This window comes from Lactococcus termiticola (genome assembly GCF_003116835.1).
Taxonomy (GTDB): Bacteria; Bacillota; Bacilli; order Lactobacillales; family Streptococcaceae; genus Lactococcus; species Lactococcus termiticola.
Genome location: NZ_BFFO01000010.1, coordinates 1 through 51893 on the forward strand (window position 1 = coordinate 1; position 51893 = coordinate 51893).

39 protein-coding genes, 1 other RNA gene and 2 pseudogenes are annotated in these 51893 nt (G+C 48.0%); 7 read left to right on the top strand and 35 right to left on the bottom strand.

The annotated features are described in order from the left end of the window. Window positions 1-113: 113 nt before the first annotated feature. The 8 genes and pseudogenes from NtB2_RS07185 to NtB2_RS07220 form a co-directional block, all read right to left on the bottom strand. Complete coding sequence (locus tag NtB2_RS07185) at window positions 114-377, bottom strand: Txe/YoeB family addiction module toxin (protein WP_109246276.1); 264 nt, start codon at window positions 375-377, stop codon at window positions 114-116. Next, window positions 370-627: a type II toxin-antitoxin system Phd/YefM family antitoxin gene (locus tag NtB2_RS07190; RefSeq protein ID WP_109246277.1), complete on the bottom strand. Its 258-nt coding sequence runs from the start codon at window positions 625-627 to the stop codon at window positions 370-372. The genes NtB2_RS07185 and NtB2_RS07190 overlap by 8 nt, the downstream gene beginning before the upstream one ends. Window positions 628-749: 122 nt before the next feature. After that, entirely contained in the window at window positions 750-2573 is a 1824-nt protein-coding gene (gene lepA, locus NtB2_RS07195; RefSeq protein WP_109246278.1) for a translation elongation factor 4, read from the bottom strand. A gap of 83 nt (window positions 2574-2656) precedes the next feature. Next, window positions 2657-3294, bottom strand: a pseudogene (locus tag NtB2_RS07200) (bifunctional 4-hydroxy-2-oxoglutarate aldolase/2-dehydro-3-deoxy-phosphogluconate aldolase). Beyond that, window positions 3273-3620, bottom strand: a pseudogene (locus tag NtB2_RS07205) (carbohydrate kinase family protein); the annotation flags it as partial. The pseudogenes NtB2_RS07200 and NtB2_RS07205, both read right to left, overlap by 22 nt. 201 nt (window positions 3621-3821) lie before the next feature. Beyond that, window positions 3822-5093, bottom strand: a complete 1272-nt coding sequence (locus tag NtB2_RS07210) for a dihydroorotase (RefSeq protein WP_109246280.1) — start codon at window positions 5091-5093, stop codon at window positions 3822-3824. A gap of 3 nt (window positions 5094-5096) precedes the next feature. Beyond that, on the bottom strand, window positions 5097-5726 hold the full coding sequence (gene pyrE, locus NtB2_RS07215; protein WP_109246281.1) for an orotate phosphoribosyltransferase: 630 nt from the start codon (window positions 5724-5726) through the stop codon (window positions 5097-5099). Window positions 5727-5906: 180 nt separating this feature from the next. Further along, entirely contained in the window at window positions 5907-7790 is a 1884-nt protein-coding gene (locus NtB2_RS07220) for an ABC-F family ATP-binding cassette domain-containing protein (protein WP_109246282.1), read from the bottom strand. Window positions 7791-8009: 219 nt separating this feature from the next. Here NtB2_RS07220 and NtB2_RS07225 point away from each other — a divergent pair, with 219 nt between their 5' ends. Continuing rightward, window positions 8010-8651, top strand: a complete 642-nt coding sequence (locus tag NtB2_RS07225; RefSeq protein ID WP_109246283.1) for a redox-sensing transcriptional repressor Rex — start codon at window positions 8010-8012, stop codon at window positions 8649-8651. On the opposite strand, the gene radC is transcribed toward NtB2_RS07225, so the two are convergent. From radC to NtB2_RS07290, 13 genes are all read right to left on the bottom strand, one after another. After that, window positions 8635-9324 (bottom strand): RadC family protein, encoded by a 690-nt coding sequence (gene radC, locus NtB2_RS07230; protein WP_109246284.1) that lies wholly within the window; start codon window positions 9322-9324, stop codon window positions 8635-8637. The genes NtB2_RS07225 and radC overlap by 17 nt on opposite strands. Before the next feature lie 196 nt (window positions 9325-9520). After that, complete coding sequence (gene glmS, locus NtB2_RS07235; protein ID WP_109246285.1) at window positions 9521-11338, bottom strand: glutamine--fructose-6-phosphate transaminase (isomerizing); 1818 nt, start codon at window positions 11336-11338, stop codon at window positions 9521-9523. Between the two features lie 156 nt (window positions 11339-11494). After that, window positions 11495-12643, bottom strand: coding sequence for a mannitol-1-phosphate 5-dehydrogenase (locus NtB2_RS07240; RefSeq protein ID WP_109246286.1), 1149 nt, complete (start codon window positions 12641-12643; stop codon window positions 11495-11497). A gap of 149 nt (window positions 12644-12792) precedes the next feature. Beyond that, window positions 12793-13230 (bottom strand): PTS mannitol transporter subunit IIA, encoded by a 438-nt coding sequence (locus NtB2_RS07245; RefSeq protein ID WP_109246287.1) that lies wholly within the window; start codon window positions 13228-13230, stop codon window positions 12793-12795. Window positions 13231-13242: 12 nt separating this feature from the next. Continuing rightward, a complete protein-coding gene (locus tag NtB2_RS07250) occupies window positions 13243-15174 on the bottom strand; it encodes a BglG family transcription antiterminator (protein WP_109246288.1) in 1932 nt (643 codons plus the stop codon). A 72-nt stretch (window positions 15175-15246) separates the two neighbouring features. Further along, window positions 15247-17076 (bottom strand): PTS mannitol transporter subunit IIBC, encoded by a 1830-nt coding sequence (locus NtB2_RS07255; RefSeq protein WP_109246289.1) that lies wholly within the window; start codon window positions 17074-17076, stop codon window positions 15247-15249. A gap of 109 nt (window positions 17077-17185) precedes the next feature. Then, window positions 17186-18094 (bottom strand): RluA family pseudouridine synthase, encoded by a 909-nt coding sequence (locus NtB2_RS07260; RefSeq protein ID WP_109246290.1) that lies wholly within the window; start codon window positions 18092-18094, stop codon window positions 17186-17188. Next, window positions 18087-18545 carry a signal peptidase II gene (gene lspA / locus NtB2_RS07265; RefSeq protein WP_109246291.1) on the bottom strand — a complete coding sequence of 153 codons (459 nt, stop codon included), beginning with the start codon at window positions 18543-18545 and terminating at the stop codon, window positions 18087-18089. Before lspA ends, NtB2_RS07260 begins: the two co-directional genes overlap by 8 nt. 54 nt (window positions 18546-18599) lie before the next feature. Further along, window positions 18600-19754, bottom strand: coding sequence for a hypothetical protein (locus NtB2_RS07270; protein ID WP_109246292.1), 1155 nt, complete (start codon window positions 19752-19754; stop codon window positions 18600-18602). A gap of 101 nt (window positions 19755-19855) precedes the next feature. Further along, the gene (locus tag NtB2_RS07275) at window positions 19856-20848 is read right to left on the bottom strand and encodes a M48 family metalloprotease (RefSeq protein WP_109246293.1); all 993 of its coding nucleotides are present in this window, start codon (window positions 20846-20848) and stop codon (window positions 19856-19858) included. Window positions 20849-20999: 151 nt separating this feature from the next. Further along, a complete protein-coding gene (locus NtB2_RS07280; protein WP_109246294.1) occupies window positions 21000-21566 on the bottom strand; it encodes a LemA family protein in 567 nt (188 codons plus the stop codon). A gap of 136 nt (window positions 21567-21702) precedes the next feature. Beyond that, the gene (locus tag NtB2_RS07285) at window positions 21703-22320 is read right to left on the bottom strand and encodes a DUF6287 domain-containing protein (RefSeq protein WP_109246295.1); all 618 of its coding nucleotides are present in this window, start codon (window positions 22318-22320) and stop codon (window positions 21703-21705) included. 239 nt (window positions 22321-22559) lie between these two features. Then, on the bottom strand, window positions 22560-23846 hold the full coding sequence (locus tag NtB2_RS07290; protein ID WP_109246296.1) for an MATE family efflux transporter: 1287 nt from the start codon (window positions 23844-23846) through the stop codon (window positions 22560-22562). A gap of 144 nt (window positions 23847-23990) precedes the next feature. Here NtB2_RS07290 and NtB2_RS07295 point away from each other — a divergent pair, with 144 nt between their 5' ends. The 3 genes from NtB2_RS07295 to NtB2_RS07305 are packed head-to-tail and all read left to right on the top strand — an operon-like array spanning window position 23991 to window position 27557. Beyond that, the gene (locus tag NtB2_RS07295; RefSeq protein WP_109246297.1) at window positions 23991-25514 is read left to right on the top strand and encodes an ABC transporter ATP-binding protein; all 1524 of its coding nucleotides are present in this window, start codon (window positions 23991-23993) and stop codon (window positions 25512-25514) included. Next, entirely contained in the window at window positions 25504-26604 is a 1101-nt protein-coding gene (locus NtB2_RS07300) for an ABC transporter permease (RefSeq protein ID WP_109246298.1), read from the top strand. Before NtB2_RS07295 ends, NtB2_RS07300 begins: the two co-directional genes overlap by 11 nt. Next, window positions 26604-27557 (top strand): ABC transporter permease, encoded by a 954-nt coding sequence (locus NtB2_RS07305; RefSeq protein WP_109246299.1) that lies wholly within the window; start codon window positions 26604-26606, stop codon window positions 27555-27557. Before NtB2_RS07300 ends, NtB2_RS07305 begins: the two co-directional genes overlap by 1 nt. A gap of 32 nt (window positions 27558-27589) precedes the next feature. Here NtB2_RS07305 and NtB2_RS07310 read toward each other — a convergent pair whose 3' ends face one another. The 8 genes from NtB2_RS07310 to NtB2_RS08655 form a co-directional block, all read right to left on the bottom strand. Then, window positions 27590-28387 carry an alpha/beta hydrolase gene (locus NtB2_RS07310; RefSeq protein WP_109246300.1) on the bottom strand — a complete coding sequence of 266 codons (798 nt, stop codon included), beginning with the start codon at window positions 28385-28387 and terminating at the stop codon, window positions 27590-27592. Between the two features lie 82 nt (window positions 28388-28469). Further along, window positions 28470-29453 (bottom strand): L-lactate dehydrogenase, encoded by a 984-nt coding sequence (locus tag NtB2_RS07315; RefSeq protein ID WP_109246301.1) that lies wholly within the window; start codon window positions 29451-29453, stop codon window positions 28470-28472. 308 nt (window positions 29454-29761) lie between these two features. Continuing rightward, window positions 29762-30187, bottom strand: coding sequence for a cupin domain-containing protein (locus NtB2_RS07325; RefSeq protein ID WP_109246303.1), 426 nt, complete (start codon window positions 30185-30187; stop codon window positions 29762-29764). A 119-nt stretch (window positions 30188-30306) separates the two neighbouring features. Continuing rightward, window positions 30307-31662 carry a 23S rRNA (uracil(1939)-C(5))-methyltransferase RlmD gene (rlmD, locus tag NtB2_RS07330; RefSeq protein ID WP_109246324.1) on the bottom strand — a complete coding sequence of 452 codons (1356 nt, stop codon included), beginning with the start codon at window positions 31660-31662 and terminating at the stop codon, window positions 30307-30309. A 55-nt stretch (window positions 31663-31717) separates the two neighbouring features. Then, a complete protein-coding gene (locus NtB2_RS07335) occupies window positions 31718-33007 on the bottom strand; it encodes a sensor histidine kinase (RefSeq protein WP_109246304.1) in 1290 nt (429 codons plus the stop codon). Further along, the gene (locus NtB2_RS07340; RefSeq protein ID WP_109246305.1) at window positions 32997-33668 is read right to left on the bottom strand and encodes a response regulator transcription factor; all 672 of its coding nucleotides are present in this window, start codon (window positions 33666-33668) and stop codon (window positions 32997-32999) included. Before NtB2_RS07340 ends, NtB2_RS07335 begins: the two co-directional genes overlap by 11 nt. A 109-nt stretch (window positions 33669-33777) precedes the next feature. After that, complete coding sequence (locus tag NtB2_RS07345; RefSeq protein WP_109246306.1) at window positions 33778-35244, bottom strand: nicotinate phosphoribosyltransferase; 1467 nt, start codon at window positions 35242-35244, stop codon at window positions 33778-33780. Between the two features lie 217 nt (window positions 35245-35461). After that, the gene (locus tag NtB2_RS08655) at window positions 35462-42256 is read right to left on the bottom strand and encodes a KxYKxGKxW signal peptide domain-containing protein (protein ID WP_165814980.1); all 6795 of its coding nucleotides are present in this window, start codon (window positions 42254-42256) and stop codon (window positions 35462-35464) included. A 533-nt stretch (window positions 42257-42789) separates the two neighbouring features. Between NtB2_RS08655 and NtB2_RS07405 the strand changes: the two genes are divergently transcribed. Beyond that, a complete protein-coding gene (locus NtB2_RS07405; RefSeq protein ID WP_109246317.1) occupies window positions 42790-43374 on the top strand; it encodes a nicotinate-nucleotide adenylyltransferase in 585 nt (194 codons plus the stop codon). A gap of 77 nt (window positions 43375-43451) precedes the next feature. Here NtB2_RS07405 and ssrA read toward each other — a convergent pair. The 3 genes from ssrA to NtB2_RS07420 form a co-directional block, all read right to left on the bottom strand. Continuing rightward, window positions 43452-43812: a transfer-messenger RNA gene (gene ssrA, locus NtB2_RS07410) on the bottom strand. Window positions 43813-43884: 72 nt separating this feature from the next. Further along, complete coding sequence (locus NtB2_RS07415) at window positions 43885-44220, bottom strand: putative DNA-binding protein (protein WP_109246318.1); 336 nt, start codon at window positions 44218-44220, stop codon at window positions 43885-43887. A gap of 8 nt (window positions 44221-44228) precedes the next feature. Then, a complete protein-coding gene (locus NtB2_RS07420) occupies window positions 44229-44786 on the bottom strand; it encodes an MgtC/SapB family protein (protein ID WP_263970118.1) in 558 nt (185 codons plus the stop codon). 317 nt (window positions 44787-45103) lie between these two features. Here NtB2_RS07420 and NtB2_RS07425 point away from each other — a divergent pair, with 317 nt between their 5' ends. Together NtB2_RS07425 and NtB2_RS07430 are read left to right on the top strand one after the other, a co-directional pair. After that, window positions 45104-45814, top strand: coding sequence for a response regulator transcription factor (locus NtB2_RS07425; protein WP_109246320.1), 711 nt, complete (start codon window positions 45104-45106; stop codon window positions 45812-45814). 18 nt (window positions 45815-45832) lie between these two features. Next, complete coding sequence (locus NtB2_RS07430) at window positions 45833-47386, top strand: sensor histidine kinase (RefSeq protein WP_109246325.1); 1554 nt, start codon at window positions 45833-45835, stop codon at window positions 47384-47386. Window positions 47387-47416: 30 nt separating this feature from the next. Here the strand turns inward: NtB2_RS07430 and NtB2_RS07435 are convergent, their stop codons facing one another. From NtB2_RS07435 to NtB2_RS07445, 3 genes are all read right to left on the bottom strand, one after another. Next, a complete protein-coding gene (locus NtB2_RS07435) occupies window positions 47417-48124 on the bottom strand; it encodes a GntR family transcriptional regulator (protein WP_109246321.1) in 708 nt (235 codons plus the stop codon). 281 nt (window positions 48125-48405) lie between these two features. Beyond that, complete coding sequence (locus tag NtB2_RS07440; RefSeq protein ID WP_109246322.1) at window positions 48406-50541, bottom strand: transglycosylase domain-containing protein; 2136 nt, start codon at window positions 50539-50541, stop codon at window positions 48406-48408. A gap of 31 nt (window positions 50542-50572) precedes the next feature. After that, on the bottom strand, window positions 50573-51700 hold the full coding sequence (locus NtB2_RS07445; RefSeq protein WP_109246323.1) for a hypothetical protein: 1128 nt from the start codon (window positions 51698-51700) through the stop codon (window positions 50573-50575). Window positions 51701-51893: the final 193 nt, after the last annotated feature.

The following is a 51893-nucleotide window of genomic DNA, read 5'->3' on the forward strand; positions in this document are numbered from 1 at the left end:
CGGAACACTTTGCCCTGAGTCATAAAGTTCTACTAGAGTTTCTTTGAAACCTTGTTCATATCGTTTAACCATAAATTGAGTGTACCAAATTACCTAAACGGCTGTCCATTTTTCTAGGATAACATCAAATGATCTTTGAAAGAGTAGAGATAAATGGTATCATCATCAATTTTGTAGATAAGCCGATCCTCTTTGTTAATCCTTCTTGACCATTTTCCACTTAAGTCAAATTGTAAGGGTTCAGGTTTCCCAATACCGCTGAAAGGCGTTCGATCAATATCTTTAATGAGTAAATTGATTCTTTTTAGAGTTTTTTTATCTTGAGTTTGCCAATAAAGGTAGTCTTTCCAAGCTTCGTCCGAGAAACTTTTAATCATCTATCAGCTCCCTTACTTTACCCTTTCCTTTTGCAAATTGTTCATCTCCTTTATTGATTTTAGCCATTAATTGCTTATTGCTCATGATACGAACGCTTTCCATGATACTATCGTAATCATCTTTTGCTAAAACTACCACATCATCTTCAGGGTTTTTGTTGGTAACAAACAAAGGAACGCGATCTTCGTTGACTTGTTTGAAGTATGTTTTCAGTTCTTTCCTAAAATTAGTATATGCTACTGCTTCCATATCTGCACCTTACCTTTCTATCTTTATTTTAGCACATGTACCAAAACCTGTCCAGCATTATAATTTAATTCTGTCATAGTATTATTTAGTGCAAGAAAAAAGCCAAAAATCTGGCTTTCATCTTATTCTTCATCCATACTAAGCACGGAAAGGAAGGCTTCCTGTGGCACTTCCACAGAACCAATCGCCTTCATTCGCTTCTTGCCGGCTTTTTGTTTCTCAAGCAACTTCCGTTTACGAGAAATGTCACCACCATAACACTTGGCAAGGACGTTTTTACGCAGAGCCTTGATGTCGCTACGAGCTACGACTTTCTGGCCGATGGTCGCCTGTATCGGTACTTCAAACTGCTGACGTGGAATCAGCTTCTTGAGCTTCTCAACGATGACCTTACCGCGCTCATAAGCAAACTCCTTATGAACGATAAAGCTGAGGGCGTCGACCTTGTCGCCATTGAGGAGGATGTCCATCTTCTGCAAGTTAGACACCCGGTAGTCAGAGATTTCGTAGTCAAAGCTGGCATAGCCCTTGGTTGAGCTCTTCAGCTTATCAAAGAAGTCAAAGACCACTTCGCTCAGAGGGATATGGTAAATGACGTTAACCCGGTTGGCATCGAGGTAGTCCATGGTCTCAAAGACACCCCGCTTACGCTGGGCCAGCTCCATGACCGCACCGACAAATTCATTGGGCACCATGATTTGAGCCTTAACAAATGGCTCTTCAATGTTTTCAATCTTGGTAGGCTCTGGGAACTCGCTAGGATTGGCTACTTCAAGGGTCTCGCCGTCGGTCGTGTTGATATGATAGACCACGGACGGAGCCGTCATGATTAGGTCTAGGTCAAATTCACGTTCCAGGCGTTCTTGGATGACATCCATATGGAGGAGGCCAAGGAAACCACAGCGGAAACCAAAGCCGAGGGCATTTGAGCTCTCAGGCTCAAACTGGAGGCTGGCATCGTTGAGCTGGAGGCGTTCGAGGGCTTCACGGAGGTCGTTAAATTTATTGGACTCGACAGGATAAATCCCGGCAAATACCATAGGGTTCATCTGCTTGTAGCCGTCGAGTGGGGCGTCCGCTGGATTGTCAGCAAGGGTCACCGTATCACCAACTCGGGTATCAGCCACAGTCTTGATGGCAGCGGCCACATATCCGACGTCGCCGGCCATCAAGAAATCACGTGAAACCGCCTTAGGTGTGAAAATCCCGACCTCAGTCACGTCAAATTCCTTGCCGTTACTCATCATCTTGATTTTATCGCCAACCTTGAGGACACCATCCATCAACCGAATCTGCAGGATAACACCTCGATAAGAATCATAGACCGAGTCAAAAATCAGGGCCTTGAGCGGTCCGTCAATGTCACCTGCTGGAGCAGGGACTCTCTCTACGACCTGCTCCAGGATGTCTTCAATCCCGATACCAGCCTTGGCTGAGGCAAGGACAGCTTCAGAGGCATCGAGTCCAATCACATCTTCAATCTCTGTCCGCACCCGTTCTGGGTCTGCAGCAGGAAGGTCAATTTTATTGATGACAGGCAGGATTTCCAGGTCGTTATCCAGGGCGAGATAAACATTCGCTAAAGTCTGAGCTTCAATCCCTTGGGCAGCGTCCACGACCAAAATCGCCCCCTCACAGGCCGCTAAGCTTCGTGATACTTCATAGGTAAAGTCGACGTGGCCGGGCGTGTCGATGAGGTGGAAGATATAGGTCTCGCCGTCTTTGGCATGATAATTCAGCTCGATGGCGTTGAGCTTGATGGTGATGCCCCGTTCCCGCTCCAGGTCCATCGAGTCCAGCATTTGAGCTTGAAGCTCGCGCTTAGAGACCGTCTCGGTCAATTCGAGAATCCGGTCGGCCAGTGTTGACTTCCCGTGGTCGATGTGGGCGATGATGGAAAAATTACGGATTTTTTCTTGTCTTGCTTGCATTTCTTGAGAGTTCATATAAGGATATTATAGCATATTTTAGGGCTTAAATTTGCATAAAAAAGCAGTCTCTAAAAGAAACTGCTTGGGATGAGCTGTTATCAAATGGAGCTTTTCGCCTTCTCAAAAGCCGACATAAATTGCCTGGCATTTTCAGTCACTCCATCATAATCTTCTTTTAAGGCCGGGGCCGTCATTCCTCCACCAGCACTGACTGCAACCGCACCGGCTTCAAACCAATCGGAGACGTTATCAGCAGTTACGCCACCTGAAGGGAGGATGTTAATATATGGAAAGGGTCCTTTATCATGGCGGGACCAGCAATGTCTCCAGGGAAGAGCTTGATGAGCTCTGAGCCGTATTCGAGAGCTGTTTGGGCCTCTTTGGCTGTTAAAACACCTGGGATATAAGGAACCTGGTAGAGATTACAAAGCTTGGCAACCTCCTTACTAAAGCTGGGACTCACGATGAATTTTGCCCCAGCAATAATGGCCAGGCGGGCTGAAGATGGATCCAGAACGGTCCCTGCTCCAATAATAATATCCCTGTCTTGATATTTTGCCAGCAAATCTGCAATGACCTCGTTAGCTCTTGGGACAGAATAGGTCAGCTCAATAGATTTTACTCCCCCAGCAATAACAGCTTCTACAATCTTTATGGCCTGATCCGCACTGTCTGCCCGAACCACCGAGACAAGGCCGGAATCAATGACTTGTTCTAATATTTTTGCTCTTTGCATTTTTTCTGCTCCTCATAAAATCTTTCTAAGCCTTCTCTATTTGGATAACCATCGCTATCTCCTGGACTCTGGACGGCAAGTGCCCCTACTGCACAGGCACGCTTTACAGCTGTTTCCAGGCCTAGCCCTTCAAGTAAAGCCGTCTCCAAGCCGACTGCAAAGCCATCTCCTGCACCAACCGTATCAACAGGTTTTTCAACCTTAAATCCTTCGACTGTAAAAGACTGCCCTGCCCTTGTCTTTACAAAAGCTCCTTTGGCTCCTAATTTAACAATCACGCTTTCTATCAGGCTGTCTTGAGTCAGATAAAAATCAGCGATTTCTTCCACTCCAATCACAGCAAAATCTTTCTAAATTTATAGGAAGATTTTCTTATAGCCGACTAAGTCAGAGTTTGTCTACACTCTGAAACAGCCCTTAGGCTGTTTTTTTACTCGTTCCTATTTTATTTTCTGGATAGGTTGAACTACTCGGCATTGAAATACCGAGTTTTTCGGCACTCACTCATAAAAAAAGCAGGATTCCTCCTACTTCTCATTTCGATAAACAATCTCACCATCAGCAATGGTCATCTTAACACTTCCCTTAAGAAGCTGGCCGACAAAGGGAGAATTGCTCGCCTTAGAATCAAAGTTTTCAGGCACAGCAGTCTCGGCCTCTGGATCAAAGAGAAGCATGTCTGCCGGCCCGCCTTCGGCTAAATAACCCGCATCAAAACCGTAGAGGCTAGCAGGATTGCTGGTCATTTTTTCAAGCAGGGACATCAGGCTGAGATGGCCTGGAGCCACCAGATGAGTCAGCCCAAGCTGGAGAGCCGTTTCCAGGCCAATCATACCAGATGGAGCCTGAGCCAGCTCTACCGCCTTCTCTTCGTGAGTATGGGGAGCATGGTCAGTCGCAATGACATCAAGCGTGCCGTCTTGAAGTCCTTTAATCAGGGCCTTAATGTCCTCATCCCGTCGCAAAGGAGGATTGAGTTTGGCATTTGTCCCGAGATCAAGCACAGCATTTTCAGTAATGGAAAAATGTTGAGGCGTGACCTCACCTGTGACCTTGGCCCCGAGTTGCTTGGCAAAGCGGAGGACTTCCACAGATGGAGCAGTCGAGATGTGCTGGGCATGAAGCCTAGCACCCGTCTCATAGGCAATCATGACGTCCCGGGCCAGCATGCTGTATTCAGAGACATCAGTCGCCCCGCCCAGACCGCACTTGTGGGCAACCTCGCCGGCATTCACGCCCAGACTCTCAATCAGATTCGGGTCTTCTTCATGGATAGAAACCAGGGCGTCAAGCGCTCTGGCCTCCTGCAAGGCCCGTCTCAGGACACCTGCATTGGTCAGCGGAATCCCGTCGTCGGAAAAGCCAACGGCTCCAGCCTCTTGCAGGGCCTTAAAGTCTGTCAGCTTCTCACCATCAAAGTCTTTTGTAATTGACGCTACTGTCTTGATATGGATATTTTCATTTTGGGAAATCGCCTGGCTCTCTTCAAGCAGCCCGACCGTCGACATGACCGGTTGGGTATTGGCCATCATGACCACTGTCGTGAAACCGCCCGCAACAGCTGACTTCGCTCCTGTGTGGATGGTCTCCTTATGGGTCTGACCTGGCTCTCTAAAGTGGACATGGACGTCAATCAGCCCCGGTGCCAAAACAAGGCCAGTCGCATCGATCACTTCCGCCCCTTCAGATAGGATGTTTTCAGCGATTTGCTTTATTTTCTTCCCGTCTATCAGGAGGTCAGCAATCCGGTCCAGCTTTGATTTGGGGTCGATGATTCTTGCATTTTTAATTAATTTCATTACTTAATCCTGCCAAGTCTCTTGATTGTCTTTGAACTTCTTGAGAAGTTCAAGCTCTTCAGCCGTCACATATTCTGTCTCTTTGGCAATCTCAATGAGCTCAGAGTAATTGCTCAGTGTCTTAAGCTTAACGCCGGCTTCAGCAAAACGCTGAGTCGCCTTTTCCAACTCATAGGTGAAGATTGCCACAACGCCAAGGACTTCTGCCCCTTCTCGCTCGGCAGCTGCCACGGCATCAAGGACAGATCCACCAGTGGAAATAAGGTCCTCGACCACGACCATCTTCTGGCCTTTTGCCACACGTCCTTCAACCTGGTTTCCCGCCCCGTGGTCCTTGGGTTTACTGCGGATATAGGCAAAGGGAAGCTTCATGTAGTCTGCAATGATGGCCCCATGAGGAATCCCTGCTGTCGCTGTTCCAGCGATAACTTCCACTTCTGGAAACTCAGCCTTGATTAGCTCAGCAAAACCTGCTTCGATCCGGCTCCGGACCTCTGGATAAGCCAGAGTCACCCGATTATCCGTATAAATAGGCGACTGAATACCACTGGCCCAGGTAAAGGGTGCCGATGGAGAAAGGCTCACGGCCTTGATTTCAAGAAGGTCTGCTGCAATTTGTGATGAGAGGGTCATAATAGCTCACTTTCTATAAAGAAAATCCCAGCCAAGAGGCCAGGAAGGTTCACAAAAAATCGCAGTTTTGTCGTTTTCAGTGTCCTTTCAAGCCTCTCGTGCTCGATTAAAGGTTTTACTTAGTTTAACAAAATTAAGAGGATTTAGCAAGAAGCATCTGTAAGTGCTGTATAGAGCCTGTTACAAGCTCTCCATCAACTCCAAAAGCTCCAGCTCAATCTCATCATTCTCAGCCGTCAGCTGGTCAATCTCCAGCTGGAGCTCGCCTAATCTCACAAAGTCTTCAGGATTTTCAGCCATGGCCTCCATCAGGCTTTGGATCTGACGCTCATGATCCTCTAGTTTCTCAGTCAGATCAGCCTCTTTACGCTCAAGCTTGCGCCGGTTTCTTTGCTCGTCTTTTTGCTGGGCGTAGTCCTGGTTGGCAATCTCCTTGGCAGTCACTAGACTAGCTACTTCCTCTTGGACTTCCCCTTCTTTTTTCTCCGTATAATAGTCGTAGTCGCCTAGATAGAGCTGACTTCCATTTTTGGAAATCTCCAGGACCTCAGTAGCCACCCGGTTGATAAAGTAGCGGTCATGGGAGACAAAGAGAATGCTGCCTGGAAAGTCTATTAGAGCTGATTCTAGGACCTCACGGCTATCAATATCCAAGTGGTTGGTCGGCTCGTCGAGAATCAAGAAATTATCATGCTCCATGGCCAATTTTGCCAAAAGCAACCTGGCCTTTTCCCCACCAGAAAGCATGCCTACGGTCTTTTTCACGTCCTCTCCAGAAAAGAGGAAGCTCCCTAAGACTGTGCGAATTTCTACTTCTGGAAGCAGGCGATGGTCGTTCCAGAGCTCATCTAAGACGGTATTATTGGCCGTCAAACGACTCTGATCCTGGTCATAGTAACCGACTGAGACATTGGCACCCAGCTTGGCTGTCCCCTTGATAAAGGGAATATCTCCAATAATGGATTTAATCAGGGTCGACTTGCCGATACCGTTGGGGCCGACGATGGCAATAGCCTGGCCCCGGCGTAGGTCGATATGTATGGGCTCAGCAAGGACTGTATCGTAGCCTACGCTAGCTTCTTCGACCGTAAGCACGATGTCGCCAGAGCGTTTTTCAGGCTCAAAGAGGATATGGGCTGAGCCCTCTCCCTTGCTGGGAGCCTCGAGGCGCTCCATCTTCTCGAGTTGCTTTCTGCGGGACTGGGCCCGCTTGGTGGTTGAGGCCCGAGTGATATTCTTTTGGACAAAGTCTTCGAGTTTGGCGATTTCCTTCTGTTGTTTTTCGTATTCTTTGAGCTCGCTTGCCTCACGCTCTGCCCGCATTTCCATGTACTGGCTGTAATTTCCTGCATAACGGGTCATCTTGCCCCGAGAGAGCTCGAGAGTCTCATTGGTCACCTTATCCAGGAAATAACGGTCATGGCTGACAATCAAGAGGCTTCCCTGATAATTTTTCAGATAATTTTCAAGCCAGGCCAGTGTCTCGATGTCCAGATGGTTGGTCGGCTCGTCCAAAATCAGGAGCTGGGGCTTTTCAAGGAGCATCTTGGCCAGGGCCAGCCGGGTCTTTTGACCACCTGATAATGAGGCGATTTTTTGTTGCCAAAAATTCTCCGGAAATGAAAATCCGTTGAGGACATTTTTAATTTCAGCCTCATAGTTGAAACCGCCGGCCTGACGAAAGTCTTCTGAAAGCCTGTCATAGTCTGCCATGAGCTTGTCTAAGTCTGTTGCATCAGCCATCTCAAGCTCCATCTGTCGGAGACGTTTTTCTTGCTTTTGAAGGTCCTCAAAAACACTGAGCATCTCAGCATAGATACTCAAGTCTGAAGATAGGCCAGTATCCTGGGCCAGATAGTTCAGGCTTAGGTCTTTGACCTTACTGATTTCGCCTGCTGATGGCTCTTCGACGCCTGCGATAATCTTGAGCAGGGTCGACTTTCCTGCACCATTACGGCCGACCAGGGCCGTCCTTGACTTTTCTTGAAGATTAAAGCTGATGCCTTCAAATAAGACATCCGCCCCAAAAGTCCTTGCGATATTATTTCCTTGTAACAAAATCATGCTCTTATTTTATCATAAAAGAGGGGCTAGCGGAGGCTTTTGTCGACTACTGGCTTTGTTAACAAATGCTGTTTTCTAAAATTGTCTCTAAAGCCTTAATTTATAACCCTTTATCAAGCCTCAATATCAAGTCTCAATGGTTGAAGTTTTCACAAAATATTGATAAAATAGTCACAAAGATAGAATAAAGATTGTTGACTTATCAATCAAGGAGAAACTATGGCTGACTTACATGATAAGGCCCTTCCAAAGGCGACGGCAAGACGTCTGCCCCAATATTATCGGCTCTTTAAGAGTCTGGTAGACGAAAAAATTGACCGCACAAATTCACAAATCATTTCAGAAAAAATCGGTGTGGATGCAGCGACGATCCGGCGGGATTTCTCCCTCTTTGGTGAGCTGGGCCGGCGTGGCTATGGCTACGAGACCCTTGCTCTTCGGGATTTCTTTGCTGACTTGCTCGGGCAAAACAAGGAAACAGAAATCGCCCTGATTGGTGTCGGTAACCTGGGGCGTGCCCTGCTCAACTACCGCTTCCAGGAACGCAATAAGATGCGGATTACCCAGGCCTACGATGTGGCTGGTAATCCTCTGGTCGGGACTGAAAATGAAGATGGCATTCCCATCTACAATATTTCTGATATCAAGAAGAATCTTAAAAAGTCTAAAATTAACACAGCCATCATTGCCACCAATAAGGAACATGCCCAAGAGGTTGCTGACATCCTGGTTGACGCTGGTATCAAGGGGATTCTTAACTTTACGCCCCTCCGGCTCAAAGTGTCTCAGGGCGTTCATGTCCAGACGATTGACCTGACCAAAGAGCTTCAGACCCTGCTCTTCTTCATGTCTCAGAATTAAGCAGTCCTTCTTCTCTGAAGGAAAAATAGTCATTGTGTCCGATGATAAAATGGTCGAGGAACTTCAAGCCAATGCTTGTTGTCGCCTCGGCCATTTTTTTCGTGAAGAGCTTATCAGCCTGGCTGGGGAAACTCAGGCCTGATGGATGATTGTGGGCGACGATGATGGCGACTGCCAGATGCTTTATCGCATAGTAGAGAATCTCTCTGGGGTTGGCAATCGAATGGTTGACCGCCCCAATAAAAATCGTCCGCTTATTGATAATCCGATTTTGTCCGTCTAAAAAGATGGCTCGGAGCTCCTCCTGGCCTAGATCTGACATCTCATCAATCAGGTGCTCTGCCAGACTCTCTAGGCTCATGACCTGTCCTAGCCGGATTTTACTGGCCTGCTGGACCCGCTTGCCCAGCTCAATCATGGCCTTAATTTCGACGGCCTTGGCATTTCCAATCCCGGAAATCTGGCTGAGCTCTTCTACGCTAGCCTCTCTGAAGGCTGGAAGACTGCCAAAGTGCCTGAGAATACCTGAAGCCAGGTCAAAAACCGACTGCTTGGCTGTCCCGGTTCTGAGGAGGATGGCGAGGAGCTCTTGTTCTGAGAGGCGTTCAGCTCCAAGGAGGCTGAGCTTTTCTCTGGGTAGGAGGCTTGGGGCTGGTTCTTTGATCTTATACATGCTTGTTATCCGTAAAAAGCTTGGAGATGTCAAAAAAATCCTGCCGACTGAGCAGGATAATTTCAAGCTTTTGCTAAAGAGCTCATCTATAATTGCTAAACTCTTAGGAGGAGCTGAAACAAGGAGACATTAATCAACAAAGACGATATTAAAATCATTCTGTAAGAAAAGAAAAAATCGGGATAGCCCGATTTTTTTACTCAACTGTAACAGCCTTCGCCAAGTTACGAGGTTTATCAACATCCAAACCACGTTGGAGCGATGTTTCATAGGCAATCAACTGGGTTGGAATGACCATTGAGATCGCTGAAAGGTAAGGGTGGACAGCGTTGACGACGATGTCATCGTCTTCACGGGCAACACCTTCTTCAGCGATGACGATAGCTGCGGCACCACGAGAGACGGTCTCCATGACGTTACCACGAGTGTGGGCAGCGACTTCTGGATTGTTTGAAATCAAAGCGATAACTGGTGTGTCTTTTTCAATCAGAGAAATCGTACCGTGCTTGAGTTCGCCGGCAGCGAAGCCTTCACATTGAACATAAGAGATTTCTTTAAGTTTGAGGGAAGCTTCCATGGCTACATAGTAGTCTTGCTTACGACCGATATAGAAGGCGTTGCGGGTCTCAAGGAGGCGTTCCTTGACGATGTTGGCAATGGCTTCTTTTTCAGACAAGCTGGCTTCAATCGATTGAGCTACCAGTGAGAGCTCAGTGACAAGGTCAAAGGCCTTGGCCTTTTCATTGCCTTCTGCTTCTCCGACAGCCTTGGCCAAGAAGGCCAGGGTCGCAATCTGTCCTGTGTAAGCCTTTGTAGAAGCTACGGCGATTTCAGGACCGGCACCAATCAGCATGGTGTAAGTCGCTTCACGGGAGAGGGTAGAGCCTGGGACATTGGTCACTGTCAATGAAGGGAGACCCAATTCATTAGTCTTGACCAGGACTTGACGGCTGTCAGCTGTTTCGCCAGATTGGCTAAGGAAGATGAAGAATGGCTTTTGGCTGAGCAATGGCATGCCGTAGCCCCATTCTGAGGCAACCCCGAGTTCAACTGGGGTGTTGGTCAGGTCTTCGAGCATTTGCTTGGCACCGAAGCCGGCATTGTATGAAGTACCTGCAGCAATGATGTAGATGCGATCTGAAGCCTGGATGGCCTTGATAATGTCTGCATCAACCTTCATTGCCCCATTTTCATCAGCATACTCAGAGATAAGATGACGCATCACTGTAGGCTGTTCATCGATTTCCTTGAGCATGTAGAATGGGTAAGTACCCTTACCGATGTCTGAGAGGTCTAGCTCGGCTGTATATGACTTGCGGTCAATGGCCTTACCCGCGTAGTCAGTTACGCTTACGCTGTCTTTAGTCAAGACAACGAGTTCCTTGTCATGGATTTCCATGAACTCAGAAGTCTCACGAATCATAGCCATAGCGTCAGAGCAGACCATGTTGTAGCCGTCGCCCAGACCAATCAAGAGTGGAGACTTGTTTTTTGCCACATAAATGACCTCAGGGTTTTCTGCATCCATGAGGGCAAAGGCGTATGAGCCTTTGATAATGTTAAGGGCCTTCTTGAAGGCTTCGAGGAGCTCAAGCTTTTCTTCTTCGACAAATTTAGCAATCAGGTGAACTGCAATTTCAGTGTCGGTTTGACCGTAGAAAGTATCGTTTTTCAGGTATTCTTCTTGGATTTCCTTGAAGTTTTCGATGACACCGTTGTGGACGAGGACAAAGCGTTCGCTCATTGAAGTATGAGGGTGGGCGTTGTTTTCAGTTGGTTTCCCGTGGGTTGCCCAGCGGGTGTGCCCAATGCCTGCGTCGCCAGCGACAGCATCGCCGATTTTAGCCTGGAGGTCTGCAATCCGGCCGACAGATTTGACAAGATTAGATTGTCCTCCAGCTTTAGCAACAAAGATACCTGCTGAATCATAGCCACGGTATTCAAGTTTTTCAAGGCCTTGCATCAAAATGTCTGTCGCATTCGCACTTCCGACAACACCAACAATTCCACACATATTTTTCTCCTTCTATGCCAATCGAAATTGGTATAGTTAAATTTTATCTATTTTTTATTACAGAAATCATTATAATACTTGTCTTTTTTAATGTCAAGTGATTCATAAGACAAAATTGGTATAGTTCATTTATCAAAAAAGCCTTCCGGCTTTTAATCAGATATACTTCTTAGCCACAGCTTCAATCTCAGCAATCAAATCTGCATCTTTGAGGCCTGTCACTTCTTTAATCACATCGACCAGGCGTTCATTGGCAAGCCTCTCTTGAAGCTCGACTGCCTGTGGGTCTTCGACGTCTTTGTAGCTAAAGATTTTACCAACCACATCAAGATGGGCTCCGTAGCCTTTACCGTTGGCCTTGAGCTCACGGATTGGGCGGATGAAGCGTTCGTCATAGCCGAGCTTTCTGATCGGTGTCCGGGCCACCCGGCTGACTTCATCGATGATTTGCGGATTGGCAAAGCGGTCAATGATGGTGTTGTGATAGGCCAGCAGGTCTTCTTCTGTAAAGTCCCATTTCGCAAGGAGAAGGGCCCGGGTCTCAGCCTGGACATTCTTCAGAGCTGTGACAATCTCATCGTCTTGCAGGCCTTCAAGAATGGTCTTGTAGCCCTTGTAGGCAGAGTTGTAGGCGACTGTGGCATGGCCTGAGTTGACTGAGAAGAGTTTACGTTCAATAAAGGGATCCAGATTTGAAGCATAGTGGACGCCTTCCAGCTTAAAGCTTGTGTTTTTAAGGCCTGATTCGTCAATGACCCATTCATGGAAGGGCTCAACAACGACGTAGAGCGGGTCTTCATGACTTTGGCCTGGGACAATCCGGTCGACAGCTGCATTAGGGAAACCGATGTGTTCTGCCTGGAAGGCCAGATCTTCTGCGCTCAGGTCTTCTTTGACCTTTTCAAGAAGGAAGTCAGAGCCACCAATCATATTTTCGCAGGCAATCACATCAAGTGGGGCCGTATTATTGGCCTCACGGCGTTTCTGGATTCCTTGAGCAATCAATCCAGAGATAAAGGGCAGGATATTTGGCCCAATGGCTGTGGTCACGACATCAGTCTCAGCAATGGCTGAAACAACGGCTTCAGGATTCTTGGCATTATTGATACCGGCAACGCCTGAAATCTCAATCTTGTCGTGGCCTTCATTGGCCAGCTCAATCGTATAGCTCCCCCGGTCATTGAGGGCATCAATAATCGCTTCATTGACGTCGATAAAATCGATTGTAAAGCCATTTTGACTTAAAATTTCTCCGATAAAGCCACGGCCAATATTTCCTGCACCAAAGTGTACTGCTTTTTTCATTTTTGAAAGCTCCTTTTATTTTTCTTATAGTCTTATTTTACTCTTGAAAGCCCTTGCAGTAAATAGAGATTTTGGCACAGGATCTTGTGCCATCATCTACAAGCATCTAATTTTTGGCAAAAAAAAAAGCCGTCATCGGCTCTTCTACATTATTCTGCATCTGCAAAGAAGCTTGCAATCTCTTCAACCGTCTGGGCATCAGCGATTTTAACGACATTGTCGACATCAGCACAGAAAATCGAAATCTTTTGAATCAAGTCCAAATGTTCATTTCCGATACCGGCAATCCCAAAGAGCACAGTAGCAACCTGTGGGTTTTCTTCTGTGCCAAAGTTCACACCACGAGGGACCTGGACAATGGTAATCCCAGTCTTCAGGACTTCTTTTTTAGCCTGGTCGGTTCCGTGAGGGATGGCGATGAAGTTGCCCATATAGACAGAGAGCTCTTTATTTCGCTCAATCATGGCTGGCACGTAGTCAGGCTTGACGTAGCCCCCTTCAACCAGGAGATTGCCACAAAATTCAATGGCTTCTTCTTTTGTATTAAAATTTTGATTTAACTTAATCAAATGATTTTGGATTTCCATAAGAACCTTTCTTTATTGGCCATCCTTCTGAATGGCTTCTGTAATAATCTGTTTGAGGAGCTCTGAGACGACCTCCTGATTGCCAGAATTGTAAATAGTAGTATAAAGCTTATTTTCGATAATGGAACTTGAAATCTTACCCAAGAGGAAGGCCGCAGAATCAGAAACCTTTTGGCCGGACAGGAGGACGAGGAGTCGTTCGGCCCGAATCATCTTCCGGTCCATGGCCGTAACCTCAAGAGGACAGGTCAGGTCGACAATCTTAAAGATGGGCCTCTCGACACTGTCGTCCAGGCCGTGAATCAGGGCCAGCTTGGTGGATGGAATTGCCAGATGGGTCTCTTCGAAACGCCTGACTAAGAGCTGGCTGAAGGCTTCATTGTCACTGCCAAGAATATCAGCAAGCAGCTGTCTAACCGTCGCCAGCAAATCTGCTTCATTTTCCAGCTGGCTGACTGTGAAAGTCTCCAGAATTTCATTGCCGGCGTTAAAGAGCTGGTTTAGATTGATGAACTGGCCATCAGTATCTGCAAAATCACGAGGCTGTTTGACCTCCTGCTGAATCTTTCGGAGGCGACGTCTGAGCTGGTCGAGCTCACTGCCTGAAGGCATGCGATTGACGTAGATATAAGAAGACTCTTTTTCGGTCGTGAAGATGACGTCGTATTGACCTTCGTTGAAGTCGGCCGAGCTCTGAATAAAGTCGATCCTCTTCAGATAGGGGAAGTTCTTTTTTAGATTGCTCATGATCAGCTCGCAGGAAATCCTTCCCCGACTGCTGACCAGAGCCGCTCTCAGTGGTAGGACACTGTCTGAACGCTCTAAGGTTGACGCGAAATGCAAGGCCACATAGGCGATTTCCATCACTGGAAATTTCTTGCCAAAGACCTGATGAAGGGCCTCCTCAGAAGCTTCAAAGAGCTTGGCATTTTCTGTGGCAATCCGTCTGACAAAGTCATTTTCCTTCTCAGCAAAGAGGCTAGGCATGATTTCACTGCCCTTGAGGTGGGCGTAAAGCAGGCCATATAAGCTCGAGTCCTTTGAAAAGGGCATCTTGACCTTGTCGGAAACCAGGTCAATCAGCTGACGAATCTGATAGGAAAAGTCCGTGTCAAATTTTTCAACATAGAGAAAGTCCAGGCCAAAGGCAAAGTAGAGGGCGTCGTAGATGGTCGCAAGATAGGTCATCTCAGGCAGGCTGAAATTGGTCAGCTTGGAGCTGGCAATCAGCGACTGGATAAAGTCAAGGGCGAGCTTGCTGGGCTTCCGCCTTGCAGCGTAAGTCATCAGATGCCCCCGCTTAATCCGCTGAAGGCTGACTGACAGAAAGAGAATCATCAGACTTCTTGTCCTATCTGGTGCGTCAAGGTCAGGGAGCTTTTCAAAGGCAAGTCTGGCCTGAGATAAACTCTCCAAGTCCAGGAAGCCTGCCATCTTGTTGCTCTGAAAATCGCCGTTTAAGATTTCTTGAATCGAGCTATTGTCAAAGGTCGCAGCCACCCGCATCGATCGGAGACTGGCCTCGTCGCCTGTGAGCTTGAGGCCTTTTTCACGATTTAAGGCCAGGTCGTTTTCATTGAGCTCGGCCTCAATCAGCTTCAGGTCATTGCTGGCTGTGGGCTGAGAGATAGCAAAGGTCTCTGTGATACTGGCAATCGAGGCCTCTCCATCCATCAAAAGCAGGAGCTCGCCAAAGAGGCGCTCTCTAGCTGTAAAGTCCTGGAGCTCCCGGACAGCCAGGCTTTCCAGATTACCGATGAGCTGATAGCCGCCATGGGTCTTCTTGATGCTGTAGCCGTCGGGCAGGCTCTCTTGGAGTCGTTCCAGGTCCCGGTATAAGGTCCGCCGGCTGGTGCCCGTGACTTCTAGCATCTGGGCAATGCTCAAGCTTTCTTCTGTCTGAAAGGCATCAATTAACTTTTGTTCACGGCTGCTGACCAGCATACAGGACCTCCTCTTGATAAAATCAGTTACTTTTCATTTTATCAAAATTAAGCACTTTTTAGTTGTTTGCTTTTAGTTCTTGAGTCTGCCCACCATTTCTGTGAACTCAGGGGCAGTAATCAGGCTGTCGACAGAGAGATGTTGGGCGTTTGGAGCCACTTCTTCAGCCTTGGCTGTAAAGTCTTTTGTCGTCACAATCATAATGTTTGGAGCGTTGAAGCTGGCCAGACCGACAAATTCCACTTCAGAGACAGGAATCTTGATTTCTTGAACCTTGAAGATTTCGTTCATGGTTGCCTTACCCATGGTGGCTGAACCCATGTGGGCTGCATCGTGGGCAAAGACAACTTCGTCGATGGTGTTGAGGTCGATTTCCTTGTGGAAGTCTGTGCTTGAGCCAACGACAGCTGGAGCGGCTTCTGCTGATGGCGCTTCGCCTGTCAGCTTGTCGATGATTTCATCGTAGACTGGAGATGAGAGGAAGTTTGAGACTTCGTAGCGGACCGCACCAGGAGCCATGCCCGCCGCGCGTGCTGCAAGCTCATGTTGGGTCACGACGATGGTGTCAGCGCCAGCCTGAAGATTGGCAATGGCAACATTGGTCGTATCAATGCTTGCAGCAAGGCCGGCTTCTTTGACCTTGTTCCGGAGGATAGACGCCCCCATTGCTGATGAGCCCATCCCAGCATCACAGGCAAAGATGATATGTTTGATGCCTGCAAAGTCTGCATTTTCGTTGTTTGTTGTTGCGACAGCTTGGCCTTTTGAAGTGGCCTTTTCAGAGGCAACACCGGCTTGTGCTGCTTCAAATGTATCATCTGTCATCGATTTATCACGACGGAGAATGAAGGCCGCGACAAGGAAGGAAACAATGGCTGCGACAAGGATACCAGCCCAGACACAGAGAACATTAGCAAAACCACCGGCAGCCTTCCCTGAGGCCATCCCTGTGATGGCGATGATAGAGCCTGGAGAGGCAGGAGCTTGAAGGCCTGAGCCCAAGAGGTTGTTGGTCAGTGTACCAGAGACACCCCCAGCGATAACTGCAAAGAAGAGGGCTGGTTTCATCATGACATATGGGAAGTAGATTTCGTGAATCCCACCGATGAACTGGATGATCACAGCACCTGGTGCAGTTGCTTTTGCAGAACCCTTACCAAAGAACATGAAGGCAAGGAGGATACCAAGACCAGGTCCAGGGTTGGCTTCCAAGAGGAAGAGGAGGGACTTGCCGTGCTCAGCAGCCTGCTGGATACCAAGCGGAGAGAGAATCCCTTGGTTAATGGCGTTGTTCAGGAAAAGAATCTTAGCTGGCTCGATGAAGATATTGGCCAGTGGAATCAGGTGGGCAGAGACCAGGAAGTCAACGCCGTGGCCCATGACGTCTGTCAGCCATGCAACGACTGGTCCTACAACCTTGACCGCAAAGAGGGCCAGACCAAAACCTACAAGACCTGCTGAGAAGTTGTTGACCAACATCTCAAGACCTGCCTTAACCCTTGGCTGAATGACTTGGTCGATTTTCTTAATCACCCATCCGCCAAGAGGACCAAGAATCATGGCACCAAGAATCATAGGGACATTGGCCTTGCCGTTCAAGCCACCGACAGCTGAAGTCGCTGTAGCAAGAATCGCACCAAAGGTTGCCAAGGCACCAACGACACCACCACGGTGGTCATAGATGTTTTTACCACCCGTATAACCAATCATGACAGGGATAAGGTAGACCAGCATTGGTGTTACCATCGCCGCAAAGGTCGCATTTGGTGTAAAACCATCTGGGATAAAGAACATGGTCAGGACACCCCAGGCAATCAGGATAGGGATATTGGGCATGACCATATTTGAAAGTGCCGTTCCGAGCTTTTGGACACGGACTTTCAAGGATACAGATTCATTCATATTGAACTCCTTTAATATATAATTTCTTACACTCTTATTGTAAAGGCTTTCTTTTTAGAAGTAAATAAAAAAAATGACACAGATTTCTGTGTCATCCTTAATAATAGGACTAATCTAAATTTCTCAGTCCTTCTAATTGTTTCTCAAAAATCTCCGGCACATCCACCTGAAAGGCCATCTCCTCGCCCGTCGACGGGTGCACAAAGCCCAGTGTCTCCGCATGGAGGAACTGGCCAGCATTCGGCGTCAAGGTCTTGCGTGGTCCGTAGAGCGGGTCGCCCGCAAGCGGATGGCCAATATAGGCCATGTGGACCCGAATCTGGTGGGTCCGGCCGGTCTCGAGCTGGAGGGCGACCAGATTATAGCCGGATTCAAAGCGTTCTAAAACCTCAAAATGCGTGATGGCAGGCTTGCCATCAGCGACAACGGCCTGCTTCTTCCGGTCTTTTTTATTTCGACCGATAGGGGCCTCGATGGTCCCCTTGTCATTGGGGAGATTGCCGTGGACAATGGCCAAATAACGGCGCTGGTTGCTCTTGGCCTTGAGCTGACAAGCTAGAGCCTCATGGGCCATATCATTTTTGGCAATCATCAGAAGACCACTCGTATCCTTGTCAATCCGGTGGACGATGCCAGGCCTGATGACGCCATTAATAGAAGAAAGGTCTTTGACCTGATACATGAGGGCATTGACCAGGGTGCCTGAGGCGTGGCCAGCTGAAGGATGGACGACCATGCCCTGGGGCTTATTGACCACAGCGACGTCCGCATCCTGATAGACGATGTCGAGTGGAATATCCTCGGCCTGGATGTCGAGGACTTCTACTTCTGGCAGTTCATAGTCAATCTGGTCGTTTTCCTTGACGGCGTACTTGGCTTTCTTCTGCTCGCCGTTGACGAGTATCTTGCCTTCTTTGATGAGGTCATTGATAAGCGTCCGTGAGACCTCGCTCATATTGGCAACGGCCTTGTCCAGCCTCAGACCTGCATTTTCTTTATTGATGCTAATTTTAGGCATTCTTCTCTTCCTTATCTGCTAGAATGGCGATGAACAAGAGCACAAAGCCGATGGACAGGAGGCTGTCCGCAATATTAAAAATTGGGAAATTAATAAAAGTCGTCTGAAACATGTCAACCACAAAGCCCTGATGGGCCCGGTCGATGAAATTGCCCAGGGCTCCAGAGATAATCAGACTCAGGCCAATGAAATAAAAGGCAGAATCTAATTTTTTCCATAGAAAATAGCCCGCCACAATCACAACAATCGGCGTTAAAATCAGGAAGAACCACTGCTGGCCCTCAAAAGACGACCAGGCCGCCCCACGATTTTGCAGGTAGGTCAGCTCCATCAGACCCGGAATAAAAGGCTTGCTCCCCCCAAGCGGGATATTGGCAACAATCCAGCCCTTGAAAAGCTGGTCGGCCAAGAGGCCAGCGATGACGATAATGACGGCGATAAATTTCTTCATAGTTTTTATTTTACCATAAAAAAACAGACTCAAGGCCTGCTTTAAGATTCTATATTATTGGAATTGAACCGTGTTTCCCTTAGGAGTCGCTGTACTCCAGTTACCATTCAGGCCTGATACAGTCCCTGAGATGCGGAGTGGGTTTGGAGCAGATTTTCCAACGACAGCATTAGTACTGAAACCATCTGGGAAGACTGCACTAGTGATTGCCCCAAAGCTAGTGGCATTAGCAGTGTGTCTAACTCCGATGTTTGCAAAGCTTGAATCAGCATGGTCACCATTTTGTTTACCAACGGTTTGGACACGGGCGTAGACGGTTGTATTTGCCATTTTACTATTGATGCCTGAAGTGACCTTAGTACCATTGACATAGGCTGCATAAGCACCATTAGATTGCAATGTCAAAAGCAATGTATATGAAGTGCCGACTTTAGCTAAACCTGTGTGGGTATATTGATTGCCTGTTTCTGTTGCACTGCTCACGATGTTTTCAAGCAAGAAGGCCGGTTTGCCTGTATAAGGAGCAGCACCAGCAGCATCGTACTGGATCCCAAAGGTTACCCCTGCCTGAGCAGTGACAAACTCAATCTTACTGTGGAAGCCTTGACCTGTCCCGTTCAAAGAAACTTGTGCTGTGATGGCATATTCCGCTGCTGTATTTTTGATTGTGGCAGACCCTTGTGCTGGTGCTGATGGAGCGGAAGGAACGTTAGCGGTTCCTGCATCTGTCGCATACCAGGCAATTCCTTCATAGGTCCAGCCTTGACCCATCAAGACGCTTTTTTCATTGGCATTGGCAGTGTTGAGGTGGGCACCGATACCAGCCTTCGCATTGAACATCCGGTAGACAGGCACCTTACCTCCTGAATGAAAGGCCACACCCTCATAAGTCCAACCTTGTGATGAGAGCACCCTCTTTTCATTGAGGCCTGTTGTAAAGATATGTTCGCCTGATTTAGGATTATAGAGTCGATAGACATCTGGTCCTGTGCTTGGCTCATCAAAGGTAACATTATCCTGATGCCAATCTGCACTCAAGCCAGGCAAGGTCTTCCATTCGTTATAGCTTGAATAGAGATGCTCTCCTGTTCGAGAATTAAAATTCCGATAGACGGTGTCAGCCTTACTCGATTGAGCAAGAGCAAAACTCGCAACAAGGCTAGCCCCTGCGACAAGCCCCAAAACAAGTCCTTTTGATGTTTTTTTCATTAGATTCTCCAATCTATTTAATAACTTAATTATAGCATAAACCTTTGGAGAATAGCTAAACAGATAAAAAAAGCTAAGCAACATTGACTTGCTTAACTTTATCAAAGACTCGAATCATCTACCTGGGCCCCCATGGCCTTCAAAGCCGCCACCCGCTTCTTGGTCGAAGGGTGGCTGGACAAATCAAGACCAGCAAAGCTCGGATTATAGAAGGCCACCGGCCCAATTGTCTCGCCAAAGTTCTTGGCCTCAGATTTGGAGCCATAGTGGTCAGCCCCATTTTCCAGGGCAATCAGGGCCTGGGCAATTCCTGTCGGATTCCGGGTAAACTCAACGGCACTCGCATCGGCCCTCGACTCCCGCTCTCTTGACATGTAGGACTCGGCAATCTTAGACAAGAAGGGAGCCGCAATCAAGAAGATATAAGAGAGGACAATGATGACAATAGCGATAGGATTCGTCCCGTTTGAGTTGTTGCTATCGCTATTTCGTCTGCCGCCACCAAAGAAGAGCATCCGGCTGGCCATAGAGCCGATGATGGCTGTCGTTGAGGTCAAAGCGACAAGCTTTGTCATTGCCTGTGAGTCGCCGGTCTTGATATGACCAATTTCGTGAGCAATCACGCCCTCGAGCTCTTCACGGGTATTGAGCAAATCAAGCAGTTCTTCTGTCACGACGACCATGCTGTTGCCCTTGCTGTCAGCTGAAGCGTAGGCATTACAGACCCCTGAGCCACGGAGGATATAGACCCGGGGCTGCTGCTCAAGGGCAGCTGCAATGGCCATTTCTTCGACAATGTTTTTGAGTTGACCATTGGTCACTTCGACGGCATCCCCAGCCGGTGCAGAGAGCAAAATCCGCTCAGCTGAGCCAGAGACGACCGCCATGATAATCAGTGCGACGACCAGGCCGATGCCTGCAAAGACCAGCATTTCCTGGGCCAGCTGGGCATTGCTCACCCGAGTCGACAGGCCAAAGACCACACCGATAGCGATAACCAAGACCCAGATAATGGCAAAGTTGATGAACCAGGCCACTCTGATGCCTTGCTCCAGCCGTTTTATTTCAGAACGAAAGTCAGTTCTTTTAGCCATAAAGCTCCTTTCTTAATAACGAATGTGGAAAGCTATGCTTTCCTTATCCGTCACCCTTTTTTTGACTTTTGGGCTTCAATGCTCCCTTTGGTCACATTGCAGCCTCAAAAGTCTTAACAAAAAAGCCACGTTTCCCGCAGCCTTTTCTCACTTAGAAGCTTACTTTAGGTGCTTCTTTAGCCGCTTCATTTTCTACTTCAAACATGGTCTTCTTGTGGTAGCCAAACATGCCGGCAATCAGGACGGTCGGGAAGACCTCGATGCCGTTGTTGTAGCTCATGACTGAGTCATTGTAAGCTTGACGGGCATAGGCGACCTTGTTTTCAGTTGAAGTCAATTCTTCTTGAAGGCTCAGGAAGTTTTGGTTGGCCTTGAGGTCTGGGTATTGCTCAGCTACAGCGTTAATAGCAAGGCGGGCTTGTCCCATGGTATCTTGGGCCGCAGCAACGTCTTGAGCAGAACCGGTCTGGATGGCCTTGCTTGCTGCTGCACGGGCTTCTGTGACCTTGCTAAAGACCGCATCTTCGTGCTTGGCATAGCCCTTGACCGTCTCTACCAGATTTGGAATCAAGTCATAACGACGCTGGAGCTGGGTAGAGATCTGTGCAAAGGCATTGTCAACACCATTTGACAGGCGGACAAGATTATTACGTCCTCCGATGAAGAGCCAAAGGACAAAGATAACGATGATGGCAATGATAACGAGTAAGATAATCATGGGTTTCCTCACTTTCTTTCAATAACTATTATAGCATAGATGGCTAGCTTTTCTTAGAGATTTCTTGTTGGAAAGCTATTTTTACTTAATCACTGGATTTCAAAGCTCATAAAAAGCCCTGAATCTCTTCAAGCCTTTAATCGCGATAATAGACATCGTCATTCATGTCAGAATCAATGTTTTGACCCACAGCAACCCAAATCCGTTCCCGGCTACTGTCAGAAGCCTTACTCACTTGACGGTCAATATTAGAGACGACTCCGGCCTTAGCAAAAGTTACCATGAAACCAGCAGTGGCCACAGCACCATCTAAGGCAAGCTCACCTTCTTTCCTTTGACTCGGAGTCAGATAGCGACTATAGGCAGGCTGGGAATTGCCAAAGACTTCAATCTCTTGAGGCTCTCCTTGATCATTGTTCAAGCTTGGAATGTTCAAGCTGAGACCGCTGACTAGCGCAGAGCCTAGCTCTTGATTGATGCGTGATATTTCCATTTGATTGCCTGAAATCACGAGACGGTCTCCCTGGCTATTTTCCCAGATGCCTTGGATACTTGCAAAGTTTCCGGCTTGAAGCTGGTCAAAGTTCATGGCTACTGGTGCTTGTTCTGGCTCGTCAAGCTCTTGAGGATTAGCATTCTCTCCCGCTTCATCTCCTTCTTCGACTGGCCTTGCCTCTTCAGAGGGCTGAGAGGCAGTCTGGGATTGCTTTGCTGCTGGATTGTTCTGTGAATCAGCTTCCTTGTTAGGTTTCATAAAGACATATCCTAAGAGCAACAGAGCTACTAAAACAGGGATCCCTACCGGCAACCAAGGCCAAAGCTTTCTTTTTTTCCTGTCATGGGCATGTTTATGTTTTACATTTTCTCTTTTCCTTTTCATCTGGGACACCTTTCTGATCTAAAGCATTTATTTGACTCTTCTAGGCTGACCTCTTCTTATCTTAAGTATATCAAGCAAAGGCATTCCCATGAAGCAAAATAAAAAACTCTAAATTATTTTAGAGCCTTCTGGAAACGCCATTTTAAGAAAATAAATCGAAAGAGATTATCCGCAATCACAGCCAACCAAACCCCTTCCAGGCCAAGCCCAAGCAAATGCCCAAAGACAAAGCCAAGCACGACCCGGACAATCAGCATACCGACCGAGGTCGCTAAAAATGGCAGTCGGGTATTCCCCACACTCTGATGGGCGGCCGTGTAAATCAGCGTGCCGGCTGTAAAAATCGTCGCCAGTAATGAAAAGAGAATCACCGTATGATTAGCCGAAAGAGCCACAGCATCCTTCGTAAAGAGACGGCCAAGGGCATCGCTGGCCAATAAGATGACAGCCCCAACAAGAACCATCATCAAGGCTGTCAACCAATAGCTCTTCCGTACAATCGCCTTCAAACCCTCAGGGTCCTGCTGGCCAAAGGCAGACGCCCCTAGAATAACGGTCGCCGTCGCCATCCCAAAGCCTGGCATATAATTAAACTGTGTGATGTTTTCGCCGATAGCATTGCCGGCATAGATCTTGGCCCCAAAACTGATGATTAAGGCAATCACAATCAAATCGCCAAAACGCATGACCAGGCGTTCAGCTGTCGCCGGCCCACTCAGATGGAGGAGCTCCCGGGAGATTTTTTGTTTCCAAAAATGGAAACTCACATCAATCTGAGCAGATCGACATTTATTATATAGAAAGAAGGCACCAATAGCCCGGGCTAAAACTGTGCCCAGCCCCGCCCCAATAACGCCCCAGTGGAGGCCAAAAATAAAGAGGCCGGCGAAAATAATATTCAGGCCATTGGCGTAAAAGCTCGCCATCATCGGCGTTTTCGTGTCGCCACTAGCCCGGAGAAATGCTCCGTAGACGGTCATCAGGGCTAGAAATAACATAAAGCCACCGACCAGCATCAGGTAGACCCGAGCCTCGCCAGCCATTGTTCCCCTAGCTCCGAGGAGGGTCGTCATGGCCCTAGCTCCAATAATGGAAATCAAGCCTAAGAAAATCCCAACCAGCCAAATCAGCTTCTGACTCGAAGCCAAAAGCCCAGTCGCTTCTCCCGTCTCCTTCTCCCTTGCCCAGGCCCTCGCCAAAAGGCTAGAAATCACAGTCCCAATCGCCACAAAGACCGCCTGGTAAACCGTCAAGATATTCCCAGCCAAGGCAACACCTGCCACGGCCGATAGGCTGATTCTCGCCACCAAAAAAGTATCCATCAATGTCATAAGCATCTGAAGGAAGTTTTCAACGACGGCGGGGAGGGCGAATTTAAGGATAGATTTAGTTGAGGCCATTAAATTATTATAACATTTATTAAAAAGGAAAAAAGTCTATAAATATTATGTAAACACTTACAGCTAGCGTTGTCAAAAATCTTCTTATTTTGGTATAATAAAAGCATATTGTTTTTGTAATTATTCTTATATAAAGGAGCCAAAATGGCCACAGAAAACGTCATTCAAATGATTGATGTCACCAAGATTTTTGGTGAATTTGTCGCTAACGACAAGATCAATCTTGAGTTGAAAAAGGGCGAGATTCACGCCCTTTTAGGTGAAAATGGTGCCGGTAAATCAACCCTGATGAACATGCTCTCAGGTCTTCTTGAGCCGACATCTGGTGAAATCCATGTCAATGGCAAGCTGGAAAAGATTGATTCTCCATCTAAAGCGGCCAAGCTTGGTATCGGGATGGTCCACCAGCACTTCATGCTGGTAGATGCCTTTACGGTAGCTGAAAACATCATCCTTGGCTCTGAGACCACTAAAGGCCTCAAGCTGGATATGGCGACTGCCAAAAAGCAAATCATGGAACTCTCTGAGAAATACGGTCTTGCAGTTGACCTCGACGCCTTGGTCCGTGATATCTCCGTCGGTCAACAACAACGGGTCGAAATCCTCAAGACCCTCTATCGTGGCGCTGACATCCTCATTTTTGATGAGCCGACTGCCGTCTTGACCCCAAGCGAAATCACAGAACTCATGCAAATCATGAAGAACCTAATCGCTGAAGGCAAGTCTATCATCCTGATTACCCACAAGCTGGATGAAATCCGGGCGGTCGCTGACCGTATCACAGTCATCCGTCGTGGTGTCTCTATCGAGACCGTCGAGCTTGGTGACAAGACGAACCAAGAGCTGGCTGAAATGATGGTCGGCCACTCGGTCAGCTTTGTCACTGAAAAAGAGCCAGCCAAGCCTACTGATGTCGTCCTGGACGTCAAGAACATCGTCGTCCACGAAAAACGTGGGGCTGAAGCTGTCAAAGGCCTCTCTCTCCAGGTCCGTGCTGGCGAAATTGTCGGTATTGCCGGGATTGATGGCAACGGCCAAACTGAACTCATCCGTGCCATCACGGGTCTCCAAAAGGTCGAATCCGGCAGTATCATGCTCAAGGGCAAAGACATTACCAATCAACGCCCTCGGAAAATCACTGAGCAGGCCGTCAGCCACGTCCCTGAAGACCGTCACCGTGATGGCTTGGTCCTCCAGATGACCGTCGCTGAAAACATCGCCCTCCAGACTTACTATAAAGAGCCAATGAGCAAGTACGGCTTCCTCAACTACAACAACATCAACTCACACGCCCGTGAGCTCATGGAAGAATTTGACGTCCGGGGTGCTGGTGAGCTGGTCCCTGCTTCTGCTCTGTCAGGTGGGAATCAGCAAAAGGCCATCATCGCCCGTGAAATCGACCGTAACCCTGACCTCCTCATCGTCAGCCAGCCTACCCGGGGGCTTGACGTGGGTGCGATTGAGTACATTCACAAGCGTCTGGTCCAAGCCCGTGACGAAGGCCGTGCGGTCCTCGTCGTCAGCTTTGAGCTGGATGAAATTCTCAATGTCTCAGACCGGATTCTTGTCATCCACGATGGCAAGATTCAAGGCGAAGTCACACCTGAGACAACCAACAAACAAGAACTTGGAGTACTCATGGTAGGAGGTAATATAAATGAGCACTAATACGAAAAAAATATTAGTTCCTATCATCGCCGTCATCGCCGGCTTTGTCCTAGGAGCGATTGTCATGCTGGCCTTTGGCTTCAATCCGATTTACGGCTATGAAGACCTCTTCATCTCAGCACTCGGAACACCTCGGGCCATCGGTGAAACCCTTCAAACTGCAGGTCCCTTGATTTTGACAGCCCTCGCCTTTGCGATTTCTATGAAGGCCGGCCTCTTCAACATCGGGATGTCTGGCCAGGCCCTGGCTGGCTGGGTGACTTCCATGTGGTTTGCCCTGAGCTTCCCTGATATTCCCCGGCTCCTCATGATTCCTTTGGTTATTATTATCGGGATGATTGCCGGTGGTCTGATGGGCTTTATTCCTGGGATTCTCCGTGCCATGCTCGGAACCTCTGAGGTCATCGTGACGATCATGCTGAACTACATCATCTTGTTCTTCTCGACCTTTATGATTCACAGCATGTTCCAGAAATCGATTTTGAACCCGACATCGAGCGACCAAACCATGCAAGTAGGAAGCAATGCGAGCTTCCGGACCGAATGGCTGGGTGCCCTCACAGATAACTCAACCTTGAATATCGGTATTTTCATTGCTATTATCGTTCTGATTATCGTTGCTGTTATCTTTTCAAAGACCAGTCTTGGTTTTGAGATTAAGGCCGTTGGTCTTAATCCTGATGCTTCTGAGTACGCTGGGATTTCTTCAAAATCAACCATCATCAACTCAATGATTATCGCAGGTGCCATCGCTGGTATCGGCGGGGTGGTCTACGGCTTTGGTTACTTCCAAAACTTCGTGGCTCAGGGGACAACGCTTGACATTGGTTTCAACGGGATGGCCGTTGCCCTGCTTGGAGAAAACAATCCTGTCGGCATCCTCTTTGCCGCCCTGCTCTTCTCTATCCTGCAGACCGGTGCTTCTGGTATGAACAACATCGACCAGATTCCAACACAAATCGTGCAGATCGTCTCTGCATCTATCATCTTCTTCATTGCCATCAAGTTTGTCATCGAATACTTGTTGCCAAAGGCAAGAGAGAAGAAAGCTAAAGAAGTCAAACAAATGAAAGATAAGGAGGTGGCCTAATGAACATCGTCAACATGCTTCAAATCATCGTGTCCAACATGCTGATTTACTCAACACCTTTTATCTTTACCAGTATCGGTGGGGTCTTCTCTGAACGTGGCGGGATCGTCAATGTCGGTCTTGAAGGCATCATGACCATGGGGGCATTTAGCTCAGTGGTCTTCAACCTGACTTTTGCGGGAAGCTTTGGGGCAGCGACCCCTTGGCTCTCTGTCATCTTCGGTGCCCTTATCGGTGGGATTTTCTCACTCCTCCATGCTGTGGCGACCATCAACTTCCGGGCCGACCACATCATCTCAGGGACCGTGCTCAACCTGATGGCTCCTGCCCTGGGTGTCTTCCTTCTCCAGGTCATTTACAATCAAGGCCAGGTCAATATCAACACACAGATTGGCTACTGGAACTTCCCAGGCTTGACCCATATCCCTGTGATTGGTAAAATCTTCTTTACCCAGACCTCACTGCCTGCATTCCTTGCGATTATCGTCGCGATTCTCTCATGGTGGATTCTCTTTAAGACCAAGTTTGGCCTGCGTCTGCGTTCTGTCGGGGAAAACCCACAGGCTGCAGATACGCTCGGAATCAACGTCTACCTCTACCGCTACATGGGTGTCATCATCTCTGGTATCCTCGGTGGTATCGGTGGTGCCTTCTTCGCCCAGGCGATTTCAGGAAACTTCGCCGTGACGACCATCGCTGGTCAAGGTTTCATCTCACTGGCCGCCATGATCTTCGGGAAATGGAATCCGATTGGAGCCCTGCTTGCATCCCTCCTCTTTGGACTTTCTACCTCTCTGGCCGTTGTCTCTGCACAGATTCCTGGGGTTAATCACATCCCTTCTACATTCTTGCAGATGCTGCCTTATATCATCACCATCGTCGTGCTTGCCGCCTTCCTCGGAAAGGCTGTGGCGCCTAAGGCTGATGGGATTAACTACATTAAATCTAAATAGCCTAAAAAAAAAGCCTGGATGATCAGGCTTTTTTATTTTTGCTTTGAAAAATAATGTTTACGGGCATAAAGATAAGCTTCAACCAATCCCTGAACTGCCTCTTCTCCCACCGCTGTAGCCGTCCTATCAAAACCGTGATAGCAGCCCTTATAGACATCTATCTTGGCAGAGACCCCTGCCTTTTTTAATTTCTCGATATAAGCTATGGTCTCATCATGAAAGATTTCTAGGTCACCTACAAAAGTATAAGTTGGAGGGAGGCCTTTGAAATCCTCTTCACGGGCAGGCGCGGCATAGCTTGTTGCCTCTTTCAGATCGCCTAGGTACATCCGCCAAGCAATCTCATTCATCTTGGGGTTCCAGGCGGGGTCCTTACTCATCTTAGCGGAGGCTGTCTCCATGCGATCATCTAGCATCGGATAAAGCGGTGTTTGAAAGGCAATATTGATTTCACCCTTATCCCGGGCATAAAGACTTAGTGAGGCCGCGAGACCACCACCTGCACTGTCTCCACCGACAAAAATCTGCTCTCTCCGGATGCCTAAGTCATCCGCCTCTTGAAACAGCCAATAAAGACTGGCATAGGCATCTTCAAGGGCAGCAGGATATGGCTTCTCCGTTGATAGGCTATAGTCAGGCGCAATCATAATACAGGGGCTTGCAGCGATCAATCGCTCTGCATAAAAACCGGCCATCTCTGGACTGCCCATGGCGTAGCCACCACCGTGAAACCAGAGGTAGGCAGGAAGCTTTTCGCTAGTTTTCTTACCTTTGAAAATAAGAAGCCTAAGTTTTCTTCCATCAGAGCCTTTAATATAGCGCTCTTCCATACTCTTCCTTGGCCACAATTGCCTCTATTCAGCGTTTCAATAAAAAAAGCCACCATCTGGCAAGCTTTTCATTAAAGTCTTATTACTTCACTGCAGCTGCAATTTCAGGATCTTCAAAGGCATCTTTGATGATGGCTTTGAGTTGTTCGCCTGAAGCCTGCATTTTTTGCATTTCAGCATCTGACAATGGGATGTTGATGGCTGAGAGGACACCGCCAGCACCTACGATAGCAGGTTGACCGATGTAGCAGTCGTCAAGGCCGTATTGACCTTCTTGGAAGACTGATACAGGAAGGACAGCACGTTCATTATCAAGGATGGCTTTAGTGATACGGGCAAGGGCTGCGGCGATACCGTAGAATGTCGCACCCTTCTTTTCGATGATGCTGTAAGCTGCGTCACGCACGCCTTCGAAAAGTTCAACGATTTCTGATTCGTTGAGGTATTGGTTTTCCTTGAACCATTGTTCAAGCTTGATACCAGCGATGTTTGCGTGGCTCCATACGGCAAACTCAGAGTCACCGTGTTCACCCATGATGTAGGCATGGACGCTACGAGCATCGACATCAAGTTTTTCAGCAAGGGCTTGACGGAAACGTGCTGAGTCAAGTGAAGTACCTGAACCAACGACACGGTTACGTGGGAAGCCAGAGAATTTCCAAGTTGAGTAAGTCAAGATATCAACTGGGTTGGCAGCAACAAGGAAGACACCGTCGAAACCTGAAGCAACAACTTGAGTGACGATGTCACGGTTGATGCGGAGGTTTTTACCCACGAGGTCCAGACGAGTTTCACCTGGTTTTTGTGGGGCACCAGCAGTGATAACAACGATGTCAGCATCTTTACAGTCAGAGTAGTCTGCTGCGTAGATCTTCATTGGCGAGTTAAAGGCAAGGGCGTGGCTGAGGTCTTCAGCATCCCCTTCTGCTTTTGCACGAAGGGCTGGAATTTCGATGATTCCGAGTTCTTGTGCAATTCCTTGGTTTACCATTGCGAATGCGTATGATGAGCCGACAGCACCGTCACCGACGAGGATAACTTTACGATGTTCTTTGTTTGCCATTATATTATATCTCTCCTTATTGATAGGTATGGTATTTTTAATCCATTGTCTATTATATCACATAGTCAAGGCTTTGTCATGCTAAAAGTGAAAGATTTCACAGAAAATTTAATCTTTGTATTTTTTGGAGAGTCGCTAGAGAAAAGTCGGAGTATGGTCGTGGGGGAGGTGAGCGAAGGCTCCGGCTTCCGTCGTTAATTTTTGAGTCCTAAAGGTCTCAAGAATTACCTTAGACTAAGGTTCAAAATTTTAAGCTTCTTCTTCAATAAAAAAGAACCTAGACAAAAGTCCAAATTCTCTTTTTATAAGAACTAATCCTCATTAGGATCATTCCGAGCATCTTCTTGAGTCCTATGCAGGGTCCCCGGCAGATGGTCCTTCGGCCCATAAATCGTATAAAGCTTCATCGGCTCATCTCCGATATTCGTGATGTTGTGCCAGGCTCCAGCAGGCACAAAGACCGCCTCATCGGCCTCCACTTCTTGGACAAATTCAAGCTGGTCCTCTGCCTGCCCCATCTCTACCTTACCACGGCCTTGCTCAATCCGGATAAATTGGTCATTATGCTGATGTTGCTCCAAGCCAATATCTCCGCCGACAGGGATAGCCATGACCGTCATCTGCAGGTGTTCGCCGGTCCATTTTGTGGTCCGGAAGTTTTCGTTTTCTAGCGTCAAGGCCTCAATGTTGACCACATAAGGCTTTGGCCCATAATCTTTTTCGTCAAAATTTGTCATCGTGATTAGCTCCTTTATAGGTTATTCTTATTTTATTATAACAAGATTCTTATTTTCTCCCTAATGAAATCCGATTTGGGAGAACTAAAAAAGCCTGACAAGGTCAGACTTCATTCTCATTATTTCTTCCTCAACAAGCCCACACACTCCACATGATGGGTCTGCGGGAAGAGGTCGACCGGCCGGAGCTTTTCGAGCTCATAGCCCCGCTCTTCAAAACGTTTGACGTCCCGTGCGAAGGTCGAGGGATTGCAGGAGATATAGACGATGTTTCTCGCCTGGGTCTGGCTGGAGGCTTCAATAAAGCTTTCATCCAGGCCTTTTCTAGGCGGGTCAACAAAGATCACGTCAGGCTTGATCCCAGCCTCCAGCCATTTTGGCATGACCTCTTCAGCCTTGCCCAGCTCGTAGTGAGCGTTCTCGATGTTATTAAGTTTGGCGTTATTTTTAGCATTGAAGACGGCGTCTTCGACGACTTCCATACCGTAAACCGCCTTTACCCGGTCAGCGATGGCGAGACCGACCGTTCCGATACCGGAATAGGCATCAATAATAGTGTCAGACTCCTTTAATTCTGCAAAGTCATAAGCCGTCTGATAGAGCTTTTCAGCCTGGGCCGTATTGACCTGGTAGAAGCTGGCAGGACCGATTTCAAAGGATTTGTCAAGCATGCTGTCAGTGATGGTCTTCTTGCCTGCCAGGAGCTTGAAATCTTGTGAAAGGATAGCATTGCCCGTCGATTTATTGATGTTCAGATAAATGGATTCCAAATCTGGAAATGCAGTCTTAATCTGCTCAATCATCGCTTCTGGAAGCTTGTCATTCATGTCGACAATGATCAGCATAAGCTCGCCCGAATAATGGCCCCGACGGACAACCAAATTGCGGACAAGGCCACGACGGCTCTCTTCATCGAAGGCAGAAAGGCCAAAATCCCGCATGGCATCCCGGACATAGGCAATCAGCTCATCAATCCTAGGCTCCTGGATATAAAAGTCCTCAATCGGAACCAGCTGATGTGAATGCTTGCGGAAGAAGCCGGTCTCAAGCAGGCCGCCAACCCGTCGGACAGGGACAGACGCCTTGTTCCGATAATGGAGGGGTTCGTCTGCTCCTAGCGTTTTCATTACTGGAAAGTTGGCCTTACCCGCCACCTTTCTCAGATTTTCACTGACCTGCAACCGTTTGAAGGTCAGCTGGGCAGGGTATTTGAGATGGCCCAAATCGGCAATCCCAGTGCGGAGATAGTCGATGTTCAGCCCCGTCTCACGGTCATCAGAGCTCTCGATAATCCTGAGATTTCGCCCAAAGCCAAAATGCTTGCCCAGCTTTGTAATCCGGACTTCTACCCGCTCGCCAGGCAGGGCATTGTCGACAAAGAGCGGATATCCGTCGACCTTTACCACACCTTGTCCTTCATGGGTCAAGCCTGTGACTTCCCCCTCGATGGCCATGTTCTTTTTAAGTTCGTTCATAGCCTTCATTATACCACGTTTTCTGACTTATTAAAAAAGGCGTCCCCGCCTTTCTTTAGAATAAAATATGGAAGACACTCCCGCCTTCGGGATTATCGGTAACCAGCAGTCTCAGACCATTTTTCTTGGCATACTGCTCAGCAATCGCAAGGCCGAGGCCTGTGCCTTCAGTCTCGCTCCGAGATTTATCGACCCGGTAAAAGCGGTCAAAAATCTTGAGCTTCTCTTCATCTGGAATCCCTGCGCCCCGGTCAATGACCTGGATTTCCTTGGCATTATATTTCAAGATAATCTTATCGTCATCAGCAGAATAAAGCCCAGCATTTTCAAGGAAGATGGTCAAAATCTCCTGGAGGGCCAAGGGATCCGTCGTGACGGTCGCTCCTGGCTCCTCACCTTCAATCAAGAGCTCTTGCTTGAGGACCTTAGAAAGCCGGCGGTTGACCATCTCGACCAGGTCGCTCAACTTGACTGCTTCCTTCTTAGGGTCCTTCTGCTCATTTCTCGATAGGCTCAAGAGAGCCTCAATCAGGGTCTTCAGCCGGTCTGCCTCAGCACCCAGATAATCAAGCGACTCATCCACAATCTCTGGATGGTCGTGCCAACGGCGTTTCAGGAGGTTGACGTGGCCAGAAATCGCTGTAACAGGCGTTCTCAGCTCATGTGAGGCATCGGAGACAAACTGGGCCTCCTGGTCAATTTTCATGTTCAGCCGATGAATCAGCTGGTTAAAGTTAATCGCCAGGTCTCTGACTTCGGTCGGATTTTCAGGAACCAGCAGGTCCATGTCGCTATTTTTAACAGCTGAGGCCAACTCTGTAATCGGCTGGCTGAGGCGTTTAGAATAACGGCGAATGAGAATCAAGCCCAGGAAATAAGTCAAAAGGACAATCCCAATCATAATCGACAGCATGACCATGCCATTTCTGATGAGGACGGCGTCAGACAGCCAGACCTCAAAGGTCGTCCCGTCTTTTTTCATCTTGACGTAGTCAAAGACACCGGCCCGAGAGACCATCAGCTGGCCAATCCGGAAGCTCTCCTTGCTCAAAAATTCCGTCGTCCCACGACTGGTAACCCTATCCCCATCCGGCATGGTAATCCGGATAAAATTGGTCTGTTCATCAAAGCCGTCAAGGGTCTTAAACTCCATGTTTTCCAGCTCATTTTCGTCATAGCGTTGCATGGCTGACATGAGACCATGGGCCTCTGATTGGCCGACCAGGACAATGTTATAGCTAACGACAGCGATAATATTGAGCAAGGCCATCAACAAAACAATCCGCCGGAAGATCCTGCGGATAAGTTGTTCGCTTGTCCTTGCTTTTGTCTTTTTATTGTTCATCTTCTTTTAACCTATAACCCATGCCTCTGACCGTCTCAATCAGCTCCTGGCCGAGCTTAGTTCTGAGATAGCGGACATAGGTGTCGACTGTATTGACCCGGCCTGCAAAACTCATCCCCCAGACCTCGTCAAGAATATCGTCACGAGAGACAGCCTTGCCTTGATTTTCAAAGAAATAAAGGAGGAGGCTATACTCACGCTGTGTCAGGGAAACGTCTTGGCCGTCAAGCAGGACCCGGTGGGAGAGGCTGTCCAGCTCAAGATTGCCCAGCTTAAAGGTCTGTGGCTTGGTCTGCTTTCTGAAGGCCAAGCGGAGGCGAGCCAAGAGCTCCTCAATCTCGAAAGGCTTGGTCAGATAGTCATCTGCCCCGGCGTCTAGGCCTGCGACCGCGTCGCCCACATAATCCCGGGCCGTCACAAAGATGACCGGGACCAGGGGATTGATTTTTTTAATTCGTCGCAAAACTTCTAGACCATCTAATTTTGGCAACATCCAGTCCAGGAGGACGATGTCCAGGTTCTTCTGCTCGTTTTCAAAGATAGAGACCGCTTCAAGACCATCATGGGCCTGGAGGACATCAAAGTCCTCAAAAGACAGCTCTTTTGCGATGTAGTCTGAGATGCTGAGTTCATCCTCTACAATCAATATCTGTTTTTTCATAGTCCTATTATACCCCACATTAAGCTTTAGCACTATTATAATATAGAAAAAAAGCCCTGAAAAGAGCATTTTCATGATAAATTTATGGGAAATTCACAGATTAGACAGACTAATAAGTCTTGACTTTCGCCACTTTTTTACGGACATCGTTTATGAGTTGCATTTTATGATCCCAGAGCTTCTGTGAAAGGTCGACCGGATAGGCCTGGGGATTGAGGTCCCGCTTGTATTCGTCCCAGAGCTCGTCGAGTTTTTCCTTGGCGAAGGCCTTGATGGTTGTGATATTGGGCAGGTCATAGACCAGCTTGCCCGCCTCAAAAATCGGGCTGAGGAGTGGCTTCGCTTCAAAGTCAACGACAGTCTTATTGATAAAGGTATGGACCGGGTGGAACATGTATAGAGACGCTTCTTGTCTTGGGTCTTCATCATCAAAGGTCAGGTAGTCGCCCTCGGTCTTGCCATCTGTCTTCCGGCTGATCCGCCAAACCTGCTTCTTTCCTGGTGTTGAGACTTTTTCTGCATTATTAGAAAGCTTAATTGTATCCTGCATGAGGCCGTCATTAGACTCGATTGAGACGAGCTTGTAGACCGCTCCTAGTGCGGGCTGGTCATAGGCTGTGATGAGCTTGGTGCCCACGCCCCAGACGTCGATTTTAGCCTTCTGCATCTTCAGGCTAAGAATCGTGTTTTCGTCGAGGTCGTTGGAGGCGTAGATTTTCGCATCCGGGAAGCCAGCATCATCCAGCTGTTGGCGGACTTTTTTAGAAATGTAGGCCATGTCGCCAGAGTCAATCCGGACCCCTTGGAAATTGATCTTGTCGCCCATCTCCTTGGCCACTTGGATGGCCGCAGGCACGCCCACTCTTAGCGTATCAAATGTATCGACCAGGAAGACACAGTCCCGGTGGGTGCTGGCGTAGGCCTTGAAGGCCTCGTAATCATCGCCGTAGGATTGGACCAGGGCATGGGCGTGGGTCCCACTGGCAGGAATGCCGAAAATCTTGGCAGCACGGACATTGCTGGTCGCATCCGCCCCGCCGATATAGGCAGCACGGGTCCCCCAAATGGCTGCATCCATTTCCTGGGCCCGTCGTGTCCCAAATTCAAGCAGGGGCTCATCGCCGATAACCGACTTGATCCGTCCGGCCTTGGTCGCAATCAGGGTCTGGAAGTTGACGATATTGAGAATGGCGGTCTCGACCAGCTGACACTGGGCCAGTGGCCCTTCAATCTGCATCAGAGGTTCATTGGCAAAGACCAGCTCGCCTTCTTTGACCGAACGGACAGAACAGCTGAATTTCAAGTCTTTAAGATAAGCCAAAAAATCCTCAGGATAGTCCAAGTCTCTCAAGTAGGCGATGTCGCTTTCTGAGAATCTCAGATGTTTAAGATAGTCTACCACTCGCTCAAGGCCAGCAAAGATGGCATAGCCGTTTTCAAAGGGCAGACTCCGGAAAAAGACCTCAAAGACGGCCTTGCGGTCATGCCGGCCAAGTTGCCAATAGGTCTGCATCATATTGATCTGGTAGAGGTCGGTATGTAGGGTATAGCTATCGTCAGGATGATTCAAAGGCATGACGGTCTCCTTGATTAGGGTTTACTTTATTTATCTTAGCGTGTTTGTATTTCTTAGGATAATAAATGAAGGCTTTTTAGCAACTGCTTCACTCGTCTATTATAGCAAAAATCTGGCACGAACTGGGATAAGAAAAAGCCTAAGGGATATTCCCACAGACTTCTTCTCTTGCTTTTGAGAGATTGAGAGGGAGCTTTTCTAAAAGCTTTAGAAAAGCTTAGTCTTCTTCCTGCCCTTGGGCCTTTTTCTTCTTCTTCTTCTTCTTCTTCTTCCCAGCCAGGAGACCGAGACCTGTTGCAGCGATGAGGCCGAGACCCAGTCCAGAAAGTCCAAGACCTTCTTTGGTACCGGTGTCTGGAAGTGTATTTTGATTGCTGGTATCGCCATTATTGATGTAGCGAACACCTGGAGCTGCTCCGTAAGGGTAGTAAGCTGGCCCTGTGTTAGGAAGCAGGTTTTTATTTGCTGCACCTCCGCCTGTGCCTGGGCTGTTGCCAGGTTGGTTTGGTGCTGCGCTTGTAGAGCCACTATTGGATTCAGTGCTTGAGCCACTCTGTGATAGAGAGCTTGAGCTACTGTTTGACTGAGAAGCAGACTGGCTTGGCAAGCTACTTGTCGAATCACTCCGAGATTCTGAAATCGAGCTTGAGGTGCTTGATGACTCACTTTGCGACCTACTTGAAGAAAGTGAGCGTGAATCAGAGAGGGAAGCACTCTTTGAGCTACTGTTTGACAAGGATGTTGAGGTGCTGTCAGAACGGCTGTCTGAGAGTGACGTTGAATTGCTTGATGAAGTACTTGCTGATTCACTTCTTGAGTCTGAGAGTGATGAGCTGGTCGATATGCTTTCTGACAATGATGTCGACGTGCTCTCTGAGCGACTGTCTGAAAGCGAGGTCGACTTACTTGCAGATGTACTTGCCGACTCACTTCTTGAAGCTGAAAGTGATCCGGAACTACTCATTGACTCGCTAGCTGAGATTGAGGCTGATATTGATGATGAAAGTGATGAGCTCAATGACTGACTGTTTGAAATTGAGCTGGACTCGCTCATTGAGGCTGAGTTGGAGCTACTGTCTGAAAGCGAGGTCGACTTACTTTCTGAACGGCTGTTCGACAATGAGATAGATGTACTTACAGATTCACTTGAAGAGATCGAAGCCGATCCGCTCAATGACGCTGAGTTAGAACTACTGTCTGAAAGCGATGTTGACGTACTTTCTGAACGGCTGTTCGACAATGAGATTGAGGTACTTACTGACTCACTTGATGAGATTGAAGCCGAACCGCTCAATGACGCTGAGTGGGAACTACTGTCCGAAAGTGATTTTGAGGTGCTTTCAGAGCGACTCTCTGACAATGAAATAGATGTACTTGCTGAATCAGAATCTGATTTTGAGGTACTGGTAGATTTACTCAATGATACTGAGGTCGACGTGCTTGAAGACTCACTTGTTGAGACTGAAGCTGAGCCACTCAATGACGCTGAGTTGGAGCTACTATTTGAAAGTGATGTCGATGTGCTTTCTGAGCGACTTTCTGAGACTGAGCTTGAATTGCTCATTGACTCACTGTTTGAGATTGAGGTCGAAACAGATGATGACAGTGATGAACTCAAGGACTGGCTGTTAGAGATAGAGCTTGATGTACTTAGTGAAGCCGAGTTGGAGCTACTATCTGAGAGCGACTTGGAAGTACTCTGAGAACGACTCTCTGACAATGAAATCGATGTACTTGCAGATTCAGAATCTGATTTCGATGTACTGATTGAATTACTCAGCGACAGTGATGTCGACGTGCTTGATGACGTACTATCAGACTCACTTGTTGAGACTGAAGCTGAGCCACTCAATGAGGCAGAGTTCGAGCTACTATCTGAAAGTGAGGTCGATGTGCTTTCTGAGCGACTTTCTGAGACTGAGCTTGAATTGCTCATTGACTTGCTGTTCGAGATTGAGCTTGATACACTCAGTGAAGCTGAGTTGGAGCTACTGTCTGAAAGCGATGTCGATGTGCTTTGAGACCGGCTTTCTGATACTGAAATTGAGGTACTTGCAGATTCAGAATCTGATTTCGATGTACTGATTGACTTACTCAAAGAAAGTGACGTTGAAGTACTTGACGAAGTGCTTTCAGACTCACTTCTTGAGGCTGAAAGTGAACCTGAGGTGCTCAGCGATTCACTACCTGAGATTGAAGCTGATACTGAAGATGACAGTGATAAGCTCAATGATTGACTATTCGAGATTGAGCTTGACTCGCTCATAGAAGCTGAGTTTGAACTGCTGTCTGAGATAGACTTAGAAGTACTCTGAGAACGGCTTTCTGATAATGAAATTGAGGTACTTGCAGATTCAGAATCTGATTTTGAGGTGCTGATAGACTTACTCAAAGAAAGCGACGTTGAAGTACTTGACGAAGTGCTTTCAGACTCACTTCTTGAAGCTGAAAGTGAACCTGACGTACTCATTGACTCACTGCCAGAGATTGATGCTGAAACTGATGAAGAAAGTGATGAGCTCAACGACTCGCTGTTAGAGATAGAGCTAGATACACTCAGTGATGCTGAGTTGGAGCTACTATCTGATAACGATGTTGAAGTACTCTGAGAACGGCTGTCTGACAATGAAATCGAAGCACTTGCTGAATCAGAATCTGATTTAGAGCTACTGATAGACTTACTCAAAGAAAGCGACGTTGAAGTACTTGACGAAGCACTATCCGACTCACTTCTCGAAGCAGAAATCGAACCTGACCTACTCATTGACTCACTAGCAGAGATGGAGGCTGACACTGATGACGACAGTGATGAACTCAGCGACTCACTATTAGAGAGCGAACCAGACACAGACGAAGACATTGAAGTACTCAAGGACTGACTCGTCGAAATCGAGCTCGAAGCGCTCAATGAAGCCGAATTTGAACTACTATCTGAAAGTGAGGTCGATGTGCTCTCCGACCGACTATCAGAAATCGAGGTCGAGTTACTTGACGAGGTGCTCTCCGACTCACTTCTCGAATCCGATAGCGACCTTGATGTACTGCTTGACTCACTGTTTGAAATCGAAGCGGACACAGAGAAGGAGATCGATGTACTCAAGGACTCACTGCCCACAATCGATGTCGACATTGATGATGACAATGACGAGCTCAGTGACTGGCTGGTCGAGATAGATGATGAAGTCGACTGGCTGCTAGAGTCGTTGTTGGACAGTGATTTTGAAATCGATGTACTGATTGAGGTCGACACTGAATTTGACACAGAAGTCGAGTCTGACAGGCTGGCAGAAATACTTGAGCTTTCCTGATTAGACTGTGAATTACTCATAGAAAGTGAAGCGGATAAACTTTCACTGTCTACATTTGACCTTGAGTTGTTATCAGAGTTTGAAGCACTGACTGAGCGAGAACTGCTATTTGAAGCCGAATCAGAGATAGACTTAGAAACAGAGCTACTTTCACTCAGACTGGATGAGAGACTGCTTGAAAGCGAGCTGGATACTGAGCTAGATCCGCTGGTCGAATTGCTAATGCTCTCACTCTTTGAAGCGCTCAGTGAATTGCTCAGGCTGAGTGAAGTTGATACTGAGCTCGAGTCTGACCTAGACAGCGATGTGCTTGAGCTCTCCTGGTTGGACTGGCTCTTGCTCAGTGACAATGAAGCCGAGTATGAGGCTGACAGCGAGCTTGACAGGCTTGAGCTGGTCGACGTTGAGGCAGACTTAGAGGCTGACTCCTGGCCTGACTGGCTGTTGCTGGCTGACTTGCTGACCGAGTTGCTCTCAGAGAGTGAGCTTGACAGGCTTGAGCTGGTTGAGTTCGAGTCTGATGTGCTCTCGCTTGGGTTCATGCTCGGCCGGTTGGAAACGCTGGTCGAGGTCGAGATGCTGGCTGAGAGCGAGCTACTGTTGTTATTTGACAGGCTGGCTGATACTGAGCTTGATGCTGAACCGCTCAATGAGGCTGATTTAGAGAGCGAGCTTGATGCCGATTGGCTGGCTGACTGGCTCTTTGAGACATTGTTGCTCTGGCTGTTTGAGCTAGAGAGACTTGCTGATTGACTCAGTGAAATCGAGGTCGAGACTGAGCTACTCAGTGATTGACTCAGGCTGTTTGAGACAGAATTTTGATCCGAGATAGACTTAGACTCTGATGTGCTCTGAGAACTGCTAAATGATACAGACTTAGAGGCTGAGGTCGATGAGCTCTCACTTTGTGACTTGCTGATAGAAAGCGAGCGAGAATCACGGTTGGCCTCTGAATTTGAGGTTGAAGTCGACAGACTGCTTGAAGTGCTCTTGTCTTCTGAAAGGCTCTGGCTGACAGAGGTCGATGCTGAGCCGGATTTAGAGGCTGAGGTCGATGTGCTCTCACTTGACGACAGGCTGGCTGACTCTGAGGCAGAATTTGAGGCTGAAGCCGATTCAGACTTAGAACGGCTTGCCGATGCTGAGCCCGTGTCGCTTGGATTGTCAGAGAGGCTGGCTGAGAGGCTGCTTGAAACAGAGATAGAGTCGCTTGAGCTGTTTGAACGGCTGATGCTGATCGATGTGCTCTTGCTTTGTGAATCAAAAATCGAGTTTGAGTCAGAAGTACTCTTACTCAGACTGATACTGCCACTTCTACTGGCTGATTTCGACAGACTCGCAGAAATCGAGCTCGATGAAGAATTTGACGTCGACGTTGAGTTTGACTTGCTGACCACAATCGAAAGCGAGCTAGAGTTTGAGCTTGATGTGCTCAATGAAGCTGAGTTGCTTCGTGAGTCCTGGATGCTCTGGCTCTTGCTGGCTGAGTTTGATTTACTGTTATCCATCGAGATAGAACCGCTGATGGATGACGACAGCGAGCTACTTAGTGAATGTTCATCACTGCTAGATGTGCTCAGGCTGAGTGAACTTGAGCTAGATTCACTGGCAGTCATCGACAGTGAGAGCGAGTCTGAGCTTGACGCTGACAAGGAGATGCTGGTTGAATTACTCATCGAAGTCGAAATCTCAAATGACAGACTCTTGCTGGCTGAGTTTGAGGCAGACAGTGAGCTTGAGATAGAGTTTGAAGTACTCAGACTTGTTGACATCGACAGTGAGCTGGCAGTATCACGGACATAAGTGACCGTGACCGTTGTCGTGCCGGCCACATAGTTACCGTTGTAGTTGGTTATGCCAGAGGCAGACAGATTGCTACCGTAGGTCGTAGTGGTACCGTCAGGCTTTGTGACAGTCACGACAGAGTTCCAGAGGCCACCCTTGCTGTCTGTGATTTGATTGTCCCAGTTGTCAGTGGTCAGGTTACCACCCTGGAGACCAGTGTAGGTCTTTGGAGTATTTGTACCATCGAGGCCTGTCACGCTAGTGTTGACGGTCGCAGGAGAGGCCTTAAAGATGACCTGGAAGTCATTGGTTGAGGCTGTCCAGCTGTCTGGATTACTGGTATTTGATGTGATGGAGTAATTCCCGCTGTTATTGCTCTTGATAGCGTCTGCCTGGTCTTGGGATTCGCCGAGACCTGAATTATAGATGCTTCCGTTAGGTGCCTTGATACCTGCATATTCATAGCCTGCTGGTGTATTGGCAATCGTTGGACCCGTCAGTGTCGTGTCGCTCCCCCCTGTGACGGATGAGCGACTTGGCAATGGACTAGCCGTTCCAGGATTGCCATTAGCCCCTGGTGTATTGGCATCATAGGCATAGGTCCAGTTTGAGGTCTGCGTGTTTGGCGTGTAGGTGACGACACCGTCAGGCAGGGCTTCATTGTTGAAGAGGACAGGATTGGTCACACTTGTGATGGTATAACCTGGCAATGTAGGCACTGTAAACGAATAGTCTACGCCTGCAGGATTGCTCTCACCTTGAGCCATCAGGCCGATGGTCGAACCTTGGGCAGCCTTAATGGTTGATGGCGAGAGGGTCTTGTTTGAGCCTGTCACATACTTGATGGTCTGGGTATTGGTGGTCGAAGTACCAGCCAGGGTCGCTTGTCCAAAGTCGATAGAAAAAGTGTTATATACTTTACCAGCAGAACCAGCAATACCAAGGGCCATACTAGCATTTAACTTTTCACTCGCTGTGACAGTGGTGCTACCTGCAGTGTAAGAGATTGTCCCTGTTACCGTACCATCATTGTTGACAGCGGTTGGTGTCCATGAAAAGCTGATATTTTCAGTTGTAGACAGTGAAGCTTGAACAGCAGCTTGGTAGATTCCATAGTTTTTAAGTACATTTGCTCCATCAAATGTCCCTGATGTTCCTGAACCAAGATTTCCGCTTGGGTCAGTCCCACGGATAACAACATATGGGTTTGTTGCATCATACCAGTCTGGAAAGGTACCGTAAGGGTTGCCTGTTAGATTAGTGTCTGTTGTATTATTTTTATGTACATCTCGTCCGATGAAAAGTGAGCTCTTTAGATTACCAATTCCGTACTGACTCCCTGTCCCTCCAGTACCGATTTTAGTCACATCTGGTGTTAAAATCAGACCGAAGCTATCACCGTCATTATTAGCTGAAATCGTCTTATAATTCGTTATCCCAGTAAAGCTGATAGGATGTGTCATGTCAAAGTTCGCACCAAATACAGCGGCACCCGCAGTATTTGAGTTATCATTGACAAAGCTCATCTTGTAGTTAGTCGACTGCAGGTTTGGTGTATTGGTTCCAGTATCCGCCCAAATGGCTGGTTTTGTCCCTGATCCCACCAAATCCCAAAGCGTTTTGTTTTTCAAAACAGAACTGTTAAAGGTGTAATTAGCGGTATCAGAAGCTTGGCCTGGTACCAGCGTCGAATTGAGGACGTCTCTCGTTTGCAGGGACTGGCCTGAGGGGATGGTCGTCCCGCTAGCTGTCCCATTTGTGTTTGCATCTGCTGCCTCAACGATGACGGCCTGCTCGACCATGCTTCCGCCGACCAGAGCTGAGACCGTTCCGATTGCCGCGTACATCCAGCGTTTCTTCGCCTTGTACATCCGATAATGCAACTTCGGATCCGACTGCAATTTGCCTTTTTTTTGCATTAAAATCTTCCTTCCCTTAAAAACTCCAAATCATTACTGACAACTCCAGTTTCCCTAGAACTGTTGACTGAGATGTCAATCATTTGAATGACTATTGACATATATTAAGAAATATACATCCAAATAAATAAAATCCTTGCTAAAAAATCTCGTATATAGAGAGCTTTCATATATGTATGGAAAGCTTGATTTTTCCTGAGGTGATGGGTGTAAAAGCTCTGTTTTACCCTCTGTAGGAAGACAACAGAAAAAACCTCTCAAAATTTCTTATCAAAGGTTCATATTTTTGTGCAGCAAAAAAAACCTCCTCATAAAACTCCAGTTAAGGCAAGACCTTGCTTCCTACACAAGATCTATAAGATCTGTACGATCTATAATCTCCCAGCCTATCCTGAATTGATATGACCCAATTATAATATATAGATTAAATTTAATCAATACCAAAATGTCAATATGATAAAAATATGATAAAATTCCTTTTCAATATCACAATTTTATGAGAAATATGCTGAAAATCATAGTATAATAAAGGCATGAAAAAAAGAATCGGAATCCTCGGCGGTAATTTCAACCCCATCCATAATATCCACCTGATGATCGCCGACCAGGTCGCTCAAAGGATGAAGCTGGACAAGGTCTATCTCATGCCGGAATTTCTTCCTCCACATGTCGATGAAAAGACGACCATCCCTGCAGAACATCGCCTGCAGATGCTTGAACTCGCCATCTCAGCTAATGCCAGACTCGCCATCGAAGACTGCGAAATCAAGCGGGGCGGTAAGTCCTATAGCTACGACACCATGCTAGAGCTCAAGGCTAAGCATCCTGATAATGACTACTTCTTCATCATTGGCGGTGACATGGTTGACTACCTGCCTAAGTGGCACAGGATCGACGAGCTTATCGAGCTGGTCAGCTTCATCGCCATCCAGCGGGGGGATGAGCAGGTCGAGTCAAAGTATCCTGTGACCTGGCTGGAGTTGCCGACTTCTAACCTTTCTAGTTCTGATATCCGGGAGATGATTGAGCAGGGGATTGAGCCGGCTTATTTAGTTCCTGAAGCTGTGCTTGAGTACATTAAAGAGAATGGACTTTATCAAAAAAATCCTAGCTTATGAGCTGGGATTTTTTTGACGATTATAAAAACACCCTATGAGGTGTTTTTATTGGATAGGCTATCTATCATTAGCTTACTTAATGGAGGCGAGGGGAGTCGAACCCCTGTCCAAGCGTCTTGCACACATCAACCTCTACAACCATAGGACTTCCTTAAATCTTACTGGACGAGCAAGAAAGTCTCAAAGAAGAACATCCAGCGATGCCCTTTATCTCTTTTAGCCAGTCAGGACAAGCTGACTAACGTATCAGACTAAAGTTAGCACTTGAGCCCTGCCATCTGCGAGCAAAGCCAAGCGACACAGGCTGGGGTTTAGGCAGCTACTGCGTAAGTGTTTGTGTTATTTTTAGCAGTTATATTTATCTGCGGATGATTATCCTGATCCCTCAGCAGTTGCAGTTCATGGGCAGATAACGCCTGTCGAATCCAGAACGCCCCCGTGAAGCCTTATTATAGCACATTTATGCTGGCTTGGGCAAGCTGACTGCTTGTCGAAATTCCTAGTCCCAGTCTAAAACTCCTCTTCATCAATCTTCTGAATCTCTCTCAAGCGGGACAGCAGGACTTCGTCCCCAGCATAGTCCTCCAAGAGCCTATCAATCATCTGATTTCTGACAATGTAATTACTATAAAGATGGAGCTTCTCCTCATAGCCTTCAAGGACCTTCTCGGTCCGCTTGATATTGTCATAGACGGCCTGGCGGGAAATGTCAAATTCCTCCGCAATCTCGGCCAGACTGTAGTCATCAGCATAATAGAGCTCGATGTAGTTCATTTGTTTGTCTGTGAGTAAGGTCGCATAAAACTCAAAAAGTGAGTTCATCCGGTTGGTTTTTTCGATTTCCATAAGACTTTCTAGTATTCAAGGAGCCTGAGGCTGGGCTCTTGATTCATGCGTTTGATAAATTGATAAAAATCCTGATCACCTCCGGCCTTGAGCTGGAGGCTGATTTTTTGTTGGTCAAATTCTCGCTTGATTTTAATGTTAATCAAGACCATCTCTTCTGCTTTAAGGCTCTCTTCGATAAAGGTCAGGGCATCAAAATCAGCGTCAAAGCTCATGAAGACCTGCTCTTGGAGCTGGTTGGGGAGCCATTTCATGTTCCGATGAAGGAGGGATTGAAAGACGAGAATCATCAGCGTGGCAAAGATGCCGAGGAGATAGAGCCGGCCACCAATCGCCATGCCAATGCCTGCTGTCGCCCAGACACCGGCTGCAGTTGTCAAGCCATTGACCAAGTTATGACGGACAAAAATCATGCCCGCCCCAAGAAATCCAATGCCCGAGACGATTTGAGCAGCCACACGGGAAGGGTCAAAACTGACCTGTTGGCTGGCCAGATCCAAAAAGCCGTATTTGGAGACAAGCATGATTAGGCAGGCAGCGAGGGCAACAATCAAATGGGTCCTCACGCCCGCTTCTTTGAGGCGGTGGCCCCGCTCAAAGCCAATCGCATTGCCACAGCTGAAGCCAGGACCAGCTGGAGACTCCAGATGATTTCTTGATTCAGATGCATATTCAGTCTGCCTCCTTCCTCATCTCTTCCTATATACAGACCGTGATTTCTCTTATTATTTTATCATAAATGGCCCCTGAAAAAAAGCCATGCTGCTAACTCGCTAAAGCGAGAACAAGCAAACAGAAGTCGCTATGACGAACTTCCTGGCTAGCCCATTAAGAAAAAGACAAAAAATTGTCGTTTTTCTTTTTTTCCGTTATAATGAAAAGTATGAAAAAGATGCTTATCGCAGATGACGATCGTGGGATTTTGACCCTCCTATCTTTTAATTTTAGGCAGGAAAAAGACTTCGAGGTTACGACTGCAAATGATGGCCAGGAAGCTTTGGACATGGCCTTGAAAAATCCTTATGACCTGATCCTATTGGATCTGATGATGCCAAGTTATGACGGGATTGAAATCACAAAGAAATTGCGTAAAAAAGGGATTTATACGCCAATCTTGATTCTCACAGCCAGAGAAGACGACCAGATGAAGCTCAAGGGACTGGAATCCGGCTCTGACGACTATCTGGATAAGACCACGCCCATGAAGGAAATCATCGCCCGGGCCAAAGGCCTCATCCGCCGTCACCAGCAATATGACCAGCAGTCTGGCTCTGACATGCCAGATGAAAAAACAAGCAAGGCCCAGCAGGACTTTGGTCGTCTCCATATCAACTATGATAAAAAGGTCATCCGCTTGGATGAACACCGCCTTGACCTGACCAAACGTGAATTTGAGATTCTAGAAATGCTGATTGACCACGAGGGAGAGGTCATTTCACGGGAAGGCCTGATTCAGCACTTCTGGGGTGTGGATACGCCGACGGAGACCCGGACTATCGACGTCCTCGTCAGCAAAATTCGCAAGAAGCTCGACAATCAATACATCAAGACCAAACGTGGCTTTGGTTACTATTTCGACCCTGCCAACTCATAGGATTAAATCATGAAAAAAATGAAATTGAGGAATGCCATCCTCATCACGGTCGGCTATATTCTGGCCTGTATCCTGGTCATCAGCCTGCTCTGTAGCTCTATCACAGGCTCTGATACCAATCGCGTCATCACAAACATCAGCAATGTCAAGCATCTGATCAGCGATTATCCTGATGCCCCTCTGCCACCAAACGTCAAAATCCTGCCTGGCGATAGCAATACCAGCGAGACCCGCAAGATTCGAGACGGGGCCAACTACGCCCAGCAGCTGAGCTCAGGTCGGATTACCATCACGAGTCCCATCTATGACAATGCTCAAATCACAAAGTACATCCAGTCATCTGACACGAGGACACCGGTCAACTTTATCATTGCCATCATCCTCTTCTTCGCAGTCGCCGTCTATGCTGCCTTTGCCTTCTACTATCTGGTAGTCGTCCGTCGGAGAAACCTTTATACAGAAGAGACGGTCGCCAAGATTAAAAACATCGAACGGAGCCCGCTGACCCAGTCTTATCTGATCAGTGAAAATGATGACAAGATTACCATTGCCTTGAATAAGCTCGGCGAAAGCATCCAGGCCCAGGCCCTCTCTCATGCTGAGAAAAAGGAAAATCTTTATGAATTCATTGAATTCTTCCAATTTCCTATCTTTATCTATAGTGCCAAGGGGATCATCAAGCGGTCTAATGCTGCCTTCCAAAATGAATTCTCAGATTCTGAAAATCTGGATATCTTCAGTCCTTATTCTGAATTTTTAAGCTTCCTGGTCGACAAGATGCTCCACCCGACCATGCAAGAGAAGGTCTTCTACTTTGAAGACATCAATGCCCACTATCAGATTCGGATCACGCCACTTCCAGAATTGGAAAGTCGCTTCCTCGTGACCATGCTCGACGTCACCCGTTACCGGCAGATGGTCGATGCCCACAATGACTTCGTTGCCGACATCAGCCATGAGCTCAAGACCCCATTGACTTCTATCAAAGGCTTTGCTGAAATCATCGACTCTGATACGGCCAATCCTGAAGAAAAACAGGAATTTACCAAGATTATCAAGACTGAGGCCAGCCGGCTGACCGACCTGGTCCAGGATATTTTACAGTTGACCAAGCAAAACCGCAAGGTCAAGAAGGAAAAGCTGGAGATGGATGAATTTGTCCAGACCATCCTCAACCGCTTCAAGCCACAAATCCAGGCTAAAAATCTGACATTGAACAGCCAGATTGAAGTTCTGAAAGGCCAGAGCAATCCGATGATGCTGGACTCTATCCTGACCAATCTCATCTCAAACGCCATCAACTATACTCAGGCTGGCGGGAAAATCTATGTTGGCCTTCACAAGGAGGCGGGACGTCCCGTCTTCACCGTCGCTGACAACGGCCCAGGCCTGACCGAGCTCCAAAAGAGCCGGATATTTGACCGCTTCTACCGGACCGACCAAAGCCGTGGCAAGACTGAAGGCACGGGCCTTGGACTTGCTATTGTCCAGAAAAATGTGCAGGAGCTGGGTGGTCAGATTGATTTAGTTTCTGTTTTGGATAAGGGGACGACATTTACTGTGACTTTGTAGAATGAAAAAAGGACTCGCTCACGAGTCCTTTTAACGTTCCAAATAAAATTCAAAGCGTTCAGCCGCATACTGGGAAAGCACGTACTCAAAGGCCCGGCCGTCAGTCAGATATGACACCTGCGTCAGGGCAAGGATGGCCTCGCCCGCCTTCATGTCCAGCTGGCTTGAAATCTCCCGGCTGACCTTTTTGGCCGAGATGACCTGCTCGCTGTGGCCAATCTCTAGGCCGTGTTCCTGCATGGTCTTGAAGAAATTGCTGGTAATCCCCTTTTTATCAAAATCCTTGACCAAGTCAAAGGGAATACTGGCCACCTCAAAGCAGATAGGCAGCTGGTCTGCAAAGCGGACCCGCTCCATCCGGATGATACTGTCCTGCTTGGACAGGCCCAGCTTTTCAGCCTCTACTTCATTAGGTAAAGTCTTAGAATAGCTCAGGACCTTGCTCGAGGGCTTCTTGCCCTGGGCCGTGATGATTTCCGTGAAAGAGGTCGTCCCCCGCATCTTCTCCCGCACCCGACGACTGGCGACATAGGTACCAGAGCCCACTCGGCGATCAAGGATCCCCTCTTCTACCAGTGCCGTGATGGCCTGACGAGCTGTCATCCGAGAGACCTCAAAACGATCCGCTAGGTCCCGCTCACTCGGCAGGCGTTCGCCAATCTTCCAGACCGACTCCTCGATTTCTTCTTTTAGGGCATCATGAATCTTAATATAATTGGGCAGGCTCTTAGCCGTCATCTTTGATTTCTCCAGGTATAAGAATATATACTATTATATCACAAAGTGGTATGGTCCAAAAAAGAGAGCTAAGCGGTCTAAGGAGTCCCTTTCCTTCCAGAAATTCTGAAACACATTCTGAGTCCATCTTCCTGGCTTTACCACTAGGCTTTCATTGCTAAAAGGCGAGCCCTTTCGGTCTCGCCTTTTGTCTTTTTCATAGTGCTTTCAAAATTTTCTCCACTGCACTCAATCAAAATTTTAATTTTGATTATTCATATCCTTCTTGTCCTACTAATTCGCTAATTCGCCCCATAAACCTTAGCCGGATCCAGCAACTGGTCCTGGCTGTGCTGATTATAGTAATTCTGCAAATCATCTGAAAGCTTCGGAGCCTTAGGATTCAGCCCTTGGACGGCCTTGATATCAGCCGAATTTGCTGGCTGGGTCACATCTGGAATCTGTGGAACTGCGTTCGATGCGGCCAGTCGCTGGCCTGTATAAGTGAAGGGGGACATGTCCCTGCCCTGATTCATATAGCGGATCGTGTTATTGAGCAGGTAGACCCGGACGTTATTTTCGACATCTATCGGAGCGGCTGGAATATAGTACTTCCCACTCATGTCAGGCGAGCCAGCCCAGACTGAAGTTGAGACCCCGCTTGAGGTGGCCGCCATCCAGGCATCAGGTGCCCCCTGGCTTCTGGCCGGCTCCGTCGCTGACTCTGGGAAATTCGACAGACCTGACTTAGTCGCAAAGGCTCCTGGCCACTGGGGCTGTGCCGCATAGGGCTCAGAGCCGTTGGACTGGGTCACATTTTGCATGAGATTGACCAATGTCTGGGCAGTGCTTGAGCTCATGGCCCGCTGGCTCTCGCTCTCAGGGAGAGGGAGGTCTTGGCCGTTGACCTTGATGGAAGCAATCGCTGTCGGCGTGACCCTCAAGCCGTCGTTCCCGATGGCTGAATAGGCCGAAGCCTCCTGCAGTGTGGAAATATTGTAGCCGATGGCCTGAGCTTCATCATAACCAGCTGAAGCAATCCCCAGTGGCTTCATGATGCTGTTCTTCTGCTCTGTCGAGGTCATCTGGAAGGTCTGCAAAGCTGCTGAGTTCAGGGAATCCCCGAGGGCAAAGGCCACAGAGACCGGCCCGTAGTTATTGCCACCATAGTTAGCCAGTGGCGTGCCGTCAGAGTAACTGCTAGCGTTACCGTTCAGCGTGCTATTGGCATTGATATAGCCATATTCCAGAGCTGGTGCATAGTCAAGCAGGGGCTTGATGGTCGAGCCTGAAGATCGGACCGCTGAAATTGGCAGGAGGGGATTGTCAGAGTTGGTGTTGAGACCTAAGATATGGCCGGTCTTGGTGTCAACGACAGAGATGGCCGTCAGGATGCCTTTAGGGAGCTCAGCGCGAGGGAGATTTTCCGTCATGCTGGCCGCCTGGTGATCAGCGACTGTCTGGAGATAGTCGAGCTGGCTCTTCGTCGCATAGGTCTTGATTTCGATGGTCGCATTCTTTGGCAGGGCCATGCTGGCGACCTCATTTTGGACCTGGGCAATGTAGGCCTGGTAGGCCTTAGGGACGCCTTGAGAGGAACCCAGGTTAATCTTGAGCTCGCTCTTGACTGCCTTGATGGCCATATCATAGTCGCTAGAAGAGATAATATTCTCTTCCTTCATCACGCCAAGGACCGTCGTTGCCCGCTTCTTACCTGCTGCATCAAACTGCTGGGTATAGGTCGATGGAGCCTGACCAAGCCCGGCCATAAAGGCAATCTGAGCCAGGTAAAGGCCCTTGTCTTTTGGCTTATCCGCTGGCTTGCCAAAGAGATTGTACCAAGCAGCATTGACACCAATCGTATCAGGCGTCAGGCGGAGTGTGTTCAGATAGGCCGCCAGGATATCATTTCTCGAATAGCGATTAGCAATCGAGTGGGCATCCATTAGCTCGGTCAACTTCCGGGAGAGGGTCTTGTCTGATTTGTAGCCACCTAGGGCCAGGTTTTTTGCCAGCTGTTGGTCAATGGTCGAGCCTCCCCGGGCCTCTGAGCCCAGATGGAGTCGAGCCAGGAGTTCTGAGGCAAAGGCGTTCAAAATCCCCTTAATCGAATAGCCCTTGGTCTTACGGCTATAAAAGCTACTATCCTCAACGGCTAGTAGAGCCTTGATATAAAGGTCGGGTACATTTTGTTCATTGCCAGAAACGACGGCAGGGACATACTTATAGACCGAGCTAGAGCCCTGGATGACTGCCCCGTTCTGGTCTGTGATGGTAAAGGACTGGGCCAGAGGACTGCTCGAGTTTTGTAGCTCGATGGTCCGGGCATTATGGGCATCCTTGTGAAGGAGGACGACACCTGCCGTAAAGGCCACAGCCGTCAGCCCCAAGACAATCAAAAGCAGGATTGCTAGGAGCTTTTTAATGATATTTTTCATGAGATGTCATTCCAATTTATCTTTAAGGCCGTCAAGGCTTTTGAGTCGTGCTTGAAGATGGTGTAGTGCCACTGCTTTCTGGCGTCTGGTCTTTCTTGTCATCTGACTTATCGGCCGATGAACTTGCTGTCGGCTTAGTCTTCGTAGCTGTGTAGAGGGTGACGGTCTTGCCTTTGACAATCCGCTGATAGTTCTCAAGGGCTGGCTCTTGCCGGGTCACAATGGCCTTGTCACCATCCTCCTGATCGTCAGCCAGCTTGACCTTGTAGGCCAGTCCCTGCATCTTTGCCTTGACCTGGGCCATGGTCATACCCTGGAAGTTATCGAGGGGCACACTGCCTTCAGTGAGGGCCTTAGATTTGTCCACCTTGGCTTTGAGGGCCTGGATTTCCTTGGTCTTCTGGTTAATGCTTTCTTTCATCGTCAAATAGTTCGACAATTTCGTCATCACAGGATTAAATTCCTGGATCAGGCTACCGGTCTGACTAAAGCTGGCCTGGTAGCTGGCTGTAGTCAGCTGGTCGTAGTTCTTGCTGGCTGTGATGAACTGATTAAAGTTGCTGATGTTGTCATTGGCCGTGCCCAAGGTCTCGATAGCCGTCTGAAGGTTGCTGGCTGTGGTCTCATTGTCAGCTGTGGCGAGGCTCTCGGCTGAGGTCTTTGAGAGGTCAGCCAGGCTATTGACTTGTTGCATGAACTGCTCCAAGCTCTTGGTCGTTAGAAGCGCTAGGGCATCTGTGACCGTCTTAGTCACCGTGACTAGTCTGGCATTGTCATAGTCGGTCTGGAGCATGTCCATATCGTCATCTGTCGCCTTCATGGCCTTTTTCAGGCTGGGCAGGGATGCTGTGTACTTGTCTGTGGGCAGGCTTCCATCTTCGATTTGATTGATGAGTTTCTCATTTGTAGGCAAATCTTTAGCAAAGCTGGTCGAAGCGACAGAGAGATAGTCGTCAAGGGCATTGTTCTTGAGCTTTTTGATAAAAAGATTGTCCTCAGGAGCAATGTTGGTCCGCTCAACGACCTCTTTTTGTGAGAGCTCGCTCAGGCTTGGATAGTCCTTGTAGAGGATGTTTCGCCCGAGCACGCCCGCCGTCCCAATGACCAGCACAAAAAAGACTGCTAAAACAATAAATAAGATTTTCTGCCAGCCCTTCATGCTCGCCCTCTTCTTTCCTATATATTACTTAAAGTATAGCAAAATTAGGGTTTTGAGACAATAATAAAACGGCTCTTTGTCAAATCGTGTGGGATTTAAAATCTCAAAGATAATAGGTAACCTCGGTTGCCTATTTTTTTATATGTTCATAAGGAATACCCGTTTCCTAAAGTTTCTAAAAGTCCTGAAACCA

Bases quoted from the DNA above. Each gene is read 5' to 3' on its own strand.
- NtB2_RS07185 (WP_109246276.1), bottom strand. From the start codon at position 377: ATGATTAAAAGTTTCTCGGACGAAGCTTGGAAAGACTACCTTTATTGG.
- NtB2_RS07190 (WP_109246277.1), bottom strand. From the start codon at position 627: ATGGAAGCAGTAGCATATACTAATTTTAGGAAAGAACTGAAAACATAC.
- lepA (WP_109246278.1), bottom strand. From the start codon at position 2,573: ATGAACTCTCAAGAAATGCAAGCAAGACAAGAAAAAATCCGTAATTTT.
- NtB2_RS07210 (WP_109246280.1), bottom strand. From the start codon at position 5,093: ATGAAATTAATTAAAAATGCAAGAATCATCGACCCCAAATCAAAGCTG.
- pyrE (WP_109246281.1), bottom strand. From the start codon at position 5,726: ATGACCCTCTCATCACAAATTGCAGCAGACCTTCTTGAAATCAAGGCC.
- NtB2_RS07220 (WP_109246282.1), bottom strand. From the start codon at position 7,790: ATGATTTTGTTACAAGGAAATAATATCGCAAGGACTTTTGGGGCGGAT.
- NtB2_RS07225 (WP_109246283.1), top strand. From the start codon at position 8,010: ATGGCTGACTTACATGATAAGGCCCTTCCAAAGGCGACGGCAAGACGT.
- radC (WP_109246284.1), bottom strand. From the start codon at position 9,324: ATGTATAAGATCAAAGAACCAGCCCCAAGCCTCCTACCCAGAGAAAAG.
- glmS (WP_109246285.1), bottom strand. From the start codon at position 11,338: ATGTGTGGAATTGTTGGTGTTGTCGGAAGTGCGAATGCGACAGACATT.
- NtB2_RS07240 (WP_109246286.1), bottom strand. From the start codon at position 12,643: ATGAAAAAAGCAGTACACTTTGGTGCAGGAAATATTGGCCGTGGCTTT.
- NtB2_RS07245 (WP_109246287.1), bottom strand. From the start codon at position 13,230: ATGGAAATCCAAAATCATTTGATTAAGTTAAATCAAAATTTTAATACA.
- NtB2_RS07250 (WP_109246288.1), bottom strand. From the start codon at position 15,174: ATGCTGGTCAGCAGCCGTGAACAAAAGTTAATTGATGCCTTTCAGACA.
- NtB2_RS07255 (WP_109246289.1), bottom strand. From the start codon at position 17,076: ATGAATGAATCTGTATCCTTGAAAGTCCGTGTCCAAAAGCTCGGAACG.
- NtB2_RS07260 (WP_109246290.1), bottom strand. From the start codon at position 18,094: ATGCCTAAAATTAGCATCAATAAAGAAAATGCAGGTCTGAGGCTGGAC.
- lspA (WP_109246291.1), bottom strand. From the start codon at position 18,545: ATGAAGAAATTTATCGCCGTCATTATCGTCATCGCTGGCCTCTTGGCC.
- NtB2_RS07270 (WP_109246292.1), bottom strand. From the start codon at position 19,754: ATGAAAAAAACATCAAAAGGACTTGTTTTGGGGCTTGTCGCAGGGGCT.
- NtB2_RS07275 (WP_109246293.1), bottom strand. From the start codon at position 20,848: ATGGCTAAAAGAACTGACTTTCGTTCTGAAATAAAACGGCTGGAGCAA.
- NtB2_RS07280 (WP_109246294.1), bottom strand. From the start codon at position 21,566: ATGATTATCTTACTCGTTATCATTGCCATCATCGTTATCTTTGTCCTT.
- NtB2_RS07285 (WP_109246295.1), bottom strand. From the start codon at position 22,320: ATGAAACCTAACAAGGAAGCTGATTCACAGAACAATCCAGCAGCAAAG.
- NtB2_RS07290 (WP_109246296.1), bottom strand. From the start codon at position 23,846: ATGGCCTCAACTAAATCTATCCTTAAATTCGCCCTCCCCGCCGTCGTT.
- NtB2_RS07295 (WP_109246297.1), top strand. From the start codon at position 23,991: ATGGCCACAGAAAACGTCATTCAAATGATTGATGTCACCAAGATTTTT.
- NtB2_RS07300 (WP_109246298.1), top strand. From the start codon at position 25,504: ATGAGCACTAATACGAAAAAAATATTAGTTCCTATCATCGCCGTCATC.
- NtB2_RS07305 (WP_109246299.1), top strand. From the start codon at position 26,604: ATGAACATCGTCAACATGCTTCAAATCATCGTGTCCAACATGCTGATT.
- NtB2_RS07310 (WP_109246300.1), bottom strand. From the start codon at position 28,387: ATGGAAGAGCGCTATATTAAAGGCTCTGATGGAAGAAAACTTAGGCTT.
- NtB2_RS07325 (WP_109246303.1), bottom strand. From the start codon at position 30,187: ATGACAAATTTTGACGAAAAAGATTATGGGCCAAAGCCTTATGTGGTC.
- rlmD (WP_109246324.1), bottom strand. From the start codon at position 31,662: ATGAACGAACTTAAAAAGAACATGGCCATCGAGGGGGAAGTCACAGGC.
- NtB2_RS07335 (WP_109246304.1), bottom strand. From the start codon at position 33,007: ATGAACAATAAAAAGACAAAAGCAAGGACAAGCGAACAACTTATCCGC.
- NtB2_RS07340 (WP_109246305.1), bottom strand. From the start codon at position 33,668: ATGAAAAAACAGATATTGATTGTAGAGGATGAACTCAGCATCTCAGAC.
- NtB2_RS07345 (WP_109246306.1), bottom strand. From the start codon at position 35,244: ATGCCTTTGAATCATCCTGACGATAGCTATACCCTACATACCGACCTC.
- NtB2_RS08655 (WP_165814980.1), bottom strand. From the start codon at position 42,256: ATGCAAAAAAAAGGCAAATTGCAGTCGGATCCGAAGTTGCATTATCGG.
- NtB2_RS07405 (WP_109246317.1), top strand. From the start codon at position 42,790: ATGAAAAAAAGAATCGGAATCCTCGGCGGTAATTTCAACCCCATCCAT.
- NtB2_RS07415 (WP_109246318.1), bottom strand. From the start codon at position 44,220: ATGGAAATCGAAAAAACCAACCGGATGAACTCACTTTTTGAGTTTTAT.
- NtB2_RS07425 (WP_109246320.1), top strand. From the start codon at position 45,104: ATGAAAAAGATGCTTATCGCAGATGACGATCGTGGGATTTTGACCCTC.
- NtB2_RS07430 (WP_109246325.1), top strand. From the start codon at position 45,833: ATGAAATTGAGGAATGCCATCCTCATCACGGTCGGCTATATTCTGGCC.
- NtB2_RS07435 (WP_109246321.1), bottom strand. From the start codon at position 48,124: ATGACGGCTAAGAGCCTGCCCAATTATATTAAGATTCATGATGCCCTA.
- NtB2_RS07440 (WP_109246322.1), bottom strand. From the start codon at position 50,541: ATGAAAAATATCATTAAAAAGCTCCTAGCAATCCTGCTTTTGATTGTC.
- NtB2_RS07445 (WP_109246323.1), bottom strand. From the start codon at position 51,700: ATGAAGGGCTGGCAGAAAATCTTATTTATTGTTTTAGCAGTCTTTTTT.